The sequence below is a fragment of the Actinoplanes sp. NPDC021490 genome, from assembly GCF_055562135.1.
In genome coordinates, this window is record NZ_JBVHFW010000016.1 from 1 (window position 1) to 56,208 (window position 56,208).

Sequence of the window (56,208 nt, forward strand, 5' to 3'; positions counted from 1 at the left end):
ACACCCCCTACGACCCGGCCGAACACCGCGCCCTGCAAAACCTACTCACCTCACCCCCATCAACCGGTTGACACAGGGCACTCCCGCCGAGGGCCGCGGTGGGATTCGCCGGCCGCTGGCGCGTCCGGAGCGCGAAACCCACCACGGCGACGTGCGTGAGTGGTCACGCCCGAGAGCAAGAGCCTCACTGGGCGCCGCTGGCCTGCCAGTTCAGCTGGACCAGGAGCTGGCGGGCCTGCTCGGCGACCTCGGCGTCGGTGACCACCGCGTACTGGCCGGCCTGGATCGACGACCGCGAGGCGAAGTCGCGGCGGCCACCCGTGGCGGCGTGCGCGATGGCGCCGAAGACCGCACCCCAGGCCGCGCCGATCAGCAGGCAGACCAGGATCACGGCGAACCAGCCGGAGTCGCTGAACAGGCCGAACAGCAGGCCCACGAAGAGGCCGAACCAGGCGCCGCTGGCCGCGCCGGCCAGGGCCGCCCGGCCCGTGGTCAGCCGGCCCAGCACGTTCTCGACCAGGCGCAGGTCGGTGCCGATGATCGCGGTCCGCTCGACCGGGAACTTGTTGTCCGACAGCGTGTCGACGGCCTTCTGCGCCTGCGCGTAGTCGGGGTAGGTGCCGACCACGACGGTCGGCGCGCCGCCCGCGGCCTGGGTCTGCGCGGGCAGGCTGGGCGTCCCGGCCGGGCCGGGCGGGATGCCGCCCGCGGTCGCCGGGTTGTCGGAAGGAGTGTTGGGTGTGGTCATTTCGTGCCTCCCTTGACGCGGCGACCGGCAGCTGCCGGAACGCCGGACTTCTTCGTCGTGGCCGCCGGGCCGGCGACCGGCTCGACCGGCTCCGGACCCTCGGGCACCAGCCGGTCACCCGCGGCCAGCCGCACCCAGATCAGGAAGACCCCGGCCGCGGCGGCGGTGATCGCGGCCGCGCCGGTCAGGAAAGCGAACCGGCCGGAGACGAGGTCGGGCATCGAGCGCTCGGACATGGTCACCGCGGCCAGGCCGAGCAGCCCGGCCGCCCCGGCCACGGCGCCGATCGCCAGCAGCGGGCCGGTCACCAGGCGGCTGGGCGGCTGGGTGCCGCCGGGGGCGTTCCACCGGCGTACGCGGATGAGGAAAGCGGCCAGGGCGGCCCAGGCCAGCGTGACCGCGAGCGCGGCGATCGTGTCGCTCGGCCGGTGCCACTCGGCCCACACCGTGGCCACCGCGATCACCGTGACGTAGGCGAACCCGACGAGGGCCACCATGCCGCGCAGGGCCTGGGGCAGCACCAGGACGACCGCGAACGCCACCGAGGCCGCGGCCGTGGTGTGGCCGGACGGGAACGAGTTGGACATCGAGAAGCCGTCCAGGTCGGGCCGGACCAGGTGGGTCTTCATGAGCTGGGTCGTGACGTTGGCCCCGATCACCAGCATGGCCGCGCCGAGCGCCAGGTCGATCCGCCGCCGCAGCACGCCGAAGACGGCGGCGAACAGGCAGACGAGCACCAGGCTGATCAGCGACGTGCCGTTGAGCGTGCGATCGAGCACCTCGACCACCCGGGGATGGTGGACGTCGGCGCCGCGCATCGCGATCGTGTCGACCCGCTGGCCGAGCGTGGTGCGGACGAAGACCTCATAGAGCGCGACTGCCGCGCCCGTGGCGAGCAGTGCGAGGGCGATCGGCGCCAGCAGGTGGCGGGCGCCACGGGGGCGCGCGGGGCTGGCCTGCTGGGGGGACGCCAGGACCGTCATGGGTGGGAGTCCTTCTGCTGCGGGCTGGACGAGGCGCAAGCGGTTTGCCCACCCGGTCGCTTTTCTAAGCGCGAGAAATCATAAGCCTCATCGTGTCCCGCACGACACGGGCGTCCCGTCCGCGCACCGTCGCAACGGTTCTGCACCCGAACGCTTTCCGGCCCCGCAACGCCACCCACCGACCTTCGTAACAGACGCCGCCGTTACGAAGGAGACGTTTTCTGATGAGGCAGTACGCCCGCCGGTTCGCCGGCCCCCTGCTGGTGTTCGCCGTCGGCGCCGGTCTCGTGTCCGCGCCCTCCGCGGCTTTCGCGGCCGGGGCCACGGCCACGGTCGAAGTCCGCAGCACGCTCAAGGTGCGGTCCACGCCGTCGCTGGCCGCCAAGGTGGTGGGTTCGCTGCGGAACAAGCAGCGGGTCACCGCCGTCTGCACGGTCACCGGCCAGAACGTCCGGGGTTCCCTGCGGACCACGACTCAGTGGGACAAGCTCAGCACCGGTGGCTACATCACCCACGCGTACGTGAGCATGAGCGGAAGCCTGCCGCGCTGCGCGACCACGTCGCCGCAGGCCGAGGCGGTCAAGACCAAGCCGGGCAAGCCGGTGTCGTCCAAGTACAAGACGGGCACGGTCAAGAGCGCCGACGGCAAGGTCAACATCCGGACCGGCCCGTCGGTCAGCTCGCCGGTCAAGCGCGTGGTCACCACCGGGGCCAAGGTCAGCGGGGTCTGCTACGTGCGGGGCACGATGGTGGCCGGCACGGTCCGCTCCACCACCCAGTGGAACCGTCTCTCCGACGGCGCCTACATCTCCCACGCGTACGTCGTGACGCCCGCGCTGGCCGTCTGCCCGGACACCCCGGCCGGCACGCCGGCGGCCCCGGGCGCCACGCTGACGCCGGAGCAGTTCATCAAGGCCGCCGTGCCCGGCGCCCAGCAGGGCTGGCGCGAGTTCGGCGTGCCCGCGTCGGTGACCATCGCCCAGGCGATCCTCGAGTCGGGCTGGGGCCGCAGCGGGCTGTCGACGGTCGACCGCAACTACTTCGGCATCAAGTGCCAGAGCGGCCGGTTCGGCACGCTGGCCAACGGCTGCCACGACTACCGCACCCAGGAGTGCACCAAGGCCGGCGAGTGCTTCTCGACCGTGGCCACCTTCCGCACGTACGCCTCGATGGGCCACTCGTTCCGCGACCACGGCAGCTTCCTGCGGGTGAACCCCCGCTACGCCGGCGCCTTCAACTACACCAAGCAGGCCAACAGCTTCATCTGGAAGGTGTGGAAGGCCGGCTACGCGACCGACCCGAACTACTACACCAAGGTCACCACCCTGATGGCGCAGCAGAACCTGTACCAGTACGACACCTGGAAGTAAGCGAGTTCTTCTCGCCCCCATCGGCCGAACCGGGCCGATGGGGGCGATTTGCACTTTATGCTGGCTTTGGTGAAGCGACCTGTGCACTCGGCCACCGCGGCGGACGCACGCCGCGGGCGCTTCACCGGTCTCTTGTTCGCCGGGGTCGTCTTCGCCGTCGCCCTGATCGTCGTGGTCTCGGTCTATGCCGGGTTGCGGGCGACCCAGCGTGAGAACGCCGAACGGGTGATGGACCAGCGCACCGCCGTGGCCGAGGCCGCCGTGCGCACCGAGACCGAGCGCTACCGGTCGCTGATCGAGACCGCGGCCGCCGGAATCAGCACCAACGACTCGCTGACCTGGAACGACTTCGATTCGGCGACCGCTCCGCTGGCCTCGGCCAACCTGATCGGCGCGGCCTCGCTGGCCTACGTGGTGCCGGCCACCGAGTCGCAGATCCCCGCGGTGCAGAGGCTGTGGCGGTCCCGCGGCGCCGAGGGCCTGACCCTGCGGCCCGTCGTGGCGGGCGAGGAGCACTACTTCACGATCTTCTCCCGTACGCTCAACGCGGCCGGACGCTCGATGACCGGGCTCGACGTCGCGGCCGCACCCGAGGCGGCGGCGGCCCTCGACGACTCGCGCCGCGTCGGGCAGCCCAGCGTCTCCGACACGTACGTACTGCTGCGCGACCGCAACCTGCCGGCGGCCCAGCAGCAGCGCTCGTTCCTGTTCGCCGCCCCCATCTGGACGCGGGCCAACCGTCCCGAGTTTCGCGGCTGGCTCGTCCTGGGCCTGCGCGGCCAGGACTTCCTCTCCGGCGTGCTGGCCACCGTCAGCCAGGGCCAGCTCGACGGCGAACTGCTGGCCACCGGCCGCGACGGTGGCCGCCCGGTGGTCGCCCAATACTCCGTCCCCGGCTCACCCGACCTGCGCCGCACCGTCGACCTGGTGGTGGCCGACCGTGGATGGACGCTGGTCACCCGGGCCGACGCCGCCAACCTGCCCGGCGCCTCCAGCACCCTGCCCCTGACCCTGCTGCTCACCGGGGCCGGCATGTCACTGCTGCTGGCCGGCCTGATCTATGTGCTGGCCACCGGCCGGGCCCGGGCCGTGTCGCGGGTGCAGGCGGCCACGGCCGAGCTGCGTGCGGCCGAGGAGGAGAGCCGCCGCCAGGCCGGGCTCCTCGGCGCGATCATGGCGAGCATCAGCGACGCGGTCGGCGTGGTCGACGAGAACGGCGCCTTCCTGCTGCACAACCCGGCCGCGCGGGCCATGCTCGGCGTGGCCGAGGACGAGGACGACCCGGAGGCCTGGCAGCGGCACTACGGCCTCTTCCAGCCGGACGGCCGCACCCCGTTCCCGGTCGACGAGATGCCGCTGATGCGGGCCCTGCGCGGCGAGTCGTGCGACGCCGTCGAGATGGTCGTCCGCAATACCCTGCGACCCGAGGGCATCCTGGTCAGCGTGGACGGCCGGCCGCTGGACACGAGCGCCGGGCGGCACGGCGCGGTCGCCGTCTTCCACGACATCACCGAGCTGCGCCGCTACGAGAACGACCTGGCCGTGTTCGCGGGCGTGGTCGCGCACGACCTGAAGGCCCCGCTGAGCGTCATCCGCGGCCACTGCGAGGTGGCGTCCGAGGACCTCGACGAGGCGCCGGACCAGGTGCGCGGCAGCCTCGACCGGATCATCCTGGCCGTCGACCGGATGGCGGCCCTGATCGACACGCTGCTGGCCTATACGACCGCCCGGGACGCCCCGCTGCGCATCCGCCGGGTCGACCTGGACGCGCTGGTGGGCGACGTGGTCCACGACCGTACGGCGCACCTGCGCGAAAACGACCGGCCGCGGATCCACCTCGCGCCGCTGCCCGCTGTGAACGCGGACCCGGCGATGCTGCGGCACGTCCTGGACAACCTGATCGGCAACGCCCTCAAATACGTGCGTCCCGGCACGGCCCCGGTCGTCGAGGTCACCGGGGGCCCGGCCGACGAGCACTGGGCGCGGATCGCGGTGGCCGACCGGGGGATCGGCATCCCCGACGCCGACAAGCCCGAGATCTTCGACAGCTTCCACCGGGCCCACGCTGACGCCGGATACGCCGGCACCGGGCTGGGCCTGGCCATCTGCAAACGCATCGTGGAGCGACACGGCGGCGAGATCGCCGTGGCCGACAACCCCGGTGGCGGCACGTGCTTCAGCTTCACGCTGCCGCTGCCCTCGGATCAGGAGGAAGACATGAAAGAGACCGATGAGGCCGCGGCCCGCGCGGCCCTGGACCGGGCCCTGGCCGAACGCGCGGCCATGGAGAACTCGCGGCTGCCCGGCCTGAGCGCGCTGCCCGCGGCCGAGCCGTCGTCACACGACCCGGCCTCGGCGCCGCTGCGCGCCCCGGTGCCCGACCACCACCCGACGGTGACCGGGGCGGAGTGAGCACGGTGGCAGGATGGAGTCATGACGATTCCCGCCCTGCCGCTTCCGGGCTCCTCCGTCGAGATGCCGCTGCTCGGCTTCGGCACCTGGCAGATGCGCGGCGACACCGCCTACCAGGCGGTCCGGGACGCGCTCGAGGCCGGCTACCGGCACCTCGACACCGCGACCATGTACGGCAACGAGGCCGAGGTCGGCCGCGCGCTGAAAGACTCCGGCGTGCCCCGCGACGAGGTCTTCGTGACCACGAAGCTGCCGCCCGACCGGGCCGGCCGGGAACGCGCCACGATCCAGGCCTCGCTGCGCGACCTGGGCCTCGACGCGATCGACCTGTGGCTCATCCACTGGCCGCCGTCGCGCGGCCGCTCGGTCCCGTTGTGGCGCGAGTTCCTCCGGGCCCGCGACGAGGGCCTGACCCGCGCGGTCGGCGTCAGCAACTACGGCCCCGACGAGCTCGACGAGCTGGCCGCCGAGACCGGCGTGCGCCCCGCGGTCAACCAGATCCGCTTCGGCCCGTCCCTCTACGACCCCGCGATCGTCGCCGCCCACCGCGAGCGCGGCGTGGTGCTCGAGGGCTACTCACCGTTCAAGACCACCAACCTGCACGACCCGGCCCTGACCGGCATCGCCGCGGCCCACGGCGTCGACCCGGCCCGCGTCGTGCTGCGGTGGCACATCCAGCACGAGATCGGCGTCATCCCGAAGTCCGCGACCCCGGAGCGCATCGCCCGCAACGCCGACATCGACGGCTTCGTCCTCACCGACGACGAAATGAAGACGATCGACGCGCTCGGCCGATAAAGGCGGTGGCCACAAAATCTGATTATCAGATACGGTGATGGCATGCGGACCATGACCGCCACCGAGGCCTCACGCAACTTCTCGGACCTGCTCGACGCCATCGAGCAGGGCGAAACCGTGACCATCACCCGGGGCAATCAACCGATCGCGGAGATCGGACCGGCGCGCCGGCGCACCGGCGCGGATCTGCGTTCGGCTCTCGAGGGCATCCCGGCGCCGGACGACCGATTTGCCGAAGACCTCGCCGCGGCCAAGGCTTTGCTGGAGTCCGAGCGGAGTGACCCGTGGGCCGACGCCTGATTCTCGACACCAACGTCCTGACCGCGTACGAGCGAGGCACGATCGATCGGTCCGCGCTCGACCACGACGAGCTGGCGGTCGCGGCGGTCACCATCGCGGAGTATCGCGTCGGGATCGAACTGGCCGACACCGCGGAACGGGCCGCCGCGCGGAGTCGCGCGCTGGCCGCGATCGTGGGGGTGGTCGACGTTCTCGCCTACACGGACACGACGGCGACGCATCATGCTCGCTTGATCGCTCACGTACGCCGGTCCGGCACCCCTCGCGGCGCGCATGACCTGATCATTGCGGCTCACGCCGCGGAGACCGGTCGTACGGTGGTGACCCGCGACGTCAAAGCGAGCTTTGCCGACCTGCCCGGCGTTCTGGCCATCACACCCTGAAGCGACGCCCCTGATTCCCGCTCGGCGGGCGGCGTTAATCACCAGGCGTTTGCCGTCCGATCCGCCTATTCTTGCTGCGCGATGTCGACAACACCCGAACTCCGTAGCCGCCTGGCCGAACTTCTTCCCCGTGACAGTCACCGCCTCGGGCGGCGGCTCGAGGGCACCCGGCGCATCAAGGACGAGACTGCCCGGACCGCCGCGCTGGGCGAGATCTCCGCCGAGATCGACCGGGCGGCGCAGCGGCTCGCCGCGCGGATCGCGAGCGTGCCCCCGATCAGCTATCCGGAGTCCTTGCCGGTCAGTCAGCGTAAGGACGACATCGCCGCGGCCATCCGCGACCACCAGGTGGTCGTCGTCGCGGGGGAGACCGGCTCGGGTAAGACGACCCAGATCCCCAAGATCTGTATGGAGCTGGGCCGGGGCGTACGGGGGCAGATCGGTCACACGCAGCCCCGGCGGATCGCCGCCCGCACGGTTGCCGAGCGCATCGCCGAGGAGGTCGGGCGCCCGCTCGGCACCACGGTCGGTTACAAGGTGCGCTTCACCGACCAGGCCGGCGACGACACCATGGTCAAGGTGATGACGGACGGCATCCTGCTGGCCGAGATCCAGAACGATCGCAACCTGTTCCGGTACGACACGCTGATCATCGATGAGGCGCACGAGCGCAGCCTCAACATCGACTTCATCCTCGGCTATCTGCGCGAGCTGCTGCCGCAACGTCCCGACCTCAAGCTGATCATCACGTCGGCCACGATCGAGACGCAGCGCTTCGCCGAGCACTTCGCCGACGCCGACGGCAAGCCGGCCCCGGTCATCGAGGTGTCCGGCCGCACGTTCCCGGTCGAGGTCCGCTACCGGCCCCTGGTCACGCCGAAAGAGGACGACGAGACCACCGAGGAACCGATGGACCAGGTCGACGGCATCGCCGAGGCGGTCGACGAGCTGGGCCGCGAGGGCGACGGCGACATCCTCGTGTTCCTCTCCGGCGAGCGCGAGATCCGCGACACCGCCGACGCCCTGGGCAAGCGGAACCTCCGCAACACCGACATCGTTCCCCTGTACGGCCGGCTGTCCGCGGCCGAGCAGCACAAGGTGTTCGAGCGGCATTCGCAGCGCCGGGTCGTGCTGGCCACCAACGTCGCCGAGACCTCGCTGACCGTCCCCGGCATCCGCTACGTCATCGACCCCGGCACCGCCCGCATCAGCCGATACTCGCACCGGCTCAAGGTGCAGCGGCTGCCCATCGAACCGGTCTCGCAGGCCAGCGCCAACCAGCGCAAGGGCCGTTGCGGCCGGGTCGCCGACGGCATCTGCATCCGGCTGTACTCCGAGGAGGACTTCGAGGGCCGTCCGGAGTTCACCGAGCCCGAGATCCTGCGCACCAACCTGGCCAGCGTCATCCTGCAGATGACCAACCTGGGTCTGGGCGACCTGGCCCGGTTCCCGTTCATCGACCCGCCCGACCGCCGCAACATCACCGACGGCGTGAAACTGCTCGAGGAACTGGGCGCCCTCGACGACCGCAAGCTCACCCCGCTCGGCCGCCAGCTCGCGCAGCTGCCGGTCGACCCGCGGCTGGCCCGCATGGTCATCGAGGCCGACCGGCAGGAGTGCGTGGCCGAGGTCATGGTGATCGCGGCCGCGCTGTCCATCCAGGATCCGCGCGAGCGCCCCACCGAGAAACAGCAGCAGGCCGACGAGAAGCACGCCCGGTTCACCGACAAGGAGTCGGACTTCTTCAGCTACCTCAACCTGTGGCGCTACCTGCGCGAGAAGCAGCAGGAGCTGAGCGGCAACCAGTTCCGCCGCCTGTGCCGCAACGAATTCCTCAACTACCTGCGCGTACGCGAGTGGCAGGACATCTACTCCCAGCTGCGCCAGGTCTCGCGCACCCTGAACCTCTCGATCGTCGAGGATCGCGAGGAGATCGCCGCCGGGCCGAACGTGCACACCGCCCTGCTGTCCGGCCTGCTCTCCCACATCGGTCTCAAGGAGACCGACAAGCGCGAATACCTGGGCGCCCGCGGGGCCAAGTTCGCGATCTTCCCGGGCTCGGCGCTGTTCAAGAAGCAGCCGCGCTGGGTGATGTCGGCCGAGCTCGTCGAGACCAGCCGCCTGTGGGGGCGGGTCAACGCCCGCATCGAGCCCGAATGGGCCGAGAAACTCGCCCCGCACCTGGTGAAACGCTCCTACTCGGAGCCGCACTGGGAAAAGAAGCAGGGCGCCGTGATGGCGTACGAGAAAGTGACCCTCTACGGCCTGCCGATCGTGCCCCGGCGCAAAGTGGGCTACTCCAAGGTCGACCCGGTGGTCTCGCGTGAGCTGTTCATCCGGCACGCGCTGGTCGAGGGCGACTGGGACACCCACCACAAGTTCTTCGCCGACAACACCAAGCTGCTGGCCCAGATCGAGGAGATCGAGAACCGGGCCCGCCGGCGCGACATCGCGGTCGACGACGAGACGGTGTACGCGCTGTACGACGCCCGCATCCCGGCCGACGTGGTCTCGCAACGGCATTTCGACTCGTGGTGGAAGAAGGCCCGGCGCGACGATCCTGAGCTGCTCACGTTCACCCGCGAGCTGCTGGTCAACAACGGGCGCGACGCGGTCGACCCCAACGCCTATCCGGACGCCTGGCTCGCCGGTGGGGTGAAGCTTCCCCTCTCGTACGAGTTCGAGCCGAACACGACGGCCGACGGTGTCACCGTGACCGTGCCGCTGCCGCTCCTCAACAAGCTCGATCCGGAGGACTTCGTCTGGTCGGTGCCCGGCTTTCGCAAGGACGTCGTGATCGCGCTCATCCGGGCCCTGCCCAAGGCGCTGCGCACCAACTTCGTGCCGGTGCCGGACTGGGCCGAGGCCGTGCTCGACCGGGTGCCGGCCCGGCGCGGCCCGCTGCCCGACGCGATCGGCGCCGAGCTGCGGCGGCTCACCGGCACGATCGTGCCGCGCGACGCGTGGCGGCCCGACCAGGTTCCCGAGCACCTGCGGGTCAACTTCCGCGTCGTCGACGAGAACGACAAGGTCTTGGGGGAGGGGCGCGACCTCGAGGTGCTGCGGCGCTCGCTCGCGCCCAAGGTGCAGCAGACCATCTCGAAGGCCGCCGGCGACATCGAGCGGCGCGGCATCACCACCAACGACTTCGGGCAGCTGCCGCGCCGGGTCCGGCAGATGCGCGGCGGCTACGAGGTCAACGTCTTCCCGGCGCTGGTCGACGAGGGCGACAGCATCGCGATCAAGGTCTTCGAGACCGAGGCCGAGCAGCGTACGGCCATGATCGCGGGCACGCGCAAGCTGCTTCTGCTGACCCTGCCGCCGGCCGCGCGCTATCTGCAGGGCCGGCTCGACAACCGGGCCAAGCTCGAGCTCTCGCGCGGGAACCCGTACCGGTCGATCTCGGATCTTCTCGACGACTGTGCCGGCGCGGCCGTCGACAAGCTGGTCACGGACGCGGGCGGGCCGGTCTGGTCGTCGATCGAGTTCGCGTCGCTGCGGGACACCGTACGGCAGGATCTGGTCGACGCCGTGGCCAACGTCGTCACGCAGGTCCGTCAGGTGCTGGCCACCGCGTACGACATCGACCAGCGGCTCAAATCGCTGCGCGACCCGTCGATGCTGCCCGCCCTGGCCGACATCCGGCAGCAGCTCAAGGGCCTGGTGCACGCCGGCTTCGTGACCGAGACGGGCTGGCGCCAGCTGCACCACCTGCCCCGCTATCTGCGCGGCATCGTCTATCGCCTGGACCGGCTGGGCGGCACCCTGGCCCGCGACCGGCAGCTGATGGCCCAGATCCACGAGATCGAGGCCGAATATCGGGAACTGCTGACCCTCGGAGCACCGGAGGAGGGTTTACGGGAAATCCGGTGGATGATCGAGGAGCTGCGGATCAACTTCTTCGCCCAATCGTTGGGTACCGCCTATCCGATATCGGACAAACGGATCTTCAAGGCGATGGACCAGCTGCCTGTGTAGCACGCTCGTAGACGCTCGGGTGCCGTTCGGTTACCCCCCTGTCGTGGGGGTCCGGGAGGCCCTAGCGTTCTCGCCATGACCAACGACTTCCTGGCCTTCGCCCCGATTTCCGCGCTCGTTCCGGCCTCTCCGGCGACCGGCCTGCTCGACGAAATGATGGCGCGGGTCGGGGTCGACGGACTCGTCGCCGCGCTCGCCGACCCGGGGCTGCTCGCCCTGGTCGACCAGCACGCCGCCGCCGTCCGGGACGCCCTCGAGTCGGCCGGCCGCGACGCCGACGCCGAGGGTCTGGCCGGCTACGCCCGCGCGATCGTCGCCGGGGCCCGCCGGATGAGCCGCCCGCTGCCCGAGCCGGGTTTCGCGCCGATGACCTGCGCCGAGTGGAAGGCGGCGGACTGGCACCTGCTGCGTCTCGTCGCGGTGTGCGCGATCGCCGAGGAGAACGCCGTCCTCTGAGTTCCGCCTTGCACAACGGCCCGCCTCGGCGGGCCGTTTCGCATTTCCCCGCGCGAGTGTCCATCCTCCGGGCTCGGTCGTTCGGTAGGGAGGAAACCCCCGAAACGCCGAGACGGGTGTTTTGCAACAAATGGGGTCTATGCGACAAGGTGGAAGAATGAAGCTCGCTCTCGCGCTGGCCGCCGTCGCCGGTCTCACCCTTCCGGCGGCGCCCGCCCTGGCCGCACCCACCCCCGGGCCCGCGCCCACCCCGTCCGTGGCCGCGGCTGCCCCGACCGGCCCGCAGCTCGTCGCACGCTGGTCGTTCGACGCCGGCGCGGTCAACGGACGCGTCTCCGACACCTCCGGCCGCGGTCCCGCGCTCACCGCCCGTACGGCCGACTCGGGTGTCCTGCGCTACGACACCGCCACCCCGAGCGGGCGCTACGTGACGTTCCCGGCGGCCTGCGCGTCCGCGTCCGCCACCTGCCCGCGCGCGCTGTTCGAGACGGCGAACGTGGCCAACCTCAACCCCGGCACCCGGCTGTTCCGCTGGTCGGCCCGGATCCAGCTGACCAAGACCCAGATCGTCGGGTCGGCCAACGTCATGCAGAAGGGCGTGGCCAACACGTCGAGCCAGTGGAAGATGCAGGTCGGCAAGACCAACGGCAAGGCGCAGTGCGTGGTGGTCGGCGCCGGCTCGTCGGCACGCTACATCGCCCGCTCGTCGGCGACCGTGGCCGACGGCCAGTGGCACAAGGTGCTCTGCCAGCGCAGCGGCACGACCCTGTCGGTGTCGGTCGACGACAAGCCGGCCGGCCAGACCACCATCCCGGCCAACCTGTCGATCAGCAACACACTGCCGCTGCGCATCGGCGGCCCCAACTTCAACACCAAGACCGACATGTACCACGGCCGGCTGGACGACGTGTACGCCGAGCTGGGCTGACCGCAGCGGTTACCTCGAGGTGCCCTGAGCTCGGAAAAGTGCGCTCTTCCGGGCCCAGGGGCTTCCCTCGTACGGTCGTCGGCATGACTGTCACCCTTATCGACCCGCCCGGCCTGCCGCAGATCCCGATCTACCGCCAGGTGTCCGTGGCCACGGGTTCCCGGCTGATCCACGTCGCCGGCCAGGTGGCGTGGGACGGCGGCGACTTCACCACCCAGGTCGAGCAGGCCTACCTCAACGTCGGCACCGCCCTGGCCGCCGCGGGCGCCACGTTCGCCGACGTGGTGAAGCTGACCGCCCACGTCGTCGACTGGACCCCCGAACGCATGCCCGACCTGCTGGACGGCATCGCCCGGGCCTCGGCCAAGCTGGGCGTCACGATCGCCGCGCCCGCGTCGCTGTTCGGCATCGCGGCCCTGGACGTCCCCGAGCACCTGGTCGAGATCGAGGCCGTGGCCGTGCTCGACTGACCGCCGTCACTGGCCGTCGAAGCTCGTGCGGGACGCCTCGATGTGTCCCAGGTAGGTCTGCGTCCAGTCGCACATGCCGTCGACCACCTTGCGCAGCGCTTGCCCGGCCTCGGTCAGCGAATAGTCGACGCTGGGCGGCACGGTGGGATGCACGATCCGCGCGACCAGCCCGTTGCGCTCCAGCGTCCGCAAATTCTGGGTCAGCACCTTGTGACTGATCCCGCCCACCTCGCGGCGCAGTTCGTTGAAACGCATGGTCCGCTGCCCCAGAAACTCGATGATCAGCAACGACCACTTGCCGGCGACATCCGAGAAGATCTCCCGGGCCAGCGAGTCGGCCCGGGCCAGGTCAGCCTCGGGCGGCAGCGCGCCGATCTCCTGCCTGGTCCCCACCGGGACAGCCTAATGGGCCGCCCCGATCGCCCGTAGACGGGAGAGGACGCCCGGGTTGCCCCGGGCGTCCTCGTTTCGGTTGCGGCCTAGCTGCGGCGGAAGGCGTAGGAACGGCCGCCGCCCGCGCCGGCCGCGCGGCCCGCGTGGGCGCGCTCGGAGCGTTCGCGCGCGGCCTGCCGGCCGTCGGTGGCGCCGTGATGTTTGGCGCCGGCGGCCTGCTTGCGGCCGGACGGCTCGGCCTCGCCGGCCAGGGCGGGCAGCGACGGCATGTCGTCCGGGTTGAGCTGAACCTTGAAACGCTGACCAGGCATACAGACCTCCTCGAAGCCCCGCGCGGAAGGCGGGGCCGGGCACGGTGGAGCCAGGATGGAAAAGTGAACGCGTGGGTGCTCCGGGTGTCGGCACGATGATGGCTCCACGGCGGACGAATCACGCGGGAGCACCCGGAACCGAGCACGGTGGACGGCCCGAGTGGGCCGGAGCATCAGGAGATCATGCGGACGAGGCTAATCGCCGCCGGCCGGGCCGCGCTACCGATTTACGAGCCGGATTCCCGCGTTCAGGAACGCGGTGGCCGTGGGGTAGTCGCGGAGCTGGGCCTGAACGGTCTCCAGGCCGACGCGCAAGGCCACCGCGGGCACCCCGCGGGCCTGCAGCACCCCGTCGGTCCAGGCCACGAAGTCGGTGAAGATCTGGGACTCGCTCACATAGAGCGCGGCCGCCAGGAAGTCGACGATGTGCGCCATGTCCTCGGCGGTCGAGTCGAGCTGACGCTGGTTGTACTCGCGCATCGCGGGATACGTGCCGGTGAGCCGCCACATCGCCGTGTCGATCAACTCGGGGCGGTGCCGGACCACGTACGTGTATTCCTCGTCGCCCAGGAAGGCCGAGAGCTGCGGGTCCTGGTTGTGCGGGGGCCAGTTGCGGGCCAGGCGCTGCACCGCCTCCTCGGCCCCGGCCGCCCACGCGTCCGCGCCCAGGTGCTGCGCGTACCGCCCGCCGGGCCCGAAACCCCGGCCGCCCGCGATGACCGGGACGCCGGCCGCCTTGCAGGCCGTGATGGCGGCGTGCGCCCGCGGGAGTCGGGTGGCGATCATGCAGCTCAGCGCGACCACGTCGGGGCCGGTCTGGTGCAGGTGGGTGATCAGATGTGGGCCGGGCACGTTGGCGCCCAGGAAGTCGACGCGCCAGCCGTCCAGGCGCAGCATCTCGGCCAGCAGGCGGGTCGGCAGCGCGTGCCACTCGCCGTCGACGCAGGCGATCGTCACCCGGCCGCGGGTCGGGCGCACATTGGTGCGGGCGGCCAGGGCGGCCAGGGCCCGCTCGCTGATCGCGGTGGCCGCGTGCTCGCGTGCCACCGTCCACTCGTTGGACGCCCACAGCTCGCCGACCCGGATCTGGGCGCCGCCGATCAGGTCGATCATGATGCGTTGCGGCGGCAGGCCCTCGTCGAACAGCTCGGTGACCAACTCGACGGCGCCGTACTCGTCGCCCTCGCCGACCAGCGACAGATAGTCGTCGATGAGGCCGGCCATGTCGTACGAGCGCCTCGGCGTGGCGCTCGGGACGGTCACGAACGGACCCGTGCGCGCCGTTCGGTGCGCCGGGCGTCGATCGCGAACGGCGACTGGTTACGGGAGCCGTTGCGCAGGCTGAGCTGGGTGCGGTCGGGAGCGCGGACGGCCAGCATCGCGATGTCGTCGCGGGTGCCGCCGTGCACCCAGTCGCTGACCACCTGACGTACGCGTTCGACGGTGGCCACCCCGGGCAGGCCGCGGCACTCGGCCAGCGCGTCGCGCAGCCGGGCCTCGCCGAACTGCTCGTCGCCGGCCGGGCCGCCCCGGGCCTCGGTCAGGCCGTCGCTGTAGAGCAGGCACAACTCACCCGGCGCCAGTTCGACGTCGGCCGGGCTGACCACCGTACGCGGAACCGCGCCGATCAGGGTGCCGCTGATCGGGACCTCTTCCACCCGGCCGTCGGCGCGCAGCACGAGCGGCGGCGGGTGACCGCCGGTGGCCAGCGTGAGCTTGACCCGGCCGTGGTCGATGCGGCTGACCGAACCGACCACCATGGTGACGAACCGGTGCTGGCGGCCGGAGTCGAGCAGCGCCTGGTTGAGCACGCGCAGCATCTTGTCGGGCGCCTGCTCGACCAGCCGCAGCGCGCGCAGCGTCTGGCGCACCTTGCCGGTGAGCACCGCGGCCTCGGGGCCCTTGCCGCAGACGTCGCCGAGCGCGATCACCGTGTCGGGGCTGGTGTCGGTCGGGCCGAACACGTCGTAGAAGTCGCCGCCGATCCGCATCGCCTCGCGGGCCGCCTGATAGGAGCCGGCCAGCTCGATGCCGTCGGGCTGGATCAGCTCGGGCGGCAGCAGGTCGGCCTGCAGCACCGCCGTGGTGTCGACCTGGTCGCGATAGAGCGCGGCCGACGACAGGGCGGCGCCGGCGCGGGCCGCGAAGATGCGGGCGAGGATCTCGTCGTCGGGCCCGAACTCGGCGTCGGCGCCCCGGCGGGCCAGGATCAGCGCCCCGGCCGGCTCGGCGTTGCCGGGCAGGGGAGTGACCAGCAGCGCCCCGACCGGGCCGACCCCGGCGGGCAGAAGCCACTCGGGCACCTGGGACGCGTCGATCCACCGGCTCGGGATGGGCGGGAAGCCGCCGAGCGCCTCGACCAGCCCCGGCACCTGGCCCAGCATCGGCTCACGAATCATGCCCTCCTCGGGCATGCCCCCGCGGACCAGCCGCACGAACTGGCTCTGCCGGCGGCTGACCGGCAGCATCACCACGGCGACGTCGGCCAGGTGGCCCACCGCCAGCTCGGCGGTGATCCGCTGGCATCGGCCCAGGTGCAGCGACGACGACAGGCGCCGACCGGCCTCGGCCAGGAACGCCGTGCGGGCGCGCTCGGCCCGCAGCGCGTCGGCGCGGGCCACTTCCTCGGTGCGATCGCGCAGGTACCACCCGTAGTGGTCGGCGCCCAGCGAGCGCCGCTCACCCTGCAGATGGCGTCCGGCGTAGAGGTCGGTGAAGGAGTCGTCGCCCGAGGTCAGCGCGGCGGCCAGACCGGGCAACGGCCCGTCGAGGGCGGTCGAGCCGGTGGAAAGGCCGGGCACCAGGGACTGGGCGGCGGAGTTAACCATCAGGACGGTGTCGTCGGCGGCGCTGCACAACAGCACTGCCTCGCTGGCCGCGTCGAGCGCGGCGCGGAGCAAGGCAGGCGCGGGCCCCTCGGTCAGCTTTTCGCCGGCTGCCGCCGACGATTGCGCTGTCATGGGTCCTCCTGTCTGTCCCGCCCGGCACGATCTACAGGCACAGACTACGTGCTTATCGGCCCGGTGGCCCGTCCCAGGTGTTGATCATGACCGTCAGTCGGCCAGATCGACAACGATCGGAGCGTGATCGCTGGGTCCCTTTCCCTTGCGCGCCTCGCGGTCCACCACCGCATCTGTCACCCGGTCGGCCACCGAGCCCGTCGCGTAGACCAGGTCGATCCGCATACCGAGGTTCTTGTGGAACATTCCGGCCCGGTAATCCCAATAGGTGAACGGATGGTCACCCTTCATGGGCCGGCCGACGATGTCGCGGAGCCCCGTCGCGCGGATGGCGGCCAGGGCCTCCCGCTCGGGCGGCGTGACGTGGGTAGAGCCGGTGAACACCTTCGGGTCCCAGACGTCGTCGTCGGTGGGGGCCACGTTGAAATCGCCCGCCACCACGAGGGGACCCGCGTCGACCTCGGCGGCCAGAGCCGTACGCAGGGCGGACAGCCACGACAGCTTGTATGTGTAGTGCGGATCGTCCGGGGTGCGGCCGTTCGGCACGTAGATCGAGTAGAAGCGGATTCCGCCGGCCACGGCACTGATCGCCCGTGCTTCCGGATCGGGAAACCCCGGTTCGCCCTCGAATCCCTTCCGTACGCCGTCGAGCCCCACCCGCGAGAGCAGGGCGACCCCGTTCCAGCGGCCTTGCCCGTACGCGGCGACGTCGTACCCCAGCTCGGCGACCTCGGCCGTGGGGAAGCCGTCCTCGGCGACCTTGGTTTCCTGCAGGCACAGCACGTCGGGCTTGGTGGTGCCGAGCCACTCCAGCAGGCGCGGCAGGCGTGCCTTGACCGAGTTGACGTTCCAGGTGGCGAAGCGCATCCGTCCAGCCTGCTACATCGGGCGGTCGTGCGCTTCTCCGGCCTGTTACTCAGAACCGGCGAGTCGCGCGGGTGGCGGCGAGCAGAGCCAGGCCCAGGCCGGCCATGAGGACGAGAAGCACCGCGACCAGCCAGACAACAGCCCCGTCGGAGCCGACCAGCGTCGCCATGCTCACTCCTTCCACCGCACACCTAACATAAGCCGAATGTGATCCGCGTTACGGCGGAACCCGGTCAGCGAATAATGCCCGAGTCGCGAACACGATGCCAGTCGTGGTGGCAGGTTTGTCAGCATGCGAGTGGACGTGACGCCGGCACTGGCCGACTGCCTTCTCGACCCGGCCTGGGAGTTCTACCGCGACACCTTCGACGAGCTGCGGGTTCTGGCGGTCACCCGGCACATGCTCTACCGCCACGAGTTCGACGAACTCATGGCGGACAAGCGAAACGACAAGTACGTCGTACAGGACGAGGAGGGCGTAACCGGGCTCGCCGTGATGACCAACGACCTGCACGCCGCCCCGCTGATCTCGCCCGACTACTTCCGGTACCACTGGCCCGAGCTGTACGCCATGAACCGCCTGTATTTCGTGCATTTCGTCGGTGTCCGTCCCGGCAGCCGCGGCCGGGGCGTGTTCATCAAGCTGCTGCGCGAGATGTACAAGCCGATCGAGGCGGCCGACGGCCTGGTCTTCATCGACGTGTGCACGTACAACGAGGAAGCGCACCAGCTGCCCGAGATGATCGGCAAGGTGCTCAACCGCATCGCGGGCCACGCCGTCTCGACTCGGATCGACTCACAGTCCTTCTGGATGTACGAGTTCCCGAAGCCCCCGGTCCCGGCGAGCTGACCCGTTTCGTGACAGGGGCCGGCCCAGGTCGGCTCCGGTCAGGAAACCCGCTTCAGGGTCGAGGCGATCCCCGCGTGCCAGTGCCGGGCGAACTCGGCGGGTGACACGGCCGGCCCCCAGAACCAGCCCTGGGCATGGGTGACGCCCGCGGCGGCGAGGGCGTCGCGCTGCCGGCGGGTCTCGACGCCCTCGGCGATCACGGTGAGCCCGAGCGTCCGGCCCATCTCGGCCACGGCCCGGACGATCCGGTCGTCCTCGTCGCTCAGACCCGCCCCGGCCACGAACGAGCGGTCGACCTTGATGCCGGTCACCGGCAGGCGCCGCAGCTGGCCCAGGGCCGAACCGGCGCCGAAGTCGTCGAGGAGAACCCGGCAGCCCAGCTCGCACAGTTCGAGCAGCACGCGCCGGGGCCCGCCCGCCGGAACGGGCCCGGTCGTCTCGAGGGACAGGCAGCGCGCCGGAACCCCGTACCGGAGCATCTCGGAAGAGACCATCGTCGGCAGGCGCGGGTCGGTGAGCTGGTGACCCGACAGGTTGACGGAGAGGAAGAAGGTGTCGCCGACCGTGCCGTCGGCGCGCCACGACCCGAGCCGGCGCAGCGCCTCCTGACGCACCCGGTCGCCGATCGCCCCGATCAGCCCCGACTCCTCGGCGATCGGAATGAACGTGGCCGGAGGAACCGGGCCAAGCTCCGGATGCAGCCAGCGCACCAGCGCCTCCGCGCCCACCGGCACGCCGGTCGCCAGCTCGACGATCGGCTGATAGGCCACGCTGAGCCGGTTGCCCTCGAGCGCCTGGCGCAGCGCGTGCGCCAGCTCTTCCCGTTCACGCGCCGGCTCTTCCCGTCTGCGCGCCGGCTCGTCCGGCTTGCTTGCCGGCTGCATCTGCTCGTGCGCCGGATCGTCCCGCCCGCGCGTCAGCTCGTGCCGCTTGCGCGCCGGATCGTTCCGTTCGCGCGCCGACTCGTCCCCGTCCGGCGTCGCCGTCGCGCCCCGGGTTCGGCGCGAGCCCAGCGCGACCTGCACCAGCGGCAGCGCGGCGATCGCCAGGCCCGCGGTCAATCGCCACTTATCGGTCATCAATTGATCAGTTCGGTATTAACACACCGCAACTGAGCGGCAGAACTTATCCACAATCCCGGGTTGTCCACAGCCCTGCCGACGCCGCGAGGCTGAACTTGACAGGATGGTCCAGGGTCGTCCCCCGAGGAGGGTGGGGACTGTAATACGACCAGTAAGGGCTAGCGGGCCAGCACGTTGCCGGGGTGCTGGGCCGGCTCGGCGGCCGGGCGTTGCTGGGGGACGTGGGCGCCGTGGGCGAACAGCGTCGGGCTGGCGGCCCGCCGCAGCACTGTGCGGGCCACCGAGCCCAGCAGGCCCGCGTGGTGGGTGCCGCGCGGGCCCAGCACCGTCACCCGGGCCCGGCCCGAGGCGCGCACCAGGGTCGGGCCGGCCGCGCCGGTGAGGAGCCGGGTCGTGTAGTCGGTCAGTTCGGGGACGGCCTCGACGGCGCGGGCCAGGATCTCGCGGCCCTCGTCCTCGGCGCCGGCCTGTTCGACCACGTGGGCCACCAGCACCGGCACGTTGCGGCGGGCGCCCTCGGCGGTGGCCAGGCGCAGGCCCAGCAGGGAGGTTTCCGAGCCGTCGACCGCGGCCAGGATCGGGCCGGCCTGGGGCCGCGGGCCGCGGGCGACCAGCACGGGGCACCAGGCCCGGGCCACCGTCTGCACCAGCACCGAGCCGGTCGGCAGCCACGGGGTGGTGGCCAGGTCGTCGTCGCCGAGCACGAGCATCTCGGCCGTGCGGCCCAGGCCCAGCAGCACCCGGTCGGGCAATCCGTCGACGAGTTGTCCCGTCACCCGCACCCCGGGTGTGGAACGCTGGGCAGTGGCCACCGCCGCGTCGACGATCTGCGAGGCGGTGCGCCGGGCCCGGTCGTAATTCTGATCGAGGCGGGGGTGTGACCAGGTGAAAGCGTGCACGATCCGGAGCTCCCGGCCGCGCGAGACGGCTTCGCGGGCGGCGAGCCGCACCGCCGCGAGCCCGGCCGACGTGCCGGTCACACCTACGACAACTGGAGACGGACTCGGGCTCGGCATCGGTTTGCACCTCCGCGTTCGACTACAACCATTATCTATACAAGTACGCCACTCTTCGTGATCAATCCCTCAGCAGGGAGCCGCCTGATGACCCATTCAGGTTGAGGGTTTACGGTGAACTACAAAATTTGTGGGACATCTGCCGGTGAAGTGAGGGAAATACATGACGGATGTCAAGCTCGACCACCCCGGCGGCCAGCTGTCGATGCCGGTGCGCGAAGCGGTCGAGGGCCCGGGCGGCATCGACGTCAGTGCCCTCCTCAAGGAGACCGGCTTCGTCACCCTGGACCAGGGCTTCGTCAACACCGCCTCGACCACGTCGACGATCACCTACATCGACGGTGACGCCGGCATCCTCCGCTACCGCGGATACCCGATCGAGCAGCTGGCCGAGCGGTCGTCGTTCCTCGAGGTCTCGTACCTTCTGATGCACGACGCGCTGCCGACGCCGCAGCAGCTCAAGGACTTCGCCGACAAGATCCGGGTGCACACGCTCCTGCAGGAGGAGATGCGCGCCTTCTTCTCCGGGTTCCCGCGCGACGCCCACCCGATGGCCGTGCTGTCCTCGGCCACGACCGCGCTGTCGACCTTCTACCAGGACGCGCTCGACCCGCTCGACCCCGAGCAGGTGGAGATTTCCGGCATCCGGCTGATGGCGAAGCTTCCGACCATCGCCGCGTACGCCTACAAGAGGTCCATCGGGCACCCGCTGCCCTACCCGGACAACAGCCTGGACTACGTCGACAACTTCCTGCGGATGACGTTCGGCCTGCCGACCGTGCAGTACAACGTCGACCCCAAGATCGCCAAGATCCTGGACATGCTGTTCATCCTGCACGCCGACCACGAGCAGAACTGCTCCACGTCGTCGGTGCGGCTGGTCGGCTCGGCGCAGGCCAACCTGTTCGCCTCGGTGTCGGCCGGCATCAACGCGCTGTCCGGCCCGCTGCACGGCGGGGCCAACGCGGCGGTGCTCGAGATGCTCGAGCAGATCCGCAAGGACGGCGGAGACGTCACCTCGTTCGTCACGCGAGTGAAGAACAAGGAAAAGGGCGTCAAGCTCATGGGCTTCGGCCACCGGGTCTACAAGAACTACGACCCGCGGGCCGCCATCGTCAAGAAGGCCGCGCAGGAGATGTTCGCGACCCTCGACAAGCCCGACCCGCTGCTCGAGCTCGCCTTCCAGCTCGAGGAGATCGCGCTCAGCGACGACTACTTCGTGTCGCGCAAGCTGTACCCGAACGTCGACTTCTACACGGGCCTCATCTACAAGGCGATGGGTTTCCCGACCAAGATGTTCACGGTTCTGTTCGCGATCGGCCGCCTGCCGGGCTGGATCGCGCAGTGGACCGAGATGATGAACGACCCGGCCAACAAGATCGGCCGGCCGCGGCAGCTCTACACGGGCGCCCCGGAGCGCGAGTTCGTCGCTATCGACAAGCGCTGAGCACTGACGGTCAAAAACGCCCCGTCCGGCAAATGCCGGGCGGGGCGTTCGTCATACGATCGGAGCGGTCCGCGAACAGGCCTTAGGGAGTAAGGAAACAATGGAGACGTTGGAGTTCCAGGCCGAAGCCCGGCAGCTGCTGCAGCTGATGGTCCACTCGATCTATTCGAACAAGGACATCTTCCTGCGCGAGCTGATCTCGAACGCCTCGGACGCGCTGGACAAGCTGCGCCTGGCCACCCTGCAGGACGGTCTCGAGGCCGACGCCTCCGACCTGCACATCGAGCTCGCCGTCGACAAAGAGGCGCGCACGCTGACGGTGCGCGACAACGGCATCGGCATGACCCGCGAAGAGGTCGTCGAGCTGATCGGCACGATCGCCAAGTCCGGCACGGCCGAGCTGCTGGTCAAGCTGCGTGAGGCCAAGGAGAGCCCGGAGCTGATCGGCCAGTTCGGCGTCGGTTTCTATTCGACGTTCATGGTGGCCGAGAAGGTCGAGCTGGTCACGCGCAAGGCCGGCACCGAGGGGCACGGCACTCGCTGGGAGTCCAGCGGCGAGGGCACGTACTCGATCGACGACGCCCCGGACGCGCCGATCGGCACGAGCGTCACCGTGCACCTGCGTCCCAAGGACGAGGAGGACGCGCTCTACGACTACACCGACGACTGGAAGATCCGCGAGATCGTCAAGAAGTACTCGGACTTCATCGCGTTCCCGATCAGGATGGGCGACGACACGCTCAACTCGATGAAGGCGCTGTGGGCGCGGCCGCGGTCCGAGGTGTCCGACGAGGAATACCACGAGTTCTACCGGCACATCAGCCACGACTGGTCCGAGCCGCTCGAGATCATCAACATGAAGGCCGAGGGCACCTTCGAGTACGAGGCGCTGCTCTTCCTGCCGTCGCGGGCCCCGCACGACCTGTTCCAGCGCGACTCCCGGCACGGGCTTCAGCTCTACGTCAAGCGCGTCTTCATCATGGACGACAGCCGTGAGCTGATCCCCGACTACCTGCGCTTCGTCAAGGGCGTGGTGGACGCGGCCGACCTGTCGCTGAACATCTCCCGCGAGATCCTGCAGCAGGACCGCCACATTCAGATGATCCGCCGCCGGCTGGTCAAGAAGGTGCTGTCCACGATCAAGGACCTTCTGAACAACAACCCGGAGAAGTACGCGACGTTCTGGCGCGAGTTCGGCCGGGCGGTCAAGGAGGGCCTGCTCAACGACTCCGACAACCAGAAGGCCATCCTCGACGTGGCCACGTTCGCGTCCACGGCCGGCACCGAGCCGACCACCCTCGCCGCCTACCTCGAGCGGATGAAGGAAGGCCAGGAGGAGATCTACTACCTGACCGGCGAGAGCCGTTCCCAGGTCGAGAACTCGCCGCACATGGAGGCGTTCCAGAAGCAGGGGTACGAGGTTCTCATCCTCACCGACCCGGTCGACGAGATCTGGGTCGAGGCCGTCCCCGACTACGACGGCAAGAAGCTGCAGTCCATCGCGCGCGGGTCGGTCGACCTGCCCAAGGACTCGGAGGAGCCGGAGCCCGAGGGCGACTTCGCGCCGCTGCTGACCTTCCTCAAGGAGCAGCTGACCGAGCAGATCAAGGACGTACGCCTGTCGCACCGCCTGATCAGCTCGCCCGCCTGCCTGGTCAGCGACAGCGACGACATCACGCCCGCGCTCGAGAAGATGTACCGCGCGATGGGGCAGGAGGGCCCGCGGGTCAAGCGGATCCTCGAGCTCAACCCGAACCACCCGCTGGTCGGCGGTCTGCGGACGGCGTACGAGCAGCGGGCCGACGACCCGGCGCTGCCCGAGACGGCCGAACTGCTCTACGGCACGGCCCTGCTGGCCGAGGGCGGCGACCTGGAGGATCCGGCGCGGTTCGCCAAGCTGCTGGCCGACCGGCTGGCCCGGACGGTCTAGAGAAAGCCCAGCCATTTCCGGGGTCCGGGGTGCCGTACGCGCACCCCGGCCACCCGGATCGCTTCGGTGATCGCGTCCCGCATGGGCGTGCCGGCGTGCAGAGCGTGGGCGAGAGCGCCATGGAAGGCGTCGCCGGCGCCTGCCGTGTCGACCGCGTCGACGGGCGGGACGGGGATCTCGTCGGTTCGGCCGTCGCGCGACCACGTCACCGGGCCGGGGCCGTGGGTGACGATCACGTCGGGGGCGGTGAAGCCGGCCGGGTGGCGGAATGCGGCCGAGCAGGCGACCACGTCGGCGTGCGGGAGGATGTCGGCGAAGACGGGCCGCCACGTGCCGGCGTCGACCACGAGACGGCCGGCCTGCCGGGCTGCGGCCACCGCGAGCACGGGGTGATGTCCGTCCACGAGCGTGAGCTCCGCATCCGGCAGACCCTTTTCCGGTACGCGGTAGGCCAGGTCACCGGCGTTGCGGCTGACGATGGTGCGCTCGCCGGTGCGGTCGGCGACCACCACGGTCGAGATCGGCGGCAACCCCTCGGAATCTTGGGCCGCGTCCACGAGGCGTACGTTATGGGCTTCAAGTTCTGAGCGGATGAGGGCACCCAGCGGATGCGCGCCGACCGCGGTGACCAGAGTGACCGCTGCGCCCAGGGCGGCCGCCGTGATCGCGGCGTTGGCCGCGGGACCACCGGCGGCGACCTCGACCGACAGGGCCTGCGCCTTCTCGTCCACGCCGGGCACACGATCGACCCGATAGACCAGGTCGACGGTGGCCAGCCCGACGCAGAGGATCATCGCGCGGCCGTCGGGACCCGTTCGATGATGGCCTGCCATTGCGCGGAAGTGAGCGGAAACGGGTTGCTGCCGCCGGGCATGCGCACCACGAGCGCGTCGCGGAACCGCTGATCGTTCGTGAGCGTTTCGCGCGTGATCGGCCGGCTCGCGAACTCCCGGGTGAAGCGCACCTCGATCACCGAGCCGCGCGGGCCGCCGACGACCGTGCCGACCGCCGCCACGCCGCCGCCGGGACCGCTGTGCCACAGGGCCACGTCGTCGCCGTCCGCGATCAGATCGCGATAGCGCCGGACCGTCCAGTCGCCGCTGCCGCACGCACCCCGGGCCGGGTTGTGCTGAAGAAGCCAGTACGCCATCGGTCAGCCCGCGACGTCAGGTCGCCAGTTCGCGTACGAAGATCCCGACATTGCGGAAGACCTCGGCCACACCGTCGCCGATGCCCTGCGCGATCTCCGACGCCGGGCCGGGGTTCGTGCCTATGTAGAAGATGACGAGGATGAGCACGATCCAGCCCACGGCTTTCTTCATCAGATCGGCTCCTTCCACGACCGGGCGTGTCAGTACATGATCGTGGCACGTCCGCGCACGCGATTCGTGCAACTTCACCCGCGCGGCGCGAACAACGGTGCCCGCGATTCGCGCAACTTCACCCGCGCGCCGCGAACAACGATTGCGCGTTTGCCCAGCAGACCGCCTCCAGCCACGCATCGCCCAGGTCGAGCCGGGCGAGCGAGTCGATCTGGTGCTCGTACGGGTACGGGATGTTCGGGAAGTCGCTGCCCAGCAGCACCTTTCCGGCCAGTCCAAGATCGCGCAGCCGCGGTTTCAGGGCGCGCGGGTAGGGCGCCATCTGCTCGAAGAAGTCCGTGAAGGCCATCGTGGTGTCCAGCCGGACCTGTTCGTAGCGCTCGGCCAGCTCGAGAAAGCCCTCGTACTCGGGTGCGCCCGCATGCGCGACGATGACCGGCAGCCGCGGGTGGCGGCGCAGCACGTCGCCGATCGGTCCGGGCCCCGTGAACCCGGCCGCCACCGGCCCCGACCCGGCGTGCACGACCACCGGCGTCCCCGCTTCGGCCAGCAGTCCCCACACGGGGTCGAGCTCGGCCACGCGCGGATCGAACCCGCCGACCTGCAGATGGACCTTCCAGATCACCGCCCCACGATCAAGAGCTTCCCGCGCGTACGCCTCCACGCCCGGCTCCGGGAAGAAAGTGGCGCTCGGCAGGCATCCCGGGGTGCGCGCGGCGAACGCGAGCGTCCACTTGTTGAGGTCGGCCGCCATGTCCGGCCGATGCGCGTATGCGAGCGCAGTGAACATCCGGACGTTGAGCGTTCTGAGCGTTTCGACGCGTTCCTGCTCCGTCCCGCGATAGGTGATCGGCCACGGCCGGCCGATGAGCGGACCGGCCTGATCGAAGTGTTCCCACACCCGGCGTTGCATGCGCGGGGGCACGAAATGCGTGTGCACGTCGGCGAAGCGTTCGATCACATCGCCAGCCTACAACTTGACAGTCACTACGAACTGACAGCTACTCTCAAATCATGGCTACTTCCACTTCGCGTTGGTACGCGCTCGCCGCGATGGCGCTGAGCACGCTCGCGGTCGGCCTCGACTCGACCGTGCTCAGCGTCGCCCTGCCCACCCTCGCCCGCGATCTCGACGCCTCCACCGGTGACCTGCAGTGGTTCACCTCCGCCTACCTCCTGGTGCTGGCGGCCGCGCTGCTGCCGGCCGGCCTGCTCGGCGACCGGTTCGGCCGCAAACGGATGCTGATCGGGGCGCTGCTGCTCTTCGGGGCGGCGTCGGTCGCCTGTGCCTACGCGCAGACCTCGGGCCAGTTGATCGCCGCCCGCGCGGTCCTCGGTCTCGGCGCCGCGGTGATCATGCCGTTGTCCGGCGCCGTGCTGACCACCCTGTTCGACGCCCGCGAACGGTCCCGCGCCATGTCCATCTGGGTGACCGCAAGCGCGCTCGGCATCCCACTCGGCCCGCTGCTGGGTGGCTGGCTGCTCGACAACTTCTGGTGGGGCTCGGTCTTCCTGATCAACGTGCCCGTGGTCATCGCCGGGGTCGTCGCGCTGGCCGTGTGGCTGCCCTCGTCGCGCGGCGAGTCCTCCCGGATCGACGTGGCCGGGATGGCCCTGTCGACGGGCGGGCTGGTCGCCGTGACGTACGGCATCATCGAGGCCGGCTCGCGCGGCTGGTCCGACGCGCGTTCGCTGATCACCATCGCGGCCGGAATCGTGCTGCTGGTCGTGTTCGTCCTCTGGCAGCGGCGGGCGGCGTCCCCCTTGGTCGACCTCGCGCTGTTCCGCAACCCGGCGTTCACGGGCGGGGCGGTGCTCGCGACCGTGGCCAGCTTCGCCATGCTCGGACTGCTGTTCTCACTGCCCCAGCTGTTCTCGGCCGTAGGCGGCCACGACGCGTTCGGCTCGGGAATCCGGCTGCTGCCGGTGATCGGCGGCCTGATCGTCGGCGCCCGCGTGGCGGAAAAGCTGGTGGCCGCCGTGGGCCCGCGCCTGGTGATCGCGGGCGGGCTCGGCCTGATCGCCGTGGCGTCGCTGCTGGGCGCGCAGACGTCGGCCTCCACCGGGTACGGGTACATCGCCGTCTGGATCACGCTGACCGGTCTCGGGCTGGGCCTGACCATGCCGCCGGCCCTGAACGCTGCCATCGGAACCCTGACTCCGGCCCGGGCGGGAATCGGCAACGCGCTGCTGCAGGCCTTGCGCCAGGTCGGCGGGGCGGTGGGCGTGGCCGTGCTCGGGACGGTGCTCAACTCGGCTTATCGCTCCCACGTCGACGTTTCCGGGCTGGCTCCCGCGGACGGGTCGGCTGTGCGCGAGAGTGTCACGTCGGGCGTCGGCGTGGCCGCCCAGAGCGGGAACGCCGGGCTGGGGGAGTCGGTGCGGGCGGCTTTCGCGTACGGGATGGACCGCTCTCTGCTCGTGGCCGGCGTGCTCGCCGCGCTGGGCTTCGTGCTCGCGCTCGTCGTCATGCCCACGCGGCCCGCGGAGACGCAGCCGGAGGTTTTGGCAGAATCACTCGTATGACCTCAGACGCTCGCGCCGCCGCCGCCCCCTCGGCCACAGGCGGCCGTGCGGGCGCCGCTGGGCGTGCGGGGGCTTCCGAGCGGGCGGGGGCCTCCGAGCGGGCGGCGGCTTCCGAGCGGGCGGCGGCTTCCGAGCGGGCGGGCGCCGCTGGGCGTGTGGGGGCGACCGAACGTGCGGAGGCATCCAAGCGTGCGGGCGACGGCGGGCGTGCGGGCGCCGTTGAGCATGCGGGGGTCACCGAGCCTGCCGGCGCCACTGAGCGCGGCGCTGGTGGGCGTCCCGGCGCCGCTGGGCGTGCCGGGGCTACCGAGCGTGCGGGCACGGCCGGGCTCCGGGAGCGGAAGAAGGCCCGGACGCGGGCGGCGATCCGCGAGTCGGCGATGCGGTTGTTCACCGAGCACGGATACGCCGCGACGACCGTCGAGCAGATCGCCGAGGCCGCCGAGGTGTCGCCGAGCACCTTCTTCCGCTACTTCCCGACCAAGGAAGACGTGGTCGTCACCGACGACTACGACCCGCTGATCGTCGAAGCGATCCGCGCCCAGCCCCCCGAGACGCCGGTGGTCGACGCCGTCCTGCTCGGCATGCGCCAGGTCTTCGAGCAGCTCACCGACGAGGAGTGGGAGAGCGAGCGGCGACGGCAGGAACTCTTCCGATCCGTCCCCGAACTGCTGGCCCGCCAGTTGCAGGCGATGGTCGCGGCGGTCGACATGCTCACCGTCGTGATCGCCGAGCGACTGGACGTCCCGCCCACGGACTTCGGCGCCCGTGCGCTGGCCGGGGCGTTCGTGGGAGTGTCGCTGACGTTCCTGCCCCCGGGCCGCCCACAGCACTTCGACTCACACGACTTCGACAACGTCCGCGCGGCGCTGCTTGCGTTACGGACCCACCTGGATTCGCTGGCTCCCTAGGCGGAGCCCTAGCTGCCTGAGCGTGCTTCGTTGGTCAGGCGCCAAATGTCGCCGCCCCATCGTGTCGCCACCTCACCGTGGCGCCACCTCACCGTGGCGCGGCGGCGGTAGGGCTCGTCGCGGCCGTACAGGGCGGTGAACGCTCCGAACGTGGCCACGCCGGCCCAGTCCGTGTGGCCGGTGGCGACCAGGACGGTCAGGGGGACTGCCACCGCCAGCCCTGCGCGCAAGGCGAAGGGCCACGTGGCGTCGACCGGGCGCAGGTCGGAGCGTACGGAAAGCATGGGTTGAAAATTACTGGCGTTGGGTAGACGCGGGCTCATGAAGTCCATAGCGGCTGAGGCCATCACCGACGCGGGGACAACACAGCTCATTCTGGCTGCGGTGCTGGGCATCGTGGTTGTGGTCCTGCTGATCGCGTGGGCCAAGTGGCATCCGTTCCTGGCGCTGATCCTCGGGTCGGCGACTCTCGGTCTCGTCGCGGGGGCGTCGCCGGGGGACACGATCGACTCGTTCACGGCGGGGCTGGGCAGTACCGTCGGCAACGTCGGGCTGCTGATCGCGCTCGGGTCGATGATCGGTGCTCTGCTGGCCGAGTCCGGCGGGGCCGACGGGATCGTCAATCGCATCGTCAACAGTGTCAGCGGGTCGGCGTTGCCGTGGGCCATGGCGGGTGTGGCCGCGCTGATCGGGTTGCCGCTGTTCTTCGAGGTCGGCGTGGTGCTGCTGGTGCCGATCGTGCTGCTGGTGGCCCGGCGTACGGACATCGGGCTGCTCCGCATCGGCATCCCGGCGCTGGCCGGTCTGTCTGTGCTGCACGGGCTGGTGCCGCCGCACCCCGGGCCGCTGGTCGCGATCGCCAACCTCAACGCCGACCTGGGCCTGACCCTGATGTTCGGCCTGATCTGCGCCATCCCCACCGTGATCATCGCGGGCCCGGTCTTCGGCAACTGGATCGCCAAGCGGGTCCCGCTGCCGGTGCCCGCCCTGCTGGCGGCAAGCGGCGAAAAGGCGGCAAGCGGCGAAAGGGCGGCGAGCGGGGAGCGGGTGAGCGAAAGGGCGGCCGACGGGCCGGTAGGCGGCCACGACTTCGTCGACCGCGACGACGTCGCCAACCCGTCCGCGGGCAGCCCGGATTCGCTGGTCGACGACCAGCTGCCGGGCCGGCGGCGCAACCCGGGCTTCTGGCCGGCGGTCCTGACCGTCATGGTGCCGATCGTGCTGATGCTGGCCCGGGCCGTCGGCGAGCTGACCCTGCCCGAGGGCAACAGCGTCCGCGGCGCGGTCGAAGTGATCGGTGAGCCGGTCGTCGCGCTGCTGGCGGGGCTGCTGCTGGCCATGTGGAGCCTCGGCAAGCGGGCCGGCTTCGACCGGGCGCAGACCTCGGCCGTCATCGGCGGGTCGCTGCCGCCGATCGCCGGCATCCTGCTCATCGTGGCCGCGGGTGGCGGATTCAAGCAGGTGCTGGTCGACGCGGGCGTGGGCAACGTCGTCGCCAACGCCGCCCAGGACGCCAACATCAACGCGCTGGTGCTGGGCTTCCTGGTCGCCGTCGGCATCCGGCTCGCCACCGGGTCGGCCACCGTCGCCACGATCACCGCGGCCGGCATCGTCTCGCCGCTGGCGGCCACCCTCGACCGGCCGACCGTCGCCCTGCTCGCACTGGCCATCGGCTCCGGATCGCTGTTCTTCTCGCACGTCAACGACGCCGGGTTCTGGCTGGTCAAGGAGTACTTCGGGATGACCGTGGGCCAGACCATCAAGACCTGGTCGGTGATGGAGACCATCATCTCGGTGGTCGGCTTTGCCTGCGTGATGCTGCTCAGCTTGATCGTTTAACAAAGGAATCGTTCAATGAAGGGCTAGTCGCAGTGCCCGTCCAGCTTCTGGCCCACGGCCGGGAAGTCGCCGTTGACGTAGGCCTTGGGGTCGGGCCGGGACGCGCCCGCCTCCAATTCGTCGGTGATCTTCTGCAGCGCGTCGAGCAGGCCGATGTCGGTCACGCCCGTACGCTCGTCCTCGACCTTGGCCGCCATGTCGTCCAGCGTCTGTTTCATCCCCGCGGTGACCTCGTCGCCCGACCCCGCCGCATGGCCGGCCAGCCGTCCCGCGCCCTCGGTGAGGATCTTGCGGACCGCCGAGCAGACGTACGCCGGCACACCGGCCGAGTCGGTCGGGACGGGCGCGTTGCTGATCGGCACCGGAACCACCCCGGGTGTATGACCGGCATCACAGCCGGTGAGCAGACCAGAGAGCAAGCCGGGCAGCAGGAACGGCAGAAGAAGGCGACGCATACCGGACATAGTCGCGACATGGTAGTCGTAGTCGATGCGTTCACCGGCGGAGGACTGCGCGCAACCCCGCGCGGGAAGCGTAGTTAACGAGCTATGTGCCCAACATCCGAAAAAGCGCCCTCCGTCGTAGCCTGACCGTAGCCGCGGCCGGACTCATGATCACGGTGGGTGGCGTCGCGATCGCCGAGGTGGTCACGCCCGAGCCGGTGTCGTCCCCGTCGTTCAACGGGCCGGTGTACGCGGTGGCCTACCGCGGCTCGACCGTCTATGTCGGCGGAAACTTCACCGGCGCCATCGTCGGCGGCAAGACCGTCGCCCGCAACCGGCTGGCCGCGCTCGATGCCCGTACGGGAACCCTGCTCGACTGGAATCCGTCGGCCGACGCCAACGTGCGCGCCATCGCCATCGCCGGGGGCGTCGTTTATGTGGCGGGCGACTTCGACACTGTGAACGGCACCGCCCGCGACGCCGTGGCCGGGATCGACGCGACGAGCGGCCGGTTGACGCCCATGCGGCACAAGGTCGCCGGTCAGCCCAACGCGCTCGCGACCGGCAACGGACGGCTCTATCTCGGTGGCCGGGTCACCGCCGTCGACGGGGTGCGGCGCGGCAATCTGGCCGCGTTCTCGCTGGCCACGGGCGCGCTCGACCCGTGGGCGCCGACAACCGACGACGTGGTCAACGCCGTCGCGGTCACCTCCCGGCGGGTGTACGTCGGCGGGCGCTTCCACAAGACCAACAAGAAGACCCCGACGTTGCGGCTGTCGGCCGTGGACCCGGTTACCGGCGCGGTCGACGCGGCCTTCGTCCCCAAGCCGGTGTCGCAGGTCTTCTCGGTCGCGGCCGACCCGGCGGGCGTGTACGTGGCGCTGGGCGGGCAGGGCGGCCGCGCGGTCGCGTACACGCCGGGCGGGGCGACCCGCTGGACGCGCGTGTTCGACGGCGACGCGCAGGCCGTCGCCGTGCTCGACGGGACCACGTACGTGGGCGGGCATTTCGACAAGGCCTGCACGACCACCAACAACGGTGTGAAGGGCGTCTGCACCGACGGTTCGGTGGCGCGGGGCAAGCTGGCCGCGATCGACGCCCAGGGCAACCTGCTCCCGTGGGCGCCGCAGGCCAACGGCGTGGTCGGCACCCGGCAGATCGCGACCAGCCCGGCGCTCGGCTCGATCAGCGCGGTCGGCGACTTCACCATGGTCAGCGCGATCACCCGCAAGCGGTACGTCGCGTTCGGCGGGGTGACGCCCCGGACCGAGAGCGCGCCGGCGAACGGTCCCGTGGCCTCGTACAACTTCGACTCGACGACCGAGGACGGCACCTTCGACGATGGCTCGGGCCACGGCCACCTGCTGCGGGCGGTCACCCGCGACGGCGGCCAGGTCGCGATGGAGCCGCACGGCGCGGGGCAGGCGCTGACCTTCCCGCCGCGCTGCGACGACGACGAGGGCTGCCCCAAGCTGGTGCTGCAGGCCGCGGACACCCCCGACCTCAACCCCCAGGACAAGCCGATCCGGTACGGCGTGGGGCTGCGGCTGCCCGCGGCGCCGGACGGCGCGAAGGGCCCGGACGGGCAGAACGTCCTGCAGAAGGGCTACGCCGACGAGGGCGGGCAGTACAAGTTGCAGGTGGACGGCGTTACCGGCAAGCCGAGCTGCGTTCTGACCGGCAAGGGCGAGGGGACGGCGTACGTGGCCCGCAGCCGCCACTCGATCGCCGACGACGAGTGGCACGCCGTCGAGTGCCGCCGCACCGGCCCGACGCTGGAGATCGCGGTCGACGAGCAGGTGCAGGCGGCCACGGCCGTCCCGGAGTCGCTCTCGGTCGACAGCAGCCGGCCGTTCACCCTCGGCGGCAAGGGCCTGGGCCGGAACAACGACCAGTTCCACGGCGCCCTCGACGACGTCTGGATCACCATCGACTGAGTCCTCAGTGGAACGGGCCGTCGACGCAGGTCGGCGGCCCGTTTTGTATACGCGTGGTTACCGGCTGTTCATGATCAAAGTGGAGAGTTGACTATGCCACATGCGACAATCCGGCTCGAATAGAATGATGACCTCGCTGTGCGGGTACTGGTACCGTTGCCCGCCGTTGTCTACGCAGCGTGAGGAGCTGACGAATGGCCAGCTGGACCTTGGTGCCTTGCCTGGTGAAGCTGCGCTCCGAGTTCAACGCGATCGCGCCGAACCGGGACAAGTCCAGCGACGGCTCGGTCGGCGACACGGCCCATCAGTCGAGCCAGTCGGACCACAACCCCGACGAGACCGGCAACGTGCCGATCCGGGACGCGGACCGGAAGAACGAGGTGCACGCGATCGACGTCGACGTCGATCTGCGAACCCCGGGACTGACCATGGAGAAGGTGGTGCAGTTCCTGCTCACCCGCTGCCGGTCGGGCGCCGAGACCCGTCTTCGCTACATCATCTACAACCGCCGCATCTGGTCGGCCAGCAACGGGTGGCGTCAGCAGGCGTACTCCGGCGCCAACCCGCACGACCACCACGCGCACTTCTCATCCTCGTACGAGACCAGCCGCGAAGCTTCCGCGGCTTCCTGGCATTTGGAGGACGTTCCCGTGGCACTCACCGCCGACGACAAAAAGTGGATCTCCGCGGAGATCGCCAAGCAGGTGAAGGCGCAGATCGACGACATCTGGGCCTTCAACGTCGGCCGGTCCACGGGCACGCCGACGCAGCGCGCCGACGGGGCGATCGTGACCACCAATCTGCGTACCGGCACGATCGCCAACGACCAGATGCCCAAGCTGTTCGACGCGATCGAGCAGCTCACAGCCGAGGTGGCCCAGCTCAAGGCCCAGGTCGCGGCGCGGGCCTAAGCGCCGGGTCCCGTGTTGGACCCGGCTTCCGCGCCCTGATCGCCGCCACCGCCGTTGTCGTTCCCGCCACCGGCCGGCGTCGACGGATCGTCATCGTCGGGCGGCGGCGGTTCCTCCTCCTCGGGCGGCGTCGTCGTCGGCGTCACCGAGGTGGACGCGCCGGGGCCGGGAACCTGCGGCGCCGACGTGGTCGGGCTCTCGGGCGGGGGCGCGGGCCGCGTCGCGGTGGTCGGGTTCTGCGTACGCGGGCGGGTCCTCGTGCTGGTCGGCTGGGGCGCGTCACCCGTGCCCACGGTTTGCTGCACCGACTGGGACGGCTGGACGGTTTCCGGTTTGCCCTTGTCGTCGTCCGGCCAGAAGGCCGCCAGCGCCGCGATGGCCGCGATCAGCACGAGCGCCCCGGCCCCGGCCATCACCAGCGTGGTGCGGGGCAGGCCGGACCCACCACGTACGGGCTCGGAAACGATGGTCGGCGGCGTGGCCGCGGCGTAACGGGGCGCCGCCAGGATCGCCGTGGTGTCACCACCGGACGACACGGCCCGGTCAGCGGCCTCGGCCATCGCCGCCGCACTCGCGAAACGGTCCTCCGGATTTTTGGCCATCGCCCGCATGACCAGGGCGCGGACCCCGGCCGGCACGTCCTCGGGCAGATCCGGCGGCGGGTCGCTGAGGTGCTGCATCGCGATGCCGATCGGGTTGTCGCCGGTGAACGGCGGATTCCCGGCCAGGCAGTGGTAGGCGACGACCCCGAGCGCGTAGATGTCGGCCGGCGGCCCGGTCGTCGCCTTGGAGACCTGCTCGGGCGCGATGTACATGGCCGTGCCGACGACCTCACGGGCCCCGGTCAGCGTCGACGAGCCGGCCGAGCGGGCCACCCCGAAGTCGACCAGCACCACCGTGCCGTCGGCCTTGATGATCAGGTTGCTGGGCTTTACGTCGCGGTGCACGATGCCGGCCTGGTGCGCGGCCTCGAGCGCCCGGGCCGCCTGGGCGACCACCGACATGGTCTCGGCCGGGGTCAGCCGGCCCCGCTCGGCGATCCGCTCGCTCAGCGGCTGCCCGTCGATGCGGGCCATCACGATGTACGCGTCGGTGCCGCCCTCGGTCTCGCCGAAGTCGTAGACGTCGGCCACCCCGGGATGGTGCAGCGCGGCCATCGACCGGGCCTCGTGGCGGAAACGCTCCTGGAAACCGGGGTCGCCGGCCCGGTCGGCGTGCAGCGTCTTGACCGCGACGTCGCGCCCGAGCACCGTGTCGGTCGCCCGCCAGACCTCGCCCATGCCACCGGCCGCGATCGGATCGTCCAACCGGTAGCGACCACCGAGAATCTCACCTGGGGACGGCATGAACCTCCTCTACCCGAACACCGCTGAGACCATACGCGACAACGACCAAGGTCAACGTCCGGGAACGGGCGCCGAGCTCAGGTCGCCCGTGCGATGGATCGTCTGCCATTTGAGCCGCCGGCCGGTGACCGCGGCGATCGCCGAGTGCAGCAGCACAAGGTACATCACCTGCCGATAGACGATCTGTTGCAAGGGCAGGGTCCAGAGGGGGCGCAGCGGTTCGGAGTCGAGGCGGAACGCCAGCACGGCCGTCAGCACCTGCACGACCAGCATGGCCAGCCAGCCGATGATCGTGATCTCGCGGTCGAGGAACAGCAGCCCGTACACCGCCATCAGGTCGATCAGCGGCGCGAGTAGGGGAAGCAGCACGCTGAAGAGGACGATGAACAGCAGCCCGCGCCGGCCGAACCGTCCCGACGGGCCCCGGTCGGTCACCGCCTTGCGGTGCTTCCACATCGACTGCATGGTGCCGTAGCTCCACCGGTAGCGCTGGCGCCACAGCTGCTTCACGGTGGCCGGCGCCTCGGTGTACGCGCGGGCCTCCTCCTGATAGACCACCCGCCACCCCGCGCGGTGGATGGCGATCGTCAGGTCGGTGTCCTCGGCCAGGGTGTCGGTGCTCAGTCCGCCCGCGCCGGTCAGCGCCTCCCGGCGGAACGCGCCGAGCGCCCCCGGGATCGTCGGGATGCAGCCGAACGTGTCGTACAGCCGCCGATCCAGATTGAAGCCGATCACGTACTCGATGTGCTGCCACTTGCCGATCAGCCCGCGGCGGTTGCCGACCTTGACGTTGCCCGCGACCGCGCCCACCCGCGGATCGGCGAACGGCTGCACGAGCCGGTGCACCGCGTCGGTCTCGACGACCGTGTCGGCGTCCACCATCACGATCAGCTCGTGCCGGGAGAGCGCCACCCCGGCGTTCAGCGCATTCGCCTTGCCGCCGTTCGGGATTCGCACGACCCGCACATTGCCCAGACCCAGCGCCCGTACGGCGTCCGCGGTGCCGTCGGTCGAGCCGTCGTCGACCACCAGCACCTCGACGCCCGGGTGGGCCGACCGGGCGAGTGAGCGCACCGCGGGCCCGATCGTCGTCTCCTCGTTGTAGGCGGGCACGACGATCGTCACCGGCGTGGTGACCGGCAGCCCCCACGACCAGTCCGGGCCCCGGCGGTGCCGCGAGTGACGCCAGGCGAAGACGAACAGGATCAGGGTCCGTATGACGATCAGGCCGCCCGCGGTGATCAGCAGAATCCACAGCAGGTTGAGCACGGCGTCCGACACCCGTACGGACCAGACCAGGGCCCGGCCCCGCCAGATCAGATTGTCGCCGGCTGCCGGGTTCGCCTGCCCGCCGATCGCCGCGCTCACCGTGCTGAACCGGTAACCCCGCTTCTGGAGCAGGGGGATCAGCCGGTCGAGGGCGGCCACGGTCTGCGAGCGGTCGCCGCCCGCGTCGTGCAGCAGCACGATCTGCCCCGCGGTGCCCTCCGGCGTGAGGTTTCTGACGATCGCGTCCACGCCCGGCCGCTTCCAGTCCTCGCTGTCCATCGTGTCGAGCACGGTCAGATAGCCCTGCGCGCCGACCGCCCGCACCGTCTGCCAGTCCTTGTCGGTCAGCGCATCGGCGAACGACGAATACGGCGGGCGCATCAGCCGCGTCGAGCCGCCGGTGGCGTTGGCGATGGCCAGCTGGGTCTGCGAGTTCTCCATCTCGCGCCGCCACCCGGGCAGCTCGGCCAGGTCGGGGTGGGTGAACGTGTGCCCGCCCAGCTCGTGGCCCTCACGCGCAATTCGCTCGGCGATCCCCGGATGCCGCGCCACCTGCGAGCCGACGACGAAGAACGTGGCCTGCGCGCGATGCCTGGCCAGCACGTCGAGGATCCGGGGGGTCCACTGCGGATCCGGCCCGTCGTCGAACGTCAGCGCGATCGTCCGGGCCGGCATGGCGTACGTCCGGAGCCCGTCCCCGCCGGTCAGATCGATCACCGGCCCGCCGTCGCGCACCTGCTCGGGCACCTTGCCGTTGGCCGTCGAAGTGGGGGAGGCGCCGTCCGGGCTGAACCCGGCGTCGGTGTAGACCGAGACCAGGATGACGGTCGCCAGCAGCAACAACACCGTCAGCCCGAGCGCGCCCGCCGCCACCCTGCGCCGCCGGATCCGGCGCCTGCGTTGCACCGGGGGCAGCCGCGCGGTCGACTCCGACGGATCTCCCGGCGGCGGCGCCGACCGATAGACCGTCACCGCGTGCAGACCCGGCCGCTGGAACACGGCGCCGGCGGCGGCTTCGCGTCACCGGTGAGCTGGCTGATCCACACCGCGATCAGAGCGACGATCAAGAGCATTCCCACCGCGTACGCCGTACGCCTCAGCCACCGCCGCCGCCCACCCGTGGGATCGACGAACACCGGCGGCGGCCCCGTCTCGCCCACCTTGAACAGCTCGGTCTTCGCGTTCCCGGGCAGCGGCGCCTTCCCGACCGCGCGCCCGACCCGGGCTCGCCCCTTCGGCGGGCGTCCCACCGGAGCCCGCCCGATGCTCGGTTCCTCAGGCACACCATCGACGCTAGAAGATGCCCGGGGAATGCGCACTTCCCGGCCGCAGAAAGGTCAGCGGTTCGAGGGATCGAGACGCCATGCCGGACACTCTCGAACTCTCGCTGGTCGCCCGCAACGACCGCTACGACGACGAGGACCCCCACTGGCTCGACCAGATCGCCGACCTCACAAGCGAGCTGCGGCGTGAGACCGGGTCGTTACGGCGGGTCCGCGAGCCGGTGCCGGGCACCAAGGGCGCGGCGGAACAGGTGGTGCTCGCGCTGGGCACGGCCGGCGCCTTCCACACCGCTCTCGAGATCTTCCGGGCCTGGCTCGGGCGAGACCGGCACCGCGCGCTCAAACTGACCGTGACCGGCGCGGACGGTGTCACGAGGACGGTCGAGGTGACGGCCGAGAACGCGTCGAAGGACGCCTGGGCGCCGATCGTCGAGGCCGCGGCCGGACTCGCCCGGGACGGCGAATGACGTACCGGGCGCTTCTGATCGGCAACAGCGTCTTCGACTCGGACGCGAGCCTCAACCCGCTCAACGCGCCGACCAAGGACGTGGCCCGGTTGCACCGCGCGCTCGTGCAGCCCGAGACCGGCCTGTTCGCCGAGGACAACGTCCGGTTGATCACCGAACGCACGTCGGACGAGATGCTGGACGAGCTCGATCTGTTCTTTTCGGCCGCGCGAAAAGACGATCTTCTGCTGCTCTACTACAGCGGTCATGGTCTGCTCGACGAGCGCAACAACCTCTATCTGTGCGGTCGGACGACGCGTTCCGACCGTTTGTTGCGTACCGCGGTCAGCAACACGCGGATCAACGAATTCCTGCAGCAGTCGGTGGCGAAATGCTCGGTGATCATTCTCGACTGTTGCAGCAGCGGCATGTTCAAGGGCGGTGATCTGGGGTCGCCGCTGGCCGGGCCGGGCCGCTTCGTCGTGTCGAGCAGCCGGGGCCGCGCGCTGGCCAACGACGCGGCCACGCCCACCGGCACCAGCCTGTTCACCGAGTGCCTGGTGGCCGGGATGTTGGGCGCCGCCGAGGACCGCGATCACGACGGCTTCGTCGACCTGCGTGAGATCTTCGATTACGTCCGCGACTCGCTGACCGCCACGAGCAAGCAGGTCCCGCACTGCCGCTTCGACGGCGACGCGGCGGTCAAGCTGGCCCGCCGGGCGGCCGCGCCGCGGCCGAGGCCGCCCGAACGCGTCGGTGGGCCCGCCTTCGTCCTGTCCGAGAACTCGATCGTCCTGCGTGACGTGCACCCGTCGGAGCGTCTGCCCCCCGAGGTGGTGGAGATCTATCCGCTGTCGGACGAGCCGCCGGATTGCCGGGCCGAGACCGACTCGGCCTGGCTTCACCCTGAGATCCACGGCCACCGGCTCGTCGTTCATCTCGATCCACGCCAGGGAACCAACCGCGGCAAGGTCCTCGTTCGTGATCAGCGCTCGCAGACCGCGCAGACGTTGCGTATCGAGGTTTACATGACGCCGACGCCGACGCCGACGCCGACGCCGACGCCGACGCCGACGCCGACGCCGACGCCGACGCCGACGGCGCCCCAGAAAGGCGGCCCGGGCGTCTTGTACAGGCCTGAACCGCGACCTGGGCCGCCCGGGCCGGGTCCGCTGCCCCCGGGCGCCTCGGGCCGGGCCCAGCCGGCCGAAGTGCCGGAGGCGGAAAGGCTGGCGACGATCGCCTTCTTTCTGGGGGTGGCGTCTGTTCCCGTGTCCTTCTGCATCTTCGTAGGCGGGTTCCTGGGAATTGCGGCGCTCGTGCTCGCGAACCGCGCCGCGGCCGCGCCCGGTGGCCGATCCGAGCCGATCCGCCGCCGGTTGTTCTCGACCCGCATCCTGTCCTGCATCGCGCTTGTCCTGAGCGTGGGATGGATCATCCTGTTGCTCATTCCGGGGGTTCTTCAGTAACTCGCCGTGGCGTGCGGCCGGCGCGCGGCCGCGGCGGAAACCGATGCGTCAGAGGGGCTGCTCGTCGTCGAGGAGCTTCTGGATCGCCTCGTGCAGGGTGCGGTCCGAGATGGCGTCGCCCTTGATCTCGATCGTCTCGGGGGTGCCGTCGTTGTCGCGGGTGATCGTGAGCGAGCGTCGGCGGTCGCGGTGCAGCCAGAGGTTGACTATGCGGACCAGGGCGCCGGCCGCGGCGGTGGAGCCGCCGACCGTCACGGCCAGGTCGGAGAGCAGGCCTTTGGCGCCGGGGACGGCCGCGCCGGCCTCGGTGGCGGGCAGGCCGGCCTCGCGCAGGTCGCCGATCAGCTCGGCCGTGGCCAGCTGGAGGGGGTCGTCGCCGGGGGAGAGGCCCGGCAGTCCGGGACGCAGATGTAGGACCACGGCGCCAGAGTAGATCGTGTCGGCCATAGTGGACGCGTGTATCGCGCGCTGCTGGTGTGCAACTCGGTCTATGCGGCCGACCCGCTCCTCGACGACCTGCGCGGCCCCCGCACCGACGGGCGGCTGCTGGCCGGCGCCCTGACCGACGAACGAACCGGCATGTTCGAGCCGGCGCAGGTCAGCCTGCTGTTCGACGCGACCCGGCACGAGATCGCCGTCCAGATCAACACGTTCTTCCACGAGGCCACCGCCGACGACGTGCTGTTCCTCTACTTCAGCGGGCACGGCCGCAGCCGCAACGGCAAGCTCTACCTCTGCGCCACCGACACCGTGGCCGACCTGTTGCCCAGCACCGCCGTCTCGAACGAGACGCTGACCGACATCCTGACCGACTCACTGGCCCGGACGATCGTGATCGTCCTCGACTGCTGCCACGGCGGCGCCTTCAAGGGCGGGCCGGTCAACGTGGAGCAGCTACTCTCGGGCAAGGGCCGTTTCGTGCTGACCGCCACCGGCCCGGCGCAGCTGGCCGACGACGCGACCGAGGACGGGCAGCCCAGCCCGTTCACGCGTGCGCTCGTCGAAGGCCTGCGTTCGGGCGCTACCGACGCCGACGGGGACGGACGGGTCGACCTGGCCGACCTGTACAAGTTTCTGCAGGCCAGCCTCAAGGGAGAGCCGGAACCCCGGCACAAGTTCGACGGGTACGGCACGGTCGCGATCGCGCGGCGGGCTCGGACCGGGCCGGCCGGAGAGGCGACGAGTGATGTCGAGCCGGACGACTTCTCGGAAGAGCCCGAACCGCAGACCGTCGGCGGCCGCGAGTTCCTCGACGTCACGACCGGGGCGACCGTGCTCGACGCCCGGCGCGTGGCCGAGTTCCGCGACCGGATCCGGCCCGGCGTCGGGCGTCCGGCCCGCGGCAGCGCGACCGCCTTCCTGCAGTCCGCGCATCTGATGCGGGAAGGTCGGCTGACCCGGGCCGGCGCGCTGCTGTTCGGGGAGGATCCGATGGCGGTGATCCCGACCGCCACCGTCCAGTGCACCCAGTTCCACGGCACCGGCCGCGACGCGCCGATGGACAAGCGGGTCCTGCACGGCACGGTTCCGGAGCAGATCGAGCAGGCCCGTACGTTCGTGGCCGGGCTGGCGCGCCGCGGCGAGGCGCCCACGACCGAGTCGGCGACCACCGAGCCGGTCTACCGGTTCCCGATGGTCGCGGTGCGCGAGATCATCGCCAACGCCCTGGTGCACCGCGACTACGGGCACGCGCAGATGTGCGTGCACGTGCGGGTCTTCGCCGACCGTCTCGAGATCACCAGCCCGGGCGAGTGGAGCGGCGCCGACCTGCCCGACGGTGAGCCGGTTCCGCTGGGCCGCCTGGCCGGCGAGTCCCGGCAGCGCAACTTCTGGCTCGCCCACGTGCTGACCTGGAACAGCCTGGTCGAGAGCGAGGGCGCCGGCATCCCGCGGGCGCTGGCCGACTGCCGCGCGCGGGGCGCCGCCGAGCCGAGCGTGATCCGCTCCGGAGACGCCGTCACGGTGACCGTCTTCCCGCAAGCCGGAAACGCCGCCGCCGTGCCGGCCACCAGCACTCAGCTGATCGACAACCTGCCGCCGCGCAGCGCGGTCTTCGAGGGCCGCGACCTCGGCTCGCTCGACGAGCTTCTCACCGGTGAGCAGACGACGGGCGTCGTGATCGCCGGCCTCGGCGGGGTCGGCAAGACGCAGCTCGCGGTCGAGTATGCGCAGGAGCGCCGCGACCGTTACCGGGTGGCCTGGCTGATCACCGCGGACACGCCGGAGAACGTCGGGCTCGGCCTGGCCGCCCTGGCCGCCCGCCTGCACCCGGCCGGCACGCTGGCCGACGCGCAGGCCTGGGCGCTCAACTGGCTGCAGAACAACAGCGACTGGCTGGTGGTCCTGGACGGGGTGGACGATCTCGAGCAGCTGACCGCCCTGGTCGGGCAGGTCGCCGGTCGGGGCCGGATCCTGGTCACCACGCGCGACCGGCGCAGCCGCGTCCGGTGGCAGCAGCTGGGACTGGCCCCGCTCGACCTCGACGTCCTGGACCGGCCGGCCAGCGTCCGACTGCTCACCCGCCTGACCGGCTCGGCCGACGTGTCCGGGGCGGAACGGCTCGCCGACCGCCTCGAGGACCTTCCGCTGGCGCTGACCCAGGCGGCCGCGCTGGTCGGGGACGACGGTCTGACCTTCGACGAGTGTCGCGAGCGGGTCAGCCTGCACGCGAGCCGTCCGGCCGAGGTGGTGCGGCTGGCCCTGGAATCCGTGCAGGAGCGCTCGCCGTTCGCCGCCGATCTGCTTGCGGTTCTCGGGTGGCTGGCGCCGGAACCGCTGCCCGAGGACGTGCTGTGGCCGAGGGCGCCGGACCGGGCCGCCGTGGACGACGCCCTGGCTCTGCTGGCTTCGTACAGCCTGATCAACCGGGAGGCGGGCCAGGTGCGTGTGCACCGCATCGTCCAGGAGGCGGCCCGGCAGCCGATGGAGGTGAATCCCGCGGGCGTCTGGGTGCGGCCGTTCGAGTCCGATGCCGCCCGGTTGCTGCGGGCGGCCGTCCCCGGCGATCCGGCTGTGGCGGTGGCCGGATGGCCCCGGTGGAACCAGCTCCTGCCGCACATCGACGCGCTGATCGCCAAGGTCGCGTCGTCCGTGGCCGGGCTCAACCCGGTCGAGGCCGACCTGCTGTTCCTGGCCGACCAGGCGGCCACCTACCGTCTCTTCCAGGGACAGTTCGAGGCGGCGGTCCGCGAGTTCGAGCGGATCCACGCGACCCGGCTGGAGAAGCGCGGCGCCGACCACCCGGACACGCTCACGTCGCGGCACAATCTGGCCTCGGCCTATCAGACGGTCGGGCGGCTGGACGAGGCGATCGCGTTGCAGGAGACGGTGCTCGTCGACTACGCCCGGCTGCTGGGGGACGAGCATCCGGACACGCTCGCCGCCCGCAACAACCTGGCCCGGGCCTATCGTCTCGCCGGCCGGGTGGCCGAGGCGATCCCGCTGCACGAGCAGGTCGTCGACGCCTCGACCCGGGTGCTGGGGGAGGGCGCGCTGGACACGCTGACCGCCCGGACCAACCTCGCCGTCGCCCACCGCGAGGCCGGCTGGGTGGGCGAGGCGATCGCTCTCACCGAGCGGGTGGCCGCCGACTGCCGCCGGCTGCTCGGCGACGACCATCTGGTCACCCTCAACGCGCTGGCCGCCCTGGCCCCGGCCTATCAGGCGATCGGGCGGCACGACGAGGCCGTCGCCCTGTTGGGCCGGCTGCTGGAGGCACGTCGCCGGGTGCTCGGGGTGTCGCACCCGATGACGCGGGAGACCGAACGCGACCTGGCCGCGGCCGGATGAGAGCCGGGCCGCGCGAGGCGGCCCGGCGTACCGGACGGGGGATCAGGCGGGGTTGCGGCGGGGGAGCCACAGGGCGGCCACCGCGCCGGCCGCGACGATCAGGGCGCCGACGATCACCGCGGGCCGCAGGCCGTCCACGAAGGACTGGTGGCTGGTGTAGCCGCCGTACGAGCTGAAGATGGAGGCCAGCGCGGCGACACCGGCGGCCACGCCGACCTCGCGGATGGTGTTGTTGACGCCGGAGGCCACGCCGCGGTCCTGTTCGGTCACGCTGGCCAGCGCGACCGTGCTGATCGGGGCGAAGGTCAGGCCCATGCCCACGCCGGCCAGGGCGAACGCGACCACCAGGCTGCCGTACGAGACGGTGGCGCCGGTGGCCAGGCCGATCCAGAGGATGCCGGCCGCCAGGAACAGCTGGCCCGTGAAGATCAGCGCGCGCTGGCCGATGCGGTCGCCGAACAGGCCGGCCAGCGGGGCGACGATCATCGGGGCGGCCGTCCAGGGCAGGGTGCGCAGGCCGGCGTCGAGCGGGCTGAGGCCCTGCACCACCTGGAAGAACTGGGCCAGCAGGAACACCGAGCCGAACGCGCCGGCCGAGAAGGTCAGGGTCACGGTGTTGACCAGGCTGAAGCCGGCGGAGCGGAACAGCCGCAGCGGCAGCATCGGTGACGGGTTGCGGGCCTGCCAGGCCACGAACGCCGCCAGCAGCGCGCCGCCGCCGATCAGCATGGCCAGGACGCGGCCCGAGGCCCAGCCGCGGTCGGGGCCGTCGACCACGCCCCAGATGACCAGCAGCATGCCGGCCGCGGAGAGCAGCAGGCCCAGCGGGTCGAGACGGCGGGCGCCTCCGCGGGACTCGCCGAGCACGGTGACCGCCAGGACCACAGCGACCACGCCGATCGGCACGTTGAGCCAGAAGATCCAGTGCCAGTCCAGGCCCTCGACGACCGCGCCGCCCACGACCGGGCCGACCGCCACCCCGAGGCCGCTGATGCCACCCCAGATTCCCACGGCCGCCGTACGCAACCTGTCCGGCACCGCCTCGGCCAGCAGGGTCAGCGCGAGGGGCGCCACCGCCGCGCCGCCGAGCCCCTGGACCGCGCGGGCCGCGGTGAGCTGCCACGGCTCGGCCGCCAGGGCCGCGGCTGCCGAGGCGAGGGTGAAGACGACCAGGCCGGCGACGAACATGCGGCGACGGCCGAGGCGGTCGCCGAGCGCGGCCGCGGTCAGCAGGAAGGCCGCGAACGGCAGCGTGTAGGCGTTGACGAACCACTGCAGCTCGGTCAGGGACGCGCCCAGGTCGGTGCGGATGACCGGCAGCGCCGTGCTCACCACCAGGTTGTCCAGCGTGACCATGAAGGTCGGGATGCCGACGGCGGCCAGCACCGCGGCGAGCGGGCGGCGGCCGCGCCGAGGCGGTGCGGCGGAGGCCTCGAGTACTGCGGTCATGACTTCTCCCCGGACGAACGCAGAAGTTGTTATCGACTGATAACTACGAAAGGGACGTTAGTTATTGACTGATAACATGTCAACCGTGACCCGAACCCGCCTCACCGCCGAGGAACGCCAGGAGCAGCTGATCGCGGCCGCCGTCACGGCGTTCAGCCAGAACGGCTACGCCGGCACGACGACCGATCAGGTGGCCCGCCTGGCCGGCGTCTCCCAGCCGTACGTGATCCGCCTGTTCCGCACCAAGCAGGAGCTCTTCCTGGCCGCCGTGCAGCACGCGGGCGACCGCATCGAGGTGAAGTGGCGGGCCGCGGCCGAGCGCGAGCCCACCCTCGAGAGCCTCGGTCACGCGTACAAGGAGCTGCTCGACGAGCGGGAACTGATCACCATGCTGCTGCACGGGTTCGCGGCGGCCAGCGACCCGGCGATCGGCGATCCGGTGCGCGCGTGCTTCGGCCGCCTCTACGAGGTCGTCCGCGAGCTCACCGGCGCGACCGATGAGGAGGTGCGCGACTTCTTCGCCTTCGGCATGCTGCTCACCTGCCTGGGGGCGATGCGGCTGGTCGGCCCGGGCGCGGTGCCCCCGCAGCCGTGGGCGGTGGGCATGCTCGGCACCTTCGACGACCTCTGAGCCGGGGCGGTCCTACATGTTGTGCCGGGTGTAGGCGGGCTCCCGCCAGCCCAGCATCGCCTCGGTCATGCGTACGGCGTCCACCGCGGCCCGGACGTCGTGCACCCGCACGATCCGGGCGCCGCGCAGGACGCAGAAGACTACCGCGGCCAGCGTCCCGGCGAGACGGTCGGACTGTCCGGCGCCGAGCGTCTCGCCGATGAAGTCCTTGTTGCTCACGGCGGCCAGCAGCGGATACCCGATCGCCGCGATCTCGTCGAGCCGCCGGGTCAGCTCGAGGGTGTGCCGGGTGTTCTTGTTCAGGTCATGACCGGGATCGATGATGATCTGGTCGGGCCGGACCCCGCGCTCCAGGGCCACGGCGACCCGCTCGCGCAGGAAGCGGCGGATGTCCGCGGTGACATCGTCGTACTGCGGGCTCGGCCAGAGCGTGCGCGGCGGCGCCAGGCTGTGCGTGATCACGAGCTGGGCGTCCGTGCCCGCCACGACGTCGGCCATCGCCGGGTCGCGCAGCCCCGAGGTGTCGTTGACGACCCCCGCGCCCGCCTTGATCACCTCGGCCGCGACCTCGGGCCGGAAGGTGTCGACCGAGACCACACACCGTGATCGGGCGGCCTCGACGACCGGCATCACACGATCGAGTTCCTGGGCCGCGCTGACCTCGGGCCCGGGCGCGAACGGCACGCCGCCGACGTCGATCCAATCGGCGCCCGCCCCGGCCGCCGCGTTCACCGCCTCGACCGCCTTCTCGAGCGCGAACGTGCTGCCCCGATCGTGAAAAGAATCCGGCGTGCGGTTGATGATCGCCATCACCGCGACGCGCCGGGAGAAATCGAACGGACGACCGCCGATCATCCGCGTCTCGCTCAGTGCACTCACGATTGGGCAGGGTAACAGGCCGGTCGGCATGATTTTCGAGCGGTGCACAAAAACAAAGGCCGCCCCGGATACCCGTAAACCGGCCGGTTATGCGGTGCAATTCTCGACTTTAATGCATCGCGAAAAGCAGGAATGGCGGAGTACCCGAGCGGGTAGCCAATGAGCGAAGGCACAACGACGAATCCTTTTTGGAGGAATCCCCATGAGTGACGTGCCATCGGGCGCTCGTCGGCCGGACGACGTCTATCCCGTCGACGTGCCGACCACGGCGACCACGGCCGACTACCCGACTCAGGCATACACCACCGAGAGCTACGGCGACCAGTCGTCGTCCGGCTCGGCGAGTGGTGCCAAGGAGAAGGCCAAGGAGGTGGCGTCCCAGACCGGGCAGGCGGCCGGCCAGGCCGCGAGCGACGTCAAGGACACCGCCAAGGAGCAGGCGGCGCGGGTCGGCCAGGAGGCCAAGGCGCAGGCGAGCAACCTCGCGTCGGACGTCCGCAACCGCGTCTCCGACCAGGCCCGCAGCCAGAACGACCGGCTGGTGAGCCAGATCCGCGACACCGCCGACCAGCTCGACGAGATGCGCGGCGACCGCGGCGACTCCCCGGCGGCGGCTGTCGTCTCGCGGGTGGCCGAGGGCGGCCGCCAGTTCGCGGACTACCTCGACCGCAACGGCCCCGACGGTGTGCTGCGTGAGGTCCAGGACTTCGCCCGCCGCCGGCCCGGAGCGTTCCTCGCCACCGCGCTGGCCGCCGGCTTCGTCGTGGGCCGGCTCGGCAAGGTCGTGGCCAAGGCCGACTCGGACGCTGGTGTGTCCAAGCCGGGCAGTGACTCGTTCGTCTCGGGCCAGGACAACTACACCTCCGCGGTGACCACCCAGACCACGGTGACCACCCCGCCCGTGACCACGCCCCCCGTGACCCCGACCCCCGGGTATACCACCGGCTACGCCTCGGGCGCGGACGAGTACGCCACCGGCCCGGGTTACGCGAGCGCGACCGAATACAGCGCCACCGGCACCGGCACGCCGACCGTCCGTGAGGAGTATGTGGTCGAGAGCCCGGAGCGCCTGCGATGACCGCGCCCAACCGGCACGAACGGATCGACGCCGAAGAGGTCTCCGAGACCTCGGTCGGCGAACTGATCGGCAACATCAGCAACGACCTGTCGCAGCTGTTCCGGCAGGAGGTCGAGCTGGCCAAGGCCGAGCTCAAGCAGGAGGCGTCCAAGGCGGGCAAGGCCGGCGGGATGCTCGGCGGCGCCGCGTTCGCCGCCTACCTGGCGGTAGTGCTCCTCAGCTTCGCGCTGGTGTTCGCGCTCGACGCCGTCATGCCCATGGGCTGGGCCGCGTTGATCGTGGCCGTCCTCTGGGGTGTCATCGGTGGCGTTCTCTATGTGATCGGCAAGAACAAGCTCAAGACCGTCGACCCGATGCCGCGCCGCACCGTCGACACGCTCAAGGAGGACGCCCAATGGCTGAAGAACCCGACCGGCTGAGGCAGCAGATCGAGAACACCCGGGCGTCGCTCACCCGCGACGTCGACCTGCTGGCCGAGAAGACGAGTCCGTCCAAGGTCGCGCAGCGGCGCTGGACGGCGGTGAAGGAGAAAGTGATGGGCACCAGCTCTTCAGTGGGCTCCACCGTGGGCGACAAGGCATCGTCGGTCGGCCACTCGGTGAGCGACACGGCGTCGTCCGTGGGCAGCACCGTGAGCGACAAGGCGTCGTCCGTGGGCAGCACCGTGAGCGACAAGGCGTCGCAGGTCAGCGACGCGGCCAGCGAGAAGGCGCACCAGGCGGCCGACGCGGTCCGCAGCGCCCCCCAGGCGGTCACCGCCCAGGCGCAGGGCAACCCGCTCGCGGCCGGCATCATCGCGTTCGGCGTGGGCCTGCTGGCCTCGACGCTGATCCCGGTCAGTGACGCCGAGAAGCGGGCCGGGCAGCAGATCAAGGACCACAGCGGCGACCTCACCGAGAAGGTCAAGGACGTCGCCGACGAGCTCAAGGACGACCTGTCCGGCTCGGCGCAGCAGGCCTTCAGCGAGGTCAAGTCGACCGCGCAGGACGCCGTGCAGACCACCAAGGAGACCGCGCAGTCCAACGCGCAGGACGTCAAGGAGCAGGCCCGCTCGGCCGCTTCCTGACCCTCTCCACCTTTTCCGAGCCGGTCCCCCCGCGGGCCGGCTCGGAAGCGTTTGCAGTGGTCACCGCGGGGAAGCTGAATCGGTATGAGATTCGGATACAAGCTGGCCGCGGAGGCCTTCGGACCCAAGGAACTGATTCGCCAGGCGGTGCGGGCCGAGCAGGCCGGCTTCGACTTCGTCGAGATCAGCGACCACTACCACCCCTGGCTCGACGTGCAGGGGCACTCGCCGTTCGCGTGGAACGTGCTCAGCGCGATCGCCGTGCAGACCGACCGGCTCGGGCTGGCCACCGGGGTCACCTGCCCGACCGTCCGCTATCACCCGGCGATCATCGCCCAGGCCGCGGCCACGCTGGCGATCATCTCGGACGACCGGTTCACGCTCGGCATCGGCGCCGGGGAAAGGCTCAACGAGCACGTCGTCGGTCAGGGCTTCCCGAGCGTACGGGGAAGGCATGAACGCCTGGTCGAGGCGCTCGACATCATCAACCTGCTGTGGCAGGGCGGCTATCAGTCGTACGAGGGAAAGCATCTGCAGCTGGAGGACGCGCAGGTGTTCGACCTGCCGGACAAGCTGCCGGTGATCGCCGTGGCCGCGGGCGGCAAGCAGGCCGCCGAGCTGGCCGCGACCCACGGGACCGGCCTGTTCGCCACCGAGCCCCGCGCCGACCTGGTCGAGACGTTCGCGGCCGCGGGCGGCGCCGGACCGAAGTATGCCGAGGCCTCCGTGGCCTGGGCGCCGAAGGCCGAGGACGCGATCAAGGCCGCGCACGAGACCACCCGCTGGGCGGTGACCGGCTGGAAGGTGATGGCCGAGCTGCCCAACCCGGTCAACTTCGAGGCTGCGTCGGCCACCGTACGCCCGGAGGACATCGCCGAGCAGTTCGCCGTCGGCCCCGACCCCGAGCCGTACGTGAAGATGGTCGGCGAGTACAAGGAGGCCGGCTTCGACCACATCGTGCTGATGAACGCCGGCCCCGACCCGGACGGGTTCCTGGACTTCTTCGCCAAGGAGCTCAAGGGCCGTCTGTAGCCGGACCGTCACTCTTTTCGGGGGCTTCGGCGCAGCTCAGCGGGGTAAGCGGTGTCTCCGTGACCTTGACCCCGGAGACCTCGCGCGCCGTTACCGAGACCGATGACGTGACCGTCGTCGTCGCCACCCGCAACCGGCACGAGCGGCTGCGCGAGACGTTCCCGCACCACCGGGCCCGGACGATCCTGGTCGACAACGGCTCCGACGAGGCGCCGCCGGTCTTCCCCGGGGTCGAGACGATCCAGCTCGGGGAGAACCGCGGGGCGGCAGCTCGCAACGCCGGCGTCCGGCGGGCCTATACGCCGTACGTGGCGTTCGCCGACGACGACTCGTACTGGACGCCGGGATCGCTGGCCCGGGCCGCCTCGATCATGCGTGAGCACCCGCGCGCCGCCTTGCTGGCCGCGCGGGTGCTGGTCGGGCCCGAGGGCCGCCTCGATCCGGTGTCGGCCGAGATGGCCGCGTCGCCGCTCGGGACCCCGCCGGGCGCGGCCGGGCCGTCGATCCTCGGCTTCCTGGCCTGCTCGATCATCGTCCGCCGGGACGCTTTCCTGGCCGCCGGCGGTTTCGAGCCGAGGCTGTTCGTCTACGGCGAGGAGGCGCTGCTGGCGATGGACCTGGCCGCGGCCGGGCACGAACTCTCGTACGTCGACGAGCTGGTCGTGCGGCACCTGCCGTTGCCGGCCGGACGGGACAACGGGGCGCGGGCCCGGGTCGAGACGCGCAACCGGGTGCTCACCGCGATGCTGCGCCGGCCGCCGGGCGTCGTCGCCCGGACGTTGCGAGCCGCCGTGCGGGACAACCCGCGTGGCGCGGCCGACGCCGTACGGCAGGCCGGATGGGCCCTTCGCCACCGCCACCGGCTGCCGTCGCAGGTCGAAACCGGCCTGCGACGGCTCGGATGATCACCAGCCCTGCGGCGGCGCCTCGATGTGGACGGCCTTCATCACGGTCATCTCGTCGAGCAGCTCGGGGCCGTAGCCGAAGCCCTGCCCGCTGCCCCGCCGCGGGTGCGCGGCGCCGCCGGGCGCCCCGCCGAAGACCGCGTTGATCTTCACGGTGCCCGCGGGCAGCCGCCGCCACGCCAGCTGCGCGTTGCTCATCGATGTGGTCAGCACGGTCGCCGCCAGCCCGTACGGGGAGTCGGCGGCCAGCGTCAGGGCCTCCTCGAACGAGCCGACCGTGACGACCGGCGCGACCGGCCCGAACGTCTCCTCGCGGACCACGGCCATGTCGCCGGTGCAGTCGGCCAGCACGGTGGGCGGGTAGAACGCGCTGTCGCCGGCCGGGGCCGTGGCGCCGTGCAGCACCCGGGCGCCCTGCTTGACGGCCAGCTGCACCTGCTCGTCGACGGCGTCGCGCATGCGCCGGTCGACCATCGGGCCGATCTGCGACTCCCACCGGCCGGCCTCGGCCGTGAGCGCCTCGAGGAACGGCTCGGCCACTTCGGAGTGCACGTAGACGCGTTCGACGGCCACGCAGATCTGACCCGAGTTGACGAAGGCGCCCAGCGCGACCTGCGAGGCGGCCCACTCGGGGTCCACACCGGCGTCGACGATCACGGGGTCGCTGCCGCCGTTCTCCAGCAGAGCCTTGGCCCCCGTACGGGCGCAGGCCGCGGCGATCGAGCGGCCGGTGGCGGTCGAGCCGACCTGGGCCACCACGTCCACCGGGGCGGCGGCCAGCCGGGCGCCGACCTCGCCGTCGCCGCTGAGCAGGTTGAGCACGCCGGCCGGGAAGTGCGGGGCCATCAGCTGCACGAGCCGCCAGCCGGTGGCCGGGGTCCGCTCGCTGGGCTTGTGCACGACCGTGTTGCCGGTGACCAGGGCCGCGCCGAGCAGCCCGCACGACACCGCCACCGGGTCGTTCCACGGCGTGATCACGGCCACCACGCCCCGCGGCCCGTACGCCATGAGGTCGATCGCCTCGTCGTTGCCGGCCAGCGTGCGCCCGCGATGGGTCGGGCCGAGCTCGGCGTACTGCCGCAGCGTTCCGACTCCGGCCATGATGGACTCGCGGGCGCCGTCGACCGGCTTGCCCATCTCGGCCGTCATGATCGCGGCCAGCTCGTCGGCCGCCCCGGCCACGGCGTCGGCCGCCGCGTGCAGGGCGGCCGCGCGGGCCGCCGGTGCGGTGGCGGCCCAGCCCGGCGCCGCGTCGCGCGCCGCCCGTACGGCCGCCTCGACGTCCTGTTCTCCGGCGACCGAAATGGACGTCACGGGGGTGCCGTCGGCCGGGTTGAGAACGGTCAGTTGCCGGCCCGAATCGCCGGGATTCCAGGAGCCGGCCACGTATTGCGAAACCTCGAACATGCCGGGCGCTTGCCCGGGGCCGGGGACTTCAAACCTCGCTATCAGTGCAGGTGGGCCCCCATACGGCGGTTTATTTGCAAGAAGTCAACGATCTTGGGAGTAACTGCCAGATCCCCGGGTACCCGGCGCGCCATGCGAGTGCTGGGAATCAACGCGATCTTCCACGATCCGGCGGCCGCCCTGGTGGTCGACGGTCAGGTGGTGGCGGCCGCCGAGGAAGAGCGCTTCAGCCGCCGTAAGCACGGCAAGCGGCCGGTGCCGTTCGCCGCATGGGAACTGCCCGAGCTGGCCGCCGCCTGGTGCCTCGAGGAGGCCGGCCTGCGCCCGGGCGACCTCGACGCGGTCGCCTACTCCTTCGACCCCGGACTGTCGCGCGACGCGGCGAGCCTGGGCCTGAACGACCCGTGGGACCACCTGCGCGTCGACTACGCCCGGCGTGCGCCGCAGTTCCTGGCGGCCGCGCTGCCCGGCCTCGACCCCGAGCAGGTCCGGTTCGTGCCGCATCACGTCGCGCACGCCGCCTCGGCCGGGCTCTCCGTGCCCGAGGACAGCGCGACCCTCGTCCTCGACGGACGGGGCGAAGTGGCCAGTCACCTCGCGGGCGCCTTCCGGGGCGGCGAGCTCGAGGTGTTCAAGAGCCAGGAACTGCCGCACTCGCTCGGGCTGCTCTACGAGGACCTGACCCGTCACCTGGGGTTCATGCACTCGAGCGACGAGTACAAGGTGATGGCCCTGGCGTCGTACGGGCGTCCGCGGTTCCTGGGTCTTCTGCGCGAGCTCGTGCGGCCCACCGACGACGGCGGGTTCACGGTCGACCGGATCGACTGGGACGCGCTGGCCAAGGCCCGCACGGCCGACGGCGAGATGACCGACGCCCACGCCGACCTGGCCTCCAGCGTGCAGGTGCGGCTGGAGGAGGTGCTGCTCGAGCTGGCCCGGTGGACGTACGAGGCCTCCGGTGGTCTCAAGACCCTGACGATGGCCGGCGGCACCGCGCTCAACTGCGTGGCCAACGGCCGGATCGCCGCCGAGGGCCCGTTCGACCGGGTGTGGGTGCAGCCGGCCGCCGGTGACTCCGGGACGGCGCTCGGCGGGGCCCTGTCCGTGCTGGGCAAGAACGTGCCCTTCGGCACCGCCGCGCTCGGTCGTGGATGGACCGACGACGAGCTGGAAGCGGAGCTGCGCCGGGCCGGGCTGCCGTTCACCCGCCCGGAGTCGATCGCCGCCGAGGCGGCCAAGGTGCTGGCCGGCAACGGCATCGTCGCCTGGTATCAGGGCCGCAGCGAATACGGCCCCCGCGCCCTCGGCCACCGCTCGCTGCTCGCCCACCCCGGCGACCAGGACACCCAGACGCGGATGAACAACGTGAAGGGCCGCGAGCAGTTCCGCCCGATCGCCCCGATGGTGCGGGCCGAGCGCTTCGACGACATCTTCACCGGCGTCAATCCCAGCCCGTACATGCTCTTCGTGCACCAGGTCAAACCGGAGTGGAAGGGCCGCATCCCGGCCGTCACCCACGTCGACGGCACCGCCCGGGTGCAGACCGTGCACACCGAGACCGAGCCGCTGGTGGCCGAGATGCTGGCCGAGTTCGAAAAGCTGACCGGTCTGCCGGTGGTCGTCAACACCTCGCTCAACACGGCCGGCCGCCCGATGGTGGACACGCCGCGCGAGGCGATGGAGCTGTTCGGCTCGGCGCCGGTCGACCTGCTCGCGATGGGCCCGTTCGCCGTCCACCGGGCGAGGGCGTTCGAGTGACCGCGACCGTGGTCGTTCCCACCCTCGGACGGCCCAGCCTGGCCCGGCTCCTGACCGCGCTCGCCCCCGGCGTGGCCAAGCACGACCTGGAACTGCTCGTCATCGACGACCGGCCGGGCTCGCCGCCGCCGCTGGACGTGCCGGCCACCGTCCTGACCGGACCGTCGCGGGGCCCGGCCGCGGCCCGCAACGTGGGCTGGCGGGCGGCCAAGCACGACTGGGTCGCGTTCCTCGACGACGACGTGCTGCCCGACGCCGACTGGGCCGACCGGCTCGTCGACGACCTGGCCGCGGCGGGCGAGCACGTGGGCGGCATCCAGGGCGAGCTGCGGGTGCCGCTGCCGTCCGGGCGGCGGCCCACCGACTGGGAGCGGGTCACGGCCGGTCTGGCCGAGGGCGCGTGGATCACGGCCGACATGGCCTACCGCCGCGACGCGCTGGAGCGGTGCGGTGGCTTCGACGAGCGTCTGCCGCGGGCCTTCCGCGAGGACGCCGAGCTGGCCTTCCGCGTCCGCGAGGACGGGTGGGAGCTGCGGCGCGGGCGGCGCCGGGTCACGCATCCGGTGCGGCCCGAGAGCCCGTGGGTCAGCGTCCGCACGCAGCGGGGCAACGCCGACGACGCCCTGCTGCGCCGCCTCTACGGGCCCTCCTGGCGTGAGCTGCTGGAAATCCCGCCCGGACGCCGCTCGCGCCACATGGCGATCACCGTCGCCGGCCTGGCCGCGCTGACTCTGGCGGCGGCTCGGCGGAAGGGACCGGCCACGCTCGCCGGTCTGCTGTGGGCGGCCGGGACCGCGGAGTTCGCCGCCGCCCGCATCGTGCCCGGCCCGCGTGACCCGCGCGAGGTCGCCACCATGCTCGCGACCAGCGCGGCCATCCCGCCCGCGGCCACGTGGCACTGGCTGCGCGGCTGGTGGAGGTGGCGCGCCCGGTGAGCCAGTTGTTCGACGCCGTGCTGCTCGACCGGGACGGCACGTTGATCGTCGACGTGCCGTACAACGGCGACCCGTCCAAGGTCGAGCCGATGCCGGGCGCCCGGGAAGCCCTCGACCGGCTGCGCGCGGCCGGCCTGCGGCTCGGCGTCGTGACCAACCAGTCCGGGCTGGCCCGTGGCCGTTTCACGGCCGGCCAGCTCGAGGCCGTGAACCGCCGCGTGGAGGAACTGCTCGGGCCGTTCGGCACCTGGCAGATCTGCCCGCACGACGACACCGCCGGATGCCGCTGCCGCAAACCCGCACCCGGCCTGGTCACGGCAGCCGCCGAGGCGCTGGGCACCACACCGGCACGATGCGTGATGATCGGCGACATCGGCCGCGACGCCGAGGCCGCCCAGGCCGCCGGGGCCGCCGCGATCCTGGTGCCGACCCCGATCACGCTGCCGGCCGAGGTCGCCGCGGCGCCCGCCGTCGCCGCCACCCTCACCGCGGCCGCTGATCTCATCTTGCACCGCGAAGCCCTGGTCACGCCGGGTTTTCGCCAGGATCGCAGCCGAACGGTCCTGGTTGTCCGGTCCGACTCGGCCGGTGACGTGCTGATCACCGGGCCGGCCATCCGGGCCGTCGCGGCCGGCGCCGACCGGGTCGTGCTGCTCTGCGGGCCGCGCGGCCGGGCCGCGGCCGAGTTGCTGCCCGGCGTCGACGAGATCGTCGAGTGGCGGCTGCCCTGGATCGACCCGCATCCGGACCCGGTCGACCCGGCCGGCGTCACCGCCCTCGTCGAACGCCTCCGGGCCACCGGGGCCGAAGAGGCGGTCGTGTTCACCTCGTACCACCAGTCGGCGCTGCCCCTGGCGCTGCTCATGCGGATGGCCGGGATCGGCCGGATCACCGCGATCAGCGAGGACTATCCCGGCTCGCTGCTCGACGTCCGGCACCGCGTGCCGGACGGGCTGCCGGAACCCGAACGGGCCCGCAGCGTGGCCGCCGCGGCCGGATTCGCGCTGCCGCCGGGCGACGACGGCGGTCTGCGGGTCACCGCGGCGGGTGGCCCCCGGGGCGACTACGTCGTCGTTCACCCGGGAGCCAGCTGCGAGGCCCGGTCGTGCCCGCCGGACACGATGCGCGAGATCGTCGCCGGTCTGGCCGCGGCCGGTCACCGCGTGCTGGTGACCGCCGGCCCGGACGAGCACCACCTGGCCGCGTACGTGGCCGGGGACGTCGCCGAGAAGGCCGGGCGCACCTCGATGGCCGAGCTCGCCACCATCCTGTCCGGCGCGCGGGCGGTGGTCGTGGCCAACACCGGGCCCGCCCACCTGGCCGCCGCCGTCGGCACCCCCGTCGTCAGCCTGTACGCCCCAACCGTCCCGTACGGCCAATGGGGTCCCTACCGCGTGCCCAACGTCCGGCTCGGCCGGGCTAGCGCGCCCTGCCGTGACACCCGCGCCACCATCTGCCCGGTTGCCGGACACCCCTGTCTGTCCACCATCGAGCCCGCGGAGGTGGTGGCCGCCGTCGCGCGGCTGGCCGCCCCCGCCGAGACCAGCGAGGCCGCCGCGTGAACATCCTTCTCTGGCATGTGCACGGTTCCTGGACCACCTCCTTCGTCCAGGGCAAGCACCGCTACCTCATTCCCGTCAACGACGCCCGCGACGAGTGGGGCCGGGGCCGGGCCCGCACGTTCGACTGGCCCGCGACCGTCGAGGAGATGCCGCTCGAGGACATCCGCGACGCCGACGTGGCGATCGTGCAACGCCCCGGAGAACTCGAACGGGTGCCCAAGGGTGTCCCGGTGATCTATGTGGAGCACAACACCCCCAAGGGCGACGTGCCCAACAGCCGCCACCCCATGGCCGGCCGGGACGACCTGGTCATCGCCCACGTCACCGACTTCA

At 71.2% G+C, this 56,208-nt stretch carries 52 protein-coding genes (1 of these 52 only partly in view); 30 read left to right on the top strand and 22 right to left on the bottom strand.

Annotation, left to right across the window (positions count from 1 at the left end; genetic code table 11):
• Positions 1-184 precede the first annotated feature (184 nt).
• On the bottom strand, positions 185-748 hold the full coding sequence (locus tag ACZ3I4_RS33855) for a YflT domain-containing protein (RefSeq protein WP_465386143.1): 564 nt from the start codon (positions 746-748) through the stop codon (positions 185-187).
• The gene (locus tag ACZ3I4_RS33860) at positions 745-1,731 is read right to left on the bottom strand and encodes a phosphatase PAP2 family protein (RefSeq protein ID WP_465386144.1); all 987 of its coding nucleotides are present in this window, start codon (positions 1,729-1,731) and stop codon (positions 745-747) included. Before ACZ3I4_RS33860 ends, ACZ3I4_RS33855 begins: the two co-directional genes overlap by 4 nt.
• A 224-nt stretch (positions 1,732-1,955) precedes the next feature.
• On the opposite strand from ACZ3I4_RS33860, the gene gsmA reads away from it, so the two are divergent.
• The 9 genes from gsmA to ACZ3I4_RS33905 all read left to right on the top strand — a co-directional run bounded on the left by gsmA (position 1,956) and on the right by ACZ3I4_RS33905 (position 12,826).
• Entirely contained in the window at positions 1,956-3,101 is a 1,146-nt protein-coding gene (gene gsmA / locus ACZ3I4_RS33865; protein WP_465386145.1) for a sporangiospore maturation cell wall hydrolase GsmA, read from the top strand.
• A gap of 69 nt (positions 3,102-3,170) precedes the next feature.
• Positions 3,171-5,513: an ATP-binding protein gene (locus ACZ3I4_RS33870; protein WP_465386146.1), complete on the top strand. Its 2,343-nt coding sequence runs from the start codon at positions 3,171-3,173 to the stop codon at positions 5,511-5,513.
• Between the two features lie 21 nt (positions 5,514-5,534).
• Positions 5,535-6,311 carry an aldo/keto reductase gene (locus tag ACZ3I4_RS33875; protein ID WP_465386147.1) on the top strand — a complete coding sequence of 259 codons (777 nt, stop codon included), beginning with the start codon at positions 5,535-5,537 and terminating at the stop codon, positions 6,309-6,311.
• Positions 6,312-6,353: 42 nt separating this feature from the next.
• Positions 6,354-6,611: a type II toxin-antitoxin system Phd/YefM family antitoxin gene (locus ACZ3I4_RS33880; RefSeq protein ID WP_465386148.1), complete on the top strand. Its 258-nt coding sequence runs from the start codon at positions 6,354-6,356 to the stop codon at positions 6,609-6,611.
• Entirely contained in the window at positions 6,596-6,994 is a 399-nt protein-coding gene (locus ACZ3I4_RS33885; RefSeq protein WP_465386149.1) for a type II toxin-antitoxin system VapC family toxin, read from the top strand. Before ACZ3I4_RS33880 ends, ACZ3I4_RS33885 begins: the two co-directional genes overlap by 16 nt.
• Before the next feature lie 81 nt (positions 6,995-7,075).
• A complete protein-coding gene (hrpA, locus tag ACZ3I4_RS33890) occupies positions 7,076-10,972 on the top strand; it encodes an ATP-dependent RNA helicase HrpA (protein ID WP_465386150.1) in 3,897 nt (1,298 codons plus the stop codon).
• A gap of 75 nt (positions 10,973-11,047) precedes the next feature.
• Positions 11,048-11,428 (top strand): DUF6401 family natural product biosynthesis protein, encoded by a 381-nt coding sequence (locus tag ACZ3I4_RS33895; protein ID WP_465386151.1) that lies wholly within the window; start codon positions 11,048-11,050, stop codon positions 11,426-11,428.
• 157 nt (positions 11,429-11,585) lie between these two features.
• Positions 11,586-12,356 carry a laminin G domain-containing protein gene (locus ACZ3I4_RS33900; protein WP_465386152.1) on the top strand — a complete coding sequence of 257 codons (771 nt, stop codon included), beginning with the start codon at positions 11,586-11,588 and terminating at the stop codon, positions 12,354-12,356.
• 83 nt (positions 12,357-12,439) lie between these two features.
• Positions 12,440-12,826, top strand: a complete 387-nt coding sequence (locus ACZ3I4_RS33905; RefSeq protein ID WP_465386153.1) for a RidA family protein — start codon at positions 12,440-12,442, stop codon at positions 12,824-12,826.
• A 6-nt stretch (positions 12,827-12,832) separates the two neighbouring features.
• On the opposite strand, the gene ACZ3I4_RS33910 is transcribed toward ACZ3I4_RS33905, so the two are convergent.
• The 5 genes from ACZ3I4_RS33910 to ACZ3I4_RS33930 form a co-directional block, all read right to left on the bottom strand.
• The gene (locus ACZ3I4_RS33910) at positions 12,833-13,219 is read right to left on the bottom strand and encodes a winged helix-turn-helix transcriptional regulator (RefSeq protein WP_465386154.1); all 387 of its coding nucleotides are present in this window, start codon (positions 13,217-13,219) and stop codon (positions 12,833-12,835) included.
• 86 nt (positions 13,220-13,305) lie between these two features.
• On the bottom strand, positions 13,306-13,530 hold the full coding sequence (locus ACZ3I4_RS33915; RefSeq protein WP_465386155.1) for a hypothetical protein: 225 nt from the start codon (positions 13,528-13,530) through the stop codon (positions 13,306-13,308).
• Positions 13,531-13,749: 219 nt separating this feature from the next.
• Positions 13,750-14,793 (bottom strand): cobalamin B12-binding domain-containing protein, encoded by a 1,044-nt coding sequence (locus ACZ3I4_RS33920; protein ID WP_465386156.1) that lies wholly within the window; start codon positions 14,791-14,793, stop codon positions 13,750-13,752.
• Positions 14,790-16,490: a PP2C family protein-serine/threonine phosphatase gene (locus ACZ3I4_RS33925; protein ID WP_465386157.1), complete on the bottom strand. Its 1,701-nt coding sequence runs from the start codon at positions 16,488-16,490 to the stop codon at positions 14,790-14,792. The genes ACZ3I4_RS33920 and ACZ3I4_RS33925 overlap by 4 nt, the downstream gene beginning before the upstream one ends.
• 93 nt (positions 16,491-16,583) lie before the next feature.
• Positions 16,584-17,357 (bottom strand): exodeoxyribonuclease III, encoded by a 774-nt coding sequence (locus ACZ3I4_RS33930; RefSeq protein ID WP_465386158.1) that lies wholly within the window; start codon positions 17,355-17,357, stop codon positions 16,584-16,586.
• Between the two features lie 292 nt (positions 17,358-17,649).
• Here ACZ3I4_RS33930 and ACZ3I4_RS33935 point away from each other — a divergent pair, with 292 nt between their 5' ends.
• Positions 17,650-18,207 carry a hypothetical protein gene (locus ACZ3I4_RS33935; protein WP_465386159.1) on the top strand — a complete coding sequence of 186 codons (558 nt, stop codon included), beginning with the start codon at positions 17,650-17,652 and terminating at the stop codon, positions 18,205-18,207.
• Positions 18,208-18,245: 38 nt separating this feature from the next.
• Here ACZ3I4_RS33935 and ACZ3I4_RS33940 read toward each other — a convergent pair whose 3' ends face one another.
• Positions 18,246-19,286 carry an EAL domain-containing protein gene (locus ACZ3I4_RS33940; RefSeq protein WP_465386160.1) on the bottom strand — a complete coding sequence of 347 codons (1,041 nt, stop codon included), beginning with the start codon at positions 19,284-19,286 and terminating at the stop codon, positions 18,246-18,248.
• A gap of 161 nt (positions 19,287-19,447) precedes the next feature.
• Positions 19,448-20,305: a universal stress protein gene (locus ACZ3I4_RS33945; RefSeq protein ID WP_465386161.1), complete on the bottom strand. Its 858-nt coding sequence runs from the start codon at positions 20,303-20,305 to the stop codon at positions 19,448-19,450.
• A gap of 163 nt (positions 20,306-20,468) precedes the next feature.
• On the opposite strand from ACZ3I4_RS33945, the gene ACZ3I4_RS33950 reads away from it, so the two are divergent.
• Complete coding sequence (locus ACZ3I4_RS33950) at positions 20,469-21,752, top strand: citrate synthase (protein WP_465386162.1); 1,284 nt, start codon at positions 20,469-20,471, stop codon at positions 21,750-21,752.
• A gap of 100 nt (positions 21,753-21,852) precedes the next feature.
• Complete coding sequence (htpG, locus tag ACZ3I4_RS33955; protein WP_465386163.1) at positions 21,853-23,682, top strand: molecular chaperone HtpG; 1,830 nt, start codon at positions 21,853-21,855, stop codon at positions 23,680-23,682.
• Here htpG and ACZ3I4_RS33960 read toward each other — a convergent pair.
• The 4 genes from ACZ3I4_RS33960 to ACZ3I4_RS33975 all read right to left on the bottom strand — a co-directional run bounded on the left by ACZ3I4_RS33960 (position 23,679) and on the right by ACZ3I4_RS33975 (position 25,965).
• Entirely contained in the window at positions 23,679-24,476 is a 798-nt protein-coding gene (locus ACZ3I4_RS33960; RefSeq protein WP_465386164.1) for a PfkB family carbohydrate kinase, read from the bottom strand. The two genes, htpG and ACZ3I4_RS33960, sit on opposite strands and share 4 nt — an antisense overlap.
• On the bottom strand, positions 24,473-24,832 hold the full coding sequence (locus ACZ3I4_RS33965; protein WP_465386165.1) for an EVE domain-containing protein: 360 nt from the start codon (positions 24,830-24,832) through the stop codon (positions 24,473-24,475). The genes ACZ3I4_RS33960 and ACZ3I4_RS33965 overlap by 4 nt, the downstream gene beginning before the upstream one ends.
• Before the next feature lie 16 nt (positions 24,833-24,848).
• The gene (locus ACZ3I4_RS33970) at positions 24,849-25,004 is read right to left on the bottom strand and encodes a hypothetical protein (protein WP_465386166.1); all 156 of its coding nucleotides are present in this window, start codon (positions 25,002-25,004) and stop codon (positions 24,849-24,851) included.
• 118 nt (positions 25,005-25,122) lie between these two features.
• Positions 25,123-25,965, bottom strand: coding sequence for an amidohydrolase family protein (locus ACZ3I4_RS33975; protein ID WP_465386167.1), 843 nt, complete (start codon positions 25,963-25,965; stop codon positions 25,123-25,125).
• Between the two features lie 53 nt (positions 25,966-26,018).
• On the opposite strand from ACZ3I4_RS33975, the gene ACZ3I4_RS33980 reads away from it, so the two are divergent.
• Positions 26,019-27,530: a DHA2 family efflux MFS transporter permease subunit gene (locus ACZ3I4_RS33980; protein ID WP_465386168.1), complete on the top strand. Its 1,512-nt coding sequence runs from the start codon at positions 26,019-26,021 to the stop codon at positions 27,528-27,530.
• Positions 27,527-28,441 (top strand): TetR family transcriptional regulator, encoded by a 915-nt coding sequence (locus tag ACZ3I4_RS33985; protein WP_465386169.1) that lies wholly within the window; start codon positions 27,527-27,529, stop codon positions 28,439-28,441. Before ACZ3I4_RS33980 ends, ACZ3I4_RS33985 begins: the two co-directional genes overlap by 4 nt.
• Positions 28,442-28,449: 8 nt before the next feature.
• Here the strand turns inward: ACZ3I4_RS33985 and ACZ3I4_RS33990 are convergent, their stop codons facing one another.
• Entirely contained in the window at positions 28,450-28,725 is a 276-nt protein-coding gene (locus ACZ3I4_RS33990; protein ID WP_465386170.1) for a hypothetical protein, read from the bottom strand.
• A gap of 37 nt (positions 28,726-28,762) precedes the next feature.
• Between ACZ3I4_RS33990 and ACZ3I4_RS33995 the strand changes: the two genes are divergently transcribed.
• Positions 28,763-30,280, top strand: a complete 1,518-nt coding sequence (locus tag ACZ3I4_RS33995) for a GntT/GntP/DsdX family permease (protein ID WP_465386171.1) — start codon at positions 28,763-28,765, stop codon at positions 30,278-30,280.
• Positions 30,281-30,303: 23 nt separating this feature from the next.
• On the opposite strand, the gene ACZ3I4_RS34000 is transcribed toward ACZ3I4_RS33995, so the two are convergent.
• Positions 30,304-30,735 (bottom strand): hypothetical protein, encoded by a 432-nt coding sequence (locus ACZ3I4_RS34000; RefSeq protein ID WP_465386172.1) that lies wholly within the window; start codon positions 30,733-30,735, stop codon positions 30,304-30,306.
• A 155-nt stretch (positions 30,736-30,890) separates the two neighbouring features.
• Here ACZ3I4_RS34000 and ACZ3I4_RS34005 point away from each other — a divergent pair, with 155 nt between their 5' ends.
• Positions 30,891-32,660: a LamG domain-containing protein gene (locus ACZ3I4_RS34005; RefSeq protein WP_465386173.1), complete on the top strand. Its 1,770-nt coding sequence runs from the start codon at positions 30,891-30,893 to the stop codon at positions 32,658-32,660.
• A 194-nt stretch (positions 32,661-32,854) separates the two neighbouring features.
• Entirely contained in the window at positions 32,855-33,571 is a 717-nt protein-coding gene (locus ACZ3I4_RS34010) for a hypothetical protein (RefSeq protein ID WP_465386174.1), read from the top strand.
• On the opposite strand, the gene ACZ3I4_RS34015 is transcribed toward ACZ3I4_RS34010, so the two are convergent.
• From ACZ3I4_RS34015 to ACZ3I4_RS34025, 3 genes are read right to left on the bottom strand one after another with little or no spacing between them, the layout of a single operon-like run.
• Positions 33,568-34,917, bottom strand: a complete 1,350-nt coding sequence (locus ACZ3I4_RS34015) for a serine/threonine-protein kinase (protein ID WP_465386175.1) — start codon at positions 34,915-34,917, stop codon at positions 33,568-33,570. The two genes, ACZ3I4_RS34010 and ACZ3I4_RS34015, sit on opposite strands and share 4 nt — an antisense overlap.
• A gap of 51 nt (positions 34,918-34,968) precedes the next feature.
• Complete coding sequence (locus tag ACZ3I4_RS34020) at positions 34,969-37,158, bottom strand: bifunctional polysaccharide deacetylase/glycosyltransferase family 2 protein (protein WP_465386176.1); 2,190 nt, start codon at positions 37,156-37,158, stop codon at positions 34,969-34,971.
• Positions 37,155-37,469 carry a hypothetical protein gene (locus ACZ3I4_RS34025; RefSeq protein WP_465386177.1) on the bottom strand — a complete coding sequence of 105 codons (315 nt, stop codon included), beginning with the start codon at positions 37,467-37,469 and terminating at the stop codon, positions 37,155-37,157. The genes ACZ3I4_RS34020 and ACZ3I4_RS34025 overlap by 4 nt, the downstream gene beginning before the upstream one ends.
• An 80-nt stretch (positions 37,470-37,549) precedes the next feature.
• Here ACZ3I4_RS34025 and ACZ3I4_RS34030 point away from each other — a divergent pair, with 80 nt between their 5' ends.
• Positions 37,550-37,936 carry an effector-associated constant component EACC1 gene (locus tag ACZ3I4_RS34030; RefSeq protein ID WP_465386178.1) on the top strand — a complete coding sequence of 129 codons (387 nt, stop codon included), beginning with the start codon at positions 37,550-37,552 and terminating at the stop codon, positions 37,934-37,936.
• Positions 37,933-39,384 (top strand): caspase family protein, encoded by a 1,452-nt coding sequence (locus tag ACZ3I4_RS34035; RefSeq protein ID WP_465386179.1) that lies wholly within the window; start codon positions 37,933-37,935, stop codon positions 39,382-39,384. The genes ACZ3I4_RS34030 and ACZ3I4_RS34035 overlap by 4 nt, the downstream gene beginning before the upstream one ends.
• A 48-nt stretch (positions 39,385-39,432) precedes the next feature.
• Here ACZ3I4_RS34035 and ACZ3I4_RS34040 read toward each other — a convergent pair whose 3' ends face one another.
• Positions 39,433-39,804, bottom strand: coding sequence for an effector-associated constant component EACC1 (locus ACZ3I4_RS34040; protein ID WP_465386180.1), 372 nt, complete (start codon positions 39,802-39,804; stop codon positions 39,433-39,435).
• Between the two features lie 36 nt (positions 39,805-39,840).
• Between ACZ3I4_RS34040 and ACZ3I4_RS34045 the strand changes: the two genes are divergently transcribed.
• Positions 39,841-43,173: a caspase, EACC1-associated type gene (locus tag ACZ3I4_RS34045; RefSeq protein WP_465386181.1), complete on the top strand. Its 3,333-nt coding sequence runs from the start codon at positions 39,841-39,843 to the stop codon at positions 43,171-43,173.
• Positions 43,174-43,215: 42 nt separating this feature from the next.
• On the opposite strand, the gene ACZ3I4_RS34050 is transcribed toward ACZ3I4_RS34045, so the two are convergent.
• Positions 43,216-44,622, bottom strand: coding sequence for a DHA2 family efflux MFS transporter permease subunit (locus tag ACZ3I4_RS34050; protein ID WP_465386182.1), 1,407 nt, complete (start codon positions 44,620-44,622; stop codon positions 43,216-43,218).
• 85 nt (positions 44,623-44,707) lie between these two features.
• Here ACZ3I4_RS34050 and ACZ3I4_RS34055 point away from each other — a divergent pair, with 85 nt between their 5' ends.
• Positions 44,708-45,253, top strand: coding sequence for a TetR/AcrR family transcriptional regulator (locus ACZ3I4_RS34055; RefSeq protein ID WP_465386183.1), 546 nt, complete (start codon positions 44,708-44,710; stop codon positions 45,251-45,253).
• Between the two features lie 12 nt (positions 45,254-45,265).
• Here ACZ3I4_RS34055 and folP read toward each other — a convergent pair whose 3' ends face one another.
• On the bottom strand, positions 45,266-46,132 hold the full coding sequence (gene folP / locus ACZ3I4_RS34060; protein ID WP_465386184.1) for a dihydropteroate synthase: 867 nt from the start codon (positions 46,130-46,132) through the stop codon (positions 45,266-45,268).
• Positions 46,133-46,334: 202 nt separating this feature from the next.
• On the opposite strand from folP, the gene ACZ3I4_RS34065 reads away from it, so the two are divergent.
• The 5 genes from ACZ3I4_RS34065 (at position 46,335) to ACZ3I4_RS34085 (ending at position 50,213) form a co-directional block, all read left to right on the top strand.
• The gene (locus ACZ3I4_RS34065) at positions 46,335-47,210 is read left to right on the top strand and encodes a hypothetical protein (protein WP_465386185.1); all 876 of its coding nucleotides are present in this window, start codon (positions 46,335-46,337) and stop codon (positions 47,208-47,210) included.
• A complete protein-coding gene (locus tag ACZ3I4_RS34070; protein ID WP_465386186.1) occupies positions 47,207-47,629 on the top strand; it encodes a phage holin family protein in 423 nt (140 codons plus the stop codon). The genes ACZ3I4_RS34065 and ACZ3I4_RS34070 overlap by 4 nt, the downstream gene beginning before the upstream one ends.
• Entirely contained in the window at positions 47,605-48,276 is a 672-nt protein-coding gene (locus ACZ3I4_RS34075; protein WP_465386187.1) for a DUF3618 domain-containing protein, read from the top strand. The genes ACZ3I4_RS34070 and ACZ3I4_RS34075 overlap by 25 nt, the downstream gene beginning before the upstream one ends.
• 84 nt (positions 48,277-48,360) lie before the next feature.
• The gene (locus ACZ3I4_RS34080; RefSeq protein WP_465386188.1) at positions 48,361-49,308 is read left to right on the top strand and encodes a TIGR03557 family F420-dependent LLM class oxidoreductase; all 948 of its coding nucleotides are present in this window, start codon (positions 48,361-48,363) and stop codon (positions 49,306-49,308) included.
• A 59-nt stretch (positions 49,309-49,367) separates the two neighbouring features.
• Entirely contained in the window at positions 49,368-50,213 is an 846-nt protein-coding gene (locus tag ACZ3I4_RS34085) for a glycosyltransferase family 2 protein (protein ID WP_465386189.1), read from the top strand.
• Here ACZ3I4_RS34085 and ACZ3I4_RS34090 read toward each other — a convergent pair whose 3' ends face one another.
• Complete coding sequence (locus ACZ3I4_RS34090; protein ID WP_465386190.1) at positions 50,214-51,620, bottom strand: aldehyde dehydrogenase family protein; 1,407 nt, start codon at positions 51,618-51,620, stop codon at positions 50,214-50,216. It abuts the gene before it with no gap.
• Positions 51,621-51,752: 132 nt separating this feature from the next.
• Between ACZ3I4_RS34090 and ACZ3I4_RS34095 the strand changes: the two genes are divergently transcribed.
• The 4 genes in view from ACZ3I4_RS34095 to ACZ3I4_RS34110 are tightly spaced (each overlapping or abutting the next) and all read left to right on the top strand, a layout consistent with a single transcriptional unit that may run on beyond the window.
• On the top strand, positions 51,753-53,378 hold the full coding sequence (locus ACZ3I4_RS34095) for a carbamoyltransferase family protein (protein ID WP_465386191.1): 1,626 nt from the start codon (positions 51,753-51,755) through the stop codon (positions 53,376-53,378).
• Complete coding sequence (locus ACZ3I4_RS34100; protein ID WP_465386192.1) at positions 53,375-54,313, top strand: glycosyltransferase family 2 protein; 939 nt, start codon at positions 53,375-53,377, stop codon at positions 54,311-54,313. Before ACZ3I4_RS34095 ends, ACZ3I4_RS34100 begins: the two co-directional genes overlap by 4 nt.
• A complete protein-coding gene (locus ACZ3I4_RS34105) occupies positions 54,310-55,875 on the top strand; it encodes an HAD-IIIA family hydrolase (protein WP_465386193.1) in 1,566 nt (521 codons plus the stop codon). Before ACZ3I4_RS34100 ends, ACZ3I4_RS34105 begins: the two co-directional genes overlap by 4 nt.
• Positions 55,872-56,208, top strand: partial view of a glycosyltransferase gene (locus tag ACZ3I4_RS34110; protein ID WP_465386194.1) — the 5' portion only. It continues 584 nt past the right edge of the window; 337 of the gene's 921 nt are visible here — the first part of the coding sequence; the start codon lies at positions 55,872-55,874; the stop codon falls past the right edge of the window. Before ACZ3I4_RS34105 ends, ACZ3I4_RS34110 begins: the two co-directional genes overlap by 4 nt.

Coding starts and splice junctions, on each gene's coding strand:
- ACZ3I4_RS33855 (WP_465386143.1), bottom strand. CDS start 748: ATGACCACACCCAACACTCCTTCCGACAACCCGGCGACCGCGGGCGGC.
- ACZ3I4_RS33880 (WP_465386148.1), top strand. CDS start 6,354: ATGCGGACCATGACCGCCACCGAGGCCTCACGCAACTTCTCGGACCTG.
- hrpA (WP_465386150.1), top strand. CDS start 7,076: ATGTCGACAACACCCGAACTCCGTAGCCGCCTGGCCGAACTTCTTCCC.
- ACZ3I4_RS33935 (WP_465386159.1), top strand. CDS start 17,650: ATGCGAGTGGACGTGACGCCGGCACTGGCCGACTGCCTTCTCGACCCG.
- gsmA (WP_465386145.1), top strand. CDS start 1,956: ATGAGGCAGTACGCCCGCCGGTTCGCCGGCCCCCTGCTGGTGTTCGCC.
- ACZ3I4_RS33905 (WP_465386153.1), top strand. CDS start 12,440: ATGACTGTCACCCTTATCGACCCGCCCGGCCTGCCGCAGATCCCGATC.
- ACZ3I4_RS33965 (WP_465386165.1), bottom strand. CDS start 24,832: ATGGCGTACTGGCTTCTTCAGCACAACCCGGCCCGGGGTGCGTGCGGC.
- ACZ3I4_RS33900 (WP_465386152.1), top strand. CDS start 11,586: ATGAAGCTCGCTCTCGCGCTGGCCGCCGTCGCCGGTCTCACCCTTCCG.
- ACZ3I4_RS33945 (WP_465386161.1), bottom strand. CDS start 20,305: ATGCCGAGCCCGAGTCCGTCTCCAGTTGTCGTAGGTGTGACCGGCACG.
- ACZ3I4_RS34050 (WP_465386182.1), bottom strand. CDS start 44,622: ATGACCGCAGTACTCGAGGCCTCCGCCGCACCGCCTCGGCGCGGCCGC.
- ACZ3I4_RS33915 (WP_465386155.1), bottom strand. CDS start 13,530: ATGCCTGGTCAGCGTTTCAAGGTTCAGCTCAACCCGGACGACATGCCG.
- ACZ3I4_RS33950 (WP_465386162.1), top strand. CDS start 20,469: ATGACGGATGTCAAGCTCGACCACCCCGGCGGCCAGCTGTCGATGCCG.
- ACZ3I4_RS33995 (WP_465386171.1), top strand. CDS start 28,763: ATGAAGTCCATAGCGGCTGAGGCCATCACCGACGCGGGGACAACACAG.
- ACZ3I4_RS34030 (WP_465386178.1), top strand. CDS start 37,550: ATGCCGGACACTCTCGAACTCTCGCTGGTCGCCCGCAACGACCGCTAC.
- ACZ3I4_RS34000 (WP_465386172.1), bottom strand. CDS start 30,735: ATGCGTCGCCTTCTTCTGCCGTTCCTGCTGCCCGGCTTGCTCTCTGGT.
- ACZ3I4_RS33875 (WP_465386147.1), top strand. CDS start 5,535: ATGACGATTCCCGCCCTGCCGCTTCCGGGCTCCTCCGTCGAGATGCCG.
- ACZ3I4_RS34010 (WP_465386174.1), top strand. CDS start 32,855: ATGGCCAGCTGGACCTTGGTGCCTTGCCTGGTGAAGCTGCGCTCCGAG.
- ACZ3I4_RS34070 (WP_465386186.1), top strand. CDS start 47,207: ATGACCGCGCCCAACCGGCACGAACGGATCGACGCCGAAGAGGTCTCC.
- ACZ3I4_RS33940 (WP_465386160.1), bottom strand. CDS start 19,286: ATGACCGATAAGTGGCGATTGACCGCGGGCCTGGCGATCGCCGCGCTG.
- ACZ3I4_RS34080 (WP_465386188.1), top strand. CDS start 48,361: ATGAGATTCGGATACAAGCTGGCCGCGGAGGCCTTCGGACCCAAGGAA.
- ACZ3I4_RS33960 (WP_465386164.1), bottom strand. CDS start 24,476: ATGATCCTCTGCGTCGGGCTGGCCACCGTCGACCTGGTCTATCGGGTC.
- ACZ3I4_RS33970 (WP_465386166.1), bottom strand. CDS start 25,004: ATGAAGAAAGCCGTGGGCTGGATCGTGCTCATCCTCGTCATCTTCTAC.
- ACZ3I4_RS34015 (WP_465386175.1), bottom strand. CDS start 34,917: ATGCCGTCCCCAGGTGAGATTCTCGGTGGTCGCTACCGGTTGGACGAT.
- ACZ3I4_RS33925 (WP_465386157.1), bottom strand. CDS start 16,490: ATGACAGCGCAATCGTCGGCGGCAGCCGGCGAAAAGCTGACCGAGGGG.
- ACZ3I4_RS33895 (WP_465386151.1), top strand. CDS start 11,048: ATGACCAACGACTTCCTGGCCTTCGCCCCGATTTCCGCGCTCGTTCCG.
- ACZ3I4_RS34035 (WP_465386179.1), top strand. CDS start 37,933: ATGACGTACCGGGCGCTTCTGATCGGCAACAGCGTCTTCGACTCGGAC.
- ACZ3I4_RS33860 (WP_465386144.1), bottom strand. CDS start 1,731: ATGACGGTCCTGGCGTCCCCCCAGCAGGCCAGCCCCGCGCGCCCCCGT.
- ACZ3I4_RS34005 (WP_465386173.1), top strand. CDS start 30,891: ATGATCACGGTGGGTGGCGTCGCGATCGCCGAGGTGGTCACGCCCGAG.
- ACZ3I4_RS33985 (WP_465386169.1), top strand. CDS start 27,527: ATGACCTCAGACGCTCGCGCCGCCGCCGCCCCCTCGGCCACAGGCGGC.
- ACZ3I4_RS33990 (WP_465386170.1), bottom strand. CDS start 28,725: ATGCTTTCCGTACGCTCCGACCTGCGCCCGGTCGACGCCACGTGGCCC.
- ACZ3I4_RS34065 (WP_465386185.1), top strand. CDS start 46,335: ATGAGTGACGTGCCATCGGGCGCTCGTCGGCCGGACGACGTCTATCCC.
- ACZ3I4_RS34095 (WP_465386191.1), top strand. CDS start 51,753: ATGCGAGTGCTGGGAATCAACGCGATCTTCCACGATCCGGCGGCCGCC.
- htpG (WP_465386163.1), top strand. CDS start 21,853: ATGGAGACGTTGGAGTTCCAGGCCGAAGCCCGGCAGCTGCTGCAGCTG.
- ACZ3I4_RS33930 (WP_465386158.1), bottom strand. CDS start 17,357: ATGCGCTTCGCCACCTGGAACGTCAACTCGGTCAAGGCACGCCTGCCG.
- ACZ3I4_RS34075 (WP_465386187.1), top strand. CDS start 47,605: ATGGCTGAAGAACCCGACCGGCTGAGGCAGCAGATCGAGAACACCCGG.
- ACZ3I4_RS34090 (WP_465386190.1), bottom strand. CDS start 51,620: ATGTTCGAGGTTTCGCAATACGTGGCCGGCTCCTGGAATCCCGGCGAT.
- ACZ3I4_RS33980 (WP_465386168.1), top strand. CDS start 26,019: ATGGCTACTTCCACTTCGCGTTGGTACGCGCTCGCCGCGATGGCGCTG.